This window comes from Sporosarcina sp. P2 (assembly GCF_002743255.1).
In the GTDB taxonomy this organism is placed as follows: domain Bacteria; phylum Bacillota; class Bacilli; order Bacillales_A; family Planococcaceae; genus Sporosarcina.
This window is the reverse complement of record NZ_PDYY01000004.1, coordinates 173,015-230,685: the sequence shown is the minus strand read 5'-3', so window position 1 is coordinate 230,685 and position 57,671 is coordinate 173,015. Positions and strand designations below refer to the sequence as shown.

General features: G+C 42.3%; 57 protein-coding genes and 2 riboswitches (2 of these 59 running past the window's edge). Of the genes, 16 read left to right on the top strand and 41 right to left on the bottom strand.

The features are described from left to right. From lipA to CSV67_RS06525, 12 genes are all read right to left on the bottom strand, one after another. Nucleotides 1-734, bottom strand: the 5' portion of a protein-coding gene (lipA, locus tag CSV67_RS06575; protein ID WP_099630801.1) for a lipoyl synthase. The gene continues 232 nt to the left of window position 1, outside the view; only the first 734 of its 966 coding nucleotides appear in the window; it begins with the start codon at nucleotides 732-734; its stop codon lies off the left edge, out of view. Nucleotides 735-1,013: 279 nt separating this feature from the next. Next, nucleotides 1,014-1,148, bottom strand: coding sequence for a methionine/alanine import family NSS transporter small subunit (locus CSV67_RS16535; protein WP_232319208.1), 135 nt, complete (start codon nucleotides 1,146-1,148; stop codon nucleotides 1,014-1,016). Then, nucleotides 1,149-2,669, bottom strand: a complete 1,521-nt coding sequence (locus CSV67_RS06570) for a sodium-dependent transporter (RefSeq protein WP_099630800.1) — start codon at nucleotides 2,667-2,669, stop codon at nucleotides 1,149-1,151. Between the two features lie 160 nt (nucleotides 2,670-2,829). Continuing rightward, nucleotides 2,830-4,398, bottom strand: coding sequence for a Na+/H+ antiporter NhaC family protein (locus CSV67_RS06565; protein ID WP_099630799.1), 1,569 nt, complete (start codon nucleotides 4,396-4,398; stop codon nucleotides 2,830-2,832). Nucleotides 4,399-4,590: 192 nt separating this feature from the next. Then, a riboswitch (Lysine riboswitch) is annotated at nucleotides 4,591-4,766 on the bottom strand. Nucleotides 4,767-4,821: 55 nt separating this feature from the next. Beyond that, entirely contained in the window at nucleotides 4,822-5,589 is a 768-nt protein-coding gene (yunB, locus tag CSV67_RS06560) for a sporulation protein YunB (protein ID WP_099630798.1), read from the bottom strand. Nucleotides 5,590-5,636: 47 nt separating this feature from the next. Further along, the gene (locus tag CSV67_RS06555; protein WP_233192573.1) at nucleotides 5,637-7,016 is read right to left on the bottom strand and encodes a bifunctional metallophosphatase/5'-nucleotidase; all 1,380 of its coding nucleotides are present in this window, start codon (nucleotides 7,014-7,016) and stop codon (nucleotides 5,637-5,639) included. Between the two features lie 5 nt (nucleotides 7,017-7,021). Then, nucleotides 7,022-7,846 carry a sulfite exporter TauE/SafE family protein gene (locus tag CSV67_RS06550; protein WP_099630796.1) on the bottom strand — a complete coding sequence of 275 codons (825 nt, stop codon included), beginning with the start codon at nucleotides 7,844-7,846 and terminating at the stop codon, nucleotides 7,022-7,024. Then, entirely contained in the window at nucleotides 7,846-8,706 is an 861-nt protein-coding gene (locus tag CSV67_RS06545; protein WP_099630795.1) for a DUF72 domain-containing protein, read from the bottom strand. The genes CSV67_RS06550 and CSV67_RS06545 overlap by 1 nt, the downstream gene beginning before the upstream one ends. 173 nt (nucleotides 8,707-8,879) lie before the next feature. Next, entirely contained in the window at nucleotides 8,880-9,233 is a 354-nt protein-coding gene (locus tag CSV67_RS06540) for a rhodanese-like domain-containing protein (protein ID WP_099630794.1), read from the bottom strand. 164 nt (nucleotides 9,234-9,397) lie between these two features. After that, nucleotides 9,398-9,634, bottom strand: coding sequence for a glutaredoxin family protein (locus CSV67_RS06535; RefSeq protein ID WP_099630793.1), 237 nt, complete (start codon nucleotides 9,632-9,634; stop codon nucleotides 9,398-9,400). Between the two features lie 401 nt (nucleotides 9,635-10,035). Continuing rightward, nucleotides 10,036-11,013: an NAD(P)H-dependent flavin oxidoreductase gene (locus CSV67_RS06530; RefSeq protein ID WP_099630792.1), complete on the bottom strand. Its 978-nt coding sequence runs from the start codon at nucleotides 11,011-11,013 to the stop codon at nucleotides 10,036-10,038. A 178-nt stretch (nucleotides 11,014-11,191) separates the two neighbouring features. Then, on the bottom strand, nucleotides 11,192-11,656 hold the full coding sequence (locus CSV67_RS06525) for a MarR family winged helix-turn-helix transcriptional regulator (protein WP_099630791.1): 465 nt from the start codon (nucleotides 11,654-11,656) through the stop codon (nucleotides 11,192-11,194). 183 nt (nucleotides 11,657-11,839) lie between these two features. On the opposite strand from CSV67_RS06525, the gene CSV67_RS06520 reads away from it, so the two are divergent. Beyond that, nucleotides 11,840-12,256 carry a PaaI family thioesterase gene (locus CSV67_RS06520; RefSeq protein WP_199171363.1) on the top strand — a complete coding sequence of 139 codons (417 nt, stop codon included), beginning with the start codon at nucleotides 11,840-11,842 and terminating at the stop codon, nucleotides 12,254-12,256. 102 nt (nucleotides 12,257-12,358) lie between these two features. Here the strand turns inward: CSV67_RS06520 and sufB are convergent, their stop codons facing one another. The 16 genes from sufB to CSV67_RS06440 form a co-directional block, all read right to left on the bottom strand. Next, nucleotides 12,359-13,756 (bottom strand): Fe-S cluster assembly protein SufB, encoded by a 1,398-nt coding sequence (sufB, locus tag CSV67_RS06515; RefSeq protein ID WP_099630790.1) that lies wholly within the window; start codon nucleotides 13,754-13,756, stop codon nucleotides 12,359-12,361. Nucleotides 13,757-13,798: 42 nt separating this feature from the next. Next, nucleotides 13,799-14,236 (bottom strand): Fe-S cluster assembly sulfur transfer protein SufU, encoded by a 438-nt coding sequence (gene sufU, locus CSV67_RS06510; RefSeq protein WP_099630789.1) that lies wholly within the window; start codon nucleotides 14,234-14,236, stop codon nucleotides 13,799-13,801. Then, nucleotides 14,226-15,455, bottom strand: coding sequence for a cysteine desulfurase (locus tag CSV67_RS06505; RefSeq protein WP_099630788.1), 1,230 nt, complete (start codon nucleotides 15,453-15,455; stop codon nucleotides 14,226-14,228). The genes sufU and CSV67_RS06505 overlap by 11 nt, the downstream gene beginning before the upstream one ends. Then, nucleotides 15,455-16,762 (bottom strand): Fe-S cluster assembly protein SufD, encoded by a 1,308-nt coding sequence (gene sufD / locus CSV67_RS06500; protein ID WP_099630787.1) that lies wholly within the window; start codon nucleotides 16,760-16,762, stop codon nucleotides 15,455-15,457. The genes CSV67_RS06505 and sufD overlap by 1 nt, the downstream gene beginning before the upstream one ends. A gap of 18 nt (nucleotides 16,763-16,780) precedes the next feature. Continuing rightward, nucleotides 16,781-17,560: a Fe-S cluster assembly ATPase SufC gene (gene sufC, locus CSV67_RS06495; protein ID WP_099630786.1), complete on the bottom strand. Its 780-nt coding sequence runs from the start codon at nucleotides 17,558-17,560 to the stop codon at nucleotides 16,781-16,783. A gap of 267 nt (nucleotides 17,561-17,827) precedes the next feature. Next, nucleotides 17,828-19,009 carry a dicarboxylate/amino acid:cation symporter gene (locus CSV67_RS06490; RefSeq protein ID WP_099630785.1) on the bottom strand — a complete coding sequence of 394 codons (1,182 nt, stop codon included), beginning with the start codon at nucleotides 19,007-19,009 and terminating at the stop codon, nucleotides 17,828-17,830. A 367-nt stretch (nucleotides 19,010-19,376) separates the two neighbouring features. Further along, the gene (locus CSV67_RS06485; protein ID WP_099630784.1) at nucleotides 19,377-20,234 is read right to left on the bottom strand and encodes a MetQ/NlpA family ABC transporter substrate-binding protein; all 858 of its coding nucleotides are present in this window, start codon (nucleotides 20,232-20,234) and stop codon (nucleotides 19,377-19,379) included. A 65-nt stretch (nucleotides 20,235-20,299) separates the two neighbouring features. After that, the gene (locus CSV67_RS06480; protein WP_099630783.1) at nucleotides 20,300-20,968 is read right to left on the bottom strand and encodes a methionine ABC transporter permease; all 669 of its coding nucleotides are present in this window, start codon (nucleotides 20,966-20,968) and stop codon (nucleotides 20,300-20,302) included. Continuing rightward, a complete protein-coding gene (locus tag CSV67_RS06475) occupies nucleotides 20,961-21,986 on the bottom strand; it encodes a methionine ABC transporter ATP-binding protein (RefSeq protein ID WP_099630782.1) in 1,026 nt (341 codons plus the stop codon). The genes CSV67_RS06480 and CSV67_RS06475 overlap by 8 nt, the downstream gene beginning before the upstream one ends. 343 nt (nucleotides 21,987-22,329) lie before the next feature. Further along, nucleotides 22,330-22,435: riboswitch (SAM riboswitch) on the bottom strand. A gap of 49 nt (nucleotides 22,436-22,484) precedes the next feature. Beyond that, entirely contained in the window at nucleotides 22,485-22,784 is a 300-nt protein-coding gene (locus CSV67_RS06470) for a thioredoxin family protein (RefSeq protein ID WP_099630781.1), read from the bottom strand. Continuing rightward, complete coding sequence (locus tag CSV67_RS06465; protein WP_099630780.1) at nucleotides 22,765-23,130, bottom strand: toprim domain-containing protein; 366 nt, start codon at nucleotides 23,128-23,130, stop codon at nucleotides 22,765-22,767. The genes CSV67_RS06470 and CSV67_RS06465 overlap by 20 nt, the downstream gene beginning before the upstream one ends. Before the next feature lie 62 nt (nucleotides 23,131-23,192). Continuing rightward, the gene (gene gcvH / locus CSV67_RS06460) at nucleotides 23,193-23,573 is read right to left on the bottom strand and encodes a glycine cleavage system protein GcvH (protein ID WP_085131467.1); all 381 of its coding nucleotides are present in this window, start codon (nucleotides 23,571-23,573) and stop codon (nucleotides 23,193-23,195) included. Between the two features lie 76 nt (nucleotides 23,574-23,649). Further along, nucleotides 23,650-24,009, bottom strand: coding sequence for an arsenate reductase family protein (locus tag CSV67_RS06455; RefSeq protein ID WP_099630779.1), 360 nt, complete (start codon nucleotides 24,007-24,009; stop codon nucleotides 23,650-23,652). A gap of 608 nt (nucleotides 24,010-24,617) precedes the next feature. Further along, nucleotides 24,618-26,417, bottom strand: a complete 1,800-nt coding sequence (locus CSV67_RS06450; protein WP_369803151.1) for an acyl-CoA dehydrogenase family protein — start codon at nucleotides 26,415-26,417, stop codon at nucleotides 24,618-24,620. Nucleotides 26,418-26,447: 30 nt separating this feature from the next. Continuing rightward, on the bottom strand, nucleotides 26,448-27,623 hold the full coding sequence (locus CSV67_RS06445; protein WP_099630778.1) for an acetyl-CoA C-acetyltransferase: 1,176 nt from the start codon (nucleotides 27,621-27,623) through the stop codon (nucleotides 26,448-26,450). Between the two features lie 26 nt (nucleotides 27,624-27,649). After that, nucleotides 27,650-30,034 carry a 3-hydroxyacyl-CoA dehydrogenase/enoyl-CoA hydratase family protein gene (locus CSV67_RS06440; RefSeq protein WP_099630777.1) on the bottom strand — a complete coding sequence of 795 codons (2,385 nt, stop codon included), beginning with the start codon at nucleotides 30,032-30,034 and terminating at the stop codon, nucleotides 27,650-27,652. Between the two features lie 208 nt (nucleotides 30,035-30,242). On the opposite strand from CSV67_RS06440, the gene CSV67_RS06435 reads away from it, so the two are divergent. Both CSV67_RS06435 and CSV67_RS06430 read left to right on the top strand, forming a co-directional pair. Then, nucleotides 30,243-30,563 (top strand): thioredoxin family protein, encoded by a 321-nt coding sequence (locus CSV67_RS06435; protein WP_099630776.1) that lies wholly within the window; start codon nucleotides 30,243-30,245, stop codon nucleotides 30,561-30,563. Between the two features lie 242 nt (nucleotides 30,564-30,805). Continuing rightward, a complete protein-coding gene (locus CSV67_RS06430; protein ID WP_099630775.1) occupies nucleotides 30,806-31,321 on the top strand; it encodes a C39 family peptidase in 516 nt (171 codons plus the stop codon). Here the strand turns inward: CSV67_RS06430 and CSV67_RS06425 are convergent. Further along, nucleotides 31,310-32,197, bottom strand: a complete 888-nt coding sequence (locus CSV67_RS06425; protein WP_099630774.1) for a 5'-3' exonuclease — start codon at nucleotides 32,195-32,197, stop codon at nucleotides 31,310-31,312. The two genes, CSV67_RS06430 and CSV67_RS06425, sit on opposite strands and share 12 nt — an antisense overlap. 115 nt (nucleotides 32,198-32,312) lie before the next feature. Between CSV67_RS06425 and CSV67_RS06420 the strand changes: the two genes are divergently transcribed. Together CSV67_RS06420 and CSV67_RS06415 are read left to right on the top strand one after the other, a co-directional pair. Next, nucleotides 32,313-32,819 (top strand): hypothetical protein, encoded by a 507-nt coding sequence (locus CSV67_RS06420; protein ID WP_233192569.1) that lies wholly within the window; start codon nucleotides 32,313-32,315, stop codon nucleotides 32,817-32,819. Nucleotides 32,820-32,846: 27 nt separating this feature from the next. After that, nucleotides 32,847-33,476, top strand: a complete 630-nt coding sequence (locus CSV67_RS06415; RefSeq protein WP_099630773.1) for a hypothetical protein — start codon at nucleotides 32,847-32,849, stop codon at nucleotides 33,474-33,476. Between the two features lie 156 nt (nucleotides 33,477-33,632). On the opposite strand, the gene CSV67_RS06410 is transcribed toward CSV67_RS06415, so the two are convergent. From CSV67_RS06410 to CSV67_RS06395, 4 genes are all read right to left on the bottom strand, one after another. Beyond that, a complete protein-coding gene (locus CSV67_RS06410) occupies nucleotides 33,633-34,319 on the bottom strand; it encodes a DNA alkylation repair protein (RefSeq protein ID WP_099630772.1) in 687 nt (228 codons plus the stop codon). Between the two features lie 24 nt (nucleotides 34,320-34,343). Then, nucleotides 34,344-34,757: a CotY/CotZ family spore coat protein gene (locus CSV67_RS06405; protein WP_099630771.1), complete on the bottom strand. Its 414-nt coding sequence runs from the start codon at nucleotides 34,755-34,757 to the stop codon at nucleotides 34,344-34,346. A 108-nt stretch (nucleotides 34,758-34,865) separates the two neighbouring features. Next, the gene (locus CSV67_RS06400; RefSeq protein WP_099630770.1) at nucleotides 34,866-35,885 is read right to left on the bottom strand and encodes a YheC/YheD family endospore coat-associated protein; all 1,020 of its coding nucleotides are present in this window, start codon (nucleotides 35,883-35,885) and stop codon (nucleotides 34,866-34,868) included. 6 nt (nucleotides 35,886-35,891) lie between these two features. Further along, nucleotides 35,892-37,115 carry an ATP-grasp domain-containing protein gene (locus CSV67_RS06395; protein ID WP_099630769.1) on the bottom strand — a complete coding sequence of 408 codons (1,224 nt, stop codon included), beginning with the start codon at nucleotides 37,113-37,115 and terminating at the stop codon, nucleotides 35,892-35,894. 309 nt (nucleotides 37,116-37,424) lie between these two features. On the opposite strand from CSV67_RS06395, the gene CSV67_RS06390 reads away from it, so the two are divergent. The 3 genes from CSV67_RS06390 (at nucleotide 37,425) to CSV67_RS06380 (ending at nucleotide 41,112) form a co-directional block, all read left to right on the top strand. Beyond that, nucleotides 37,425-38,825: an FAD-binding oxidoreductase gene (locus tag CSV67_RS06390; protein WP_099630768.1), complete on the top strand. Its 1,401-nt coding sequence runs from the start codon at nucleotides 37,425-37,427 to the stop codon at nucleotides 38,823-38,825. Next, complete coding sequence (locus CSV67_RS06385; RefSeq protein WP_099630767.1) at nucleotides 38,822-39,796, top strand: bile acid:sodium symporter family protein; 975 nt, start codon at nucleotides 38,822-38,824, stop codon at nucleotides 39,794-39,796. Before CSV67_RS06390 ends, CSV67_RS06385 begins: the two co-directional genes overlap by 4 nt. A 179-nt stretch (nucleotides 39,797-39,975) precedes the next feature. After that, on the top strand, nucleotides 39,976-41,112 hold the full coding sequence (locus tag CSV67_RS06380; RefSeq protein ID WP_099630766.1) for a CapA family protein: 1,137 nt from the start codon (nucleotides 39,976-39,978) through the stop codon (nucleotides 41,110-41,112). A 63-nt stretch (nucleotides 41,113-41,175) separates the two neighbouring features. On the opposite strand, the gene CSV67_RS06375 is transcribed toward CSV67_RS06380, so the two are convergent. Further along, nucleotides 41,176-41,748, bottom strand: a complete 573-nt coding sequence (locus CSV67_RS06375; RefSeq protein ID WP_099630765.1) for an SCO family protein — start codon at nucleotides 41,746-41,748, stop codon at nucleotides 41,176-41,178. Between the two features lie 358 nt (nucleotides 41,749-42,106). Between CSV67_RS06375 and CSV67_RS06370 the strand changes: the two genes are divergently transcribed. Beyond that, a complete protein-coding gene (locus CSV67_RS06370) occupies nucleotides 42,107-42,919 on the top strand; it encodes a gluconate 2-dehydrogenase subunit 3 family protein (RefSeq protein WP_099630764.1) in 813 nt (270 codons plus the stop codon). Nucleotides 42,920-42,946: 27 nt separating this feature from the next. Further along, nucleotides 42,947-44,701 (top strand): GMC family oxidoreductase, encoded by a 1,755-nt coding sequence (locus CSV67_RS06365; protein WP_099630763.1) that lies wholly within the window; start codon nucleotides 42,947-42,949, stop codon nucleotides 44,699-44,701. An 89-nt stretch (nucleotides 44,702-44,790) separates the two neighbouring features. Here CSV67_RS06365 and CSV67_RS06360 read toward each other — a convergent pair whose 3' ends face one another. Continuing rightward, nucleotides 44,791-45,270 carry an OsmC family protein gene (locus CSV67_RS06360; RefSeq protein ID WP_158232895.1) on the bottom strand — a complete coding sequence of 160 codons (480 nt, stop codon included), beginning with the start codon at nucleotides 45,268-45,270 and terminating at the stop codon, nucleotides 44,791-44,793. Between the two features lie 158 nt (nucleotides 45,271-45,428). On the opposite strand from CSV67_RS06360, the gene CSV67_RS06355 reads away from it, so the two are divergent. Beyond that, entirely contained in the window at nucleotides 45,429-45,836 is a 408-nt protein-coding gene (locus CSV67_RS06355) for a hypothetical protein (protein WP_099630761.1), read from the top strand. A gap of 407 nt (nucleotides 45,837-46,243) precedes the next feature. On the opposite strand, the gene CSV67_RS06350 is transcribed toward CSV67_RS06355, so the two are convergent. The 4 genes from CSV67_RS06350 to CSV67_RS06335 all read right to left on the bottom strand — a co-directional run bounded on the left by CSV67_RS06350 (nucleotide 46,244) and on the right by CSV67_RS06335 (nucleotide 49,908). Then, entirely contained in the window at nucleotides 46,244-46,636 is a 393-nt protein-coding gene (locus tag CSV67_RS06350) for a hypothetical protein (RefSeq protein ID WP_099630760.1), read from the bottom strand. A 393-nt stretch (nucleotides 46,637-47,029) separates the two neighbouring features. After that, nucleotides 47,030-48,106 carry a S26 family signal peptidase gene (locus CSV67_RS06345; protein ID WP_099630759.1) on the bottom strand — a complete coding sequence of 359 codons (1,077 nt, stop codon included), beginning with the start codon at nucleotides 48,104-48,106 and terminating at the stop codon, nucleotides 47,030-47,032. Next, nucleotides 48,099-48,578 carry a sigma-70 family RNA polymerase sigma factor gene (locus tag CSV67_RS06340; protein ID WP_233192568.1) on the bottom strand — a complete coding sequence of 160 codons (480 nt, stop codon included), beginning with the start codon at nucleotides 48,576-48,578 and terminating at the stop codon, nucleotides 48,099-48,101. Before CSV67_RS06340 ends, CSV67_RS06345 begins: the two co-directional genes overlap by 8 nt. A 40-nt stretch (nucleotides 48,579-48,618) precedes the next feature. After that, nucleotides 48,619-49,908, bottom strand: coding sequence for a polysaccharide deacetylase family protein (locus CSV67_RS06335; protein ID WP_099630757.1), 1,290 nt, complete (start codon nucleotides 49,906-49,908; stop codon nucleotides 48,619-48,621). Nucleotides 49,909-50,117: 209 nt separating this feature from the next. Here CSV67_RS06335 and CSV67_RS06330 point away from each other — a divergent pair, with 209 nt between their 5' ends. Together CSV67_RS06330 and CSV67_RS06325 are read left to right on the top strand one after the other, a co-directional pair. After that, nucleotides 50,118-50,558 carry a cell wall hydrolase gene (locus CSV67_RS06330; RefSeq protein WP_099630756.1) on the top strand — a complete coding sequence of 147 codons (441 nt, stop codon included), beginning with the start codon at nucleotides 50,118-50,120 and terminating at the stop codon, nucleotides 50,556-50,558. Nucleotides 50,559-50,727: 169 nt separating this feature from the next. Beyond that, nucleotides 50,728-53,313, top strand: a complete 2,586-nt coding sequence (locus CSV67_RS06325; protein ID WP_099630755.1) for a CBS domain-containing protein — start codon at nucleotides 50,728-50,730, stop codon at nucleotides 53,311-53,313. A gap of 77 nt (nucleotides 53,314-53,390) precedes the next feature. Here CSV67_RS06325 and CSV67_RS16800 read toward each other — a convergent pair whose 3' ends face one another. After that, nucleotides 53,391-54,725: a hypothetical protein gene (locus tag CSV67_RS16800; RefSeq protein ID WP_199173142.1), complete on the bottom strand. Its 1,335-nt coding sequence runs from the start codon at nucleotides 54,723-54,725 to the stop codon at nucleotides 53,391-53,393. A 134-nt stretch (nucleotides 54,726-54,859) separates the two neighbouring features. Then, nucleotides 54,860-55,780, bottom strand: coding sequence for an HNH endonuclease (locus CSV67_RS06310; protein WP_099630754.1), 921 nt, complete (start codon nucleotides 55,778-55,780; stop codon nucleotides 54,860-54,862). A gap of 397 nt (nucleotides 55,781-56,177) precedes the next feature. Here CSV67_RS06310 and CSV67_RS06305 point away from each other — a divergent pair, with 397 nt between their 5' ends. The 3 genes in view from CSV67_RS06305 to CSV67_RS06295 are tightly spaced (at most 15 nt apart) and all read left to right on the top strand, a layout consistent with a single transcriptional unit that may run on beyond the window. Then, nucleotides 56,178-56,615: a LytTR family DNA-binding domain-containing protein gene (locus tag CSV67_RS06305; RefSeq protein ID WP_199173141.1), complete on the top strand. Its 438-nt coding sequence runs from the start codon at nucleotides 56,178-56,180 to the stop codon at nucleotides 56,613-56,615. A 15-nt stretch (nucleotides 56,616-56,630) separates the two neighbouring features. Next, the gene (locus CSV67_RS06300; RefSeq protein ID WP_099630753.1) at nucleotides 56,631-57,053 is read left to right on the top strand and encodes a DUF3021 family protein; all 423 of its coding nucleotides are present in this window, start codon (nucleotides 56,631-56,633) and stop codon (nucleotides 57,051-57,053) included. Continuing rightward, nucleotides 57,037-57,671 carry the 5' portion of an ABC transporter ATP-binding protein gene (locus CSV67_RS06295; RefSeq protein ID WP_099630752.1) on the top strand. The gene runs 277 nt beyond the window's last position, so only the first 635 of its 912 coding nucleotides appear in the window; the start codon lies at nucleotides 57,037-57,039; the stop codon falls past the right edge of the window. Before CSV67_RS06300 ends, CSV67_RS06295 begins: the two co-directional genes overlap by 17 nt.

The following is a 57,671-nucleotide window of genomic DNA, read 5'->3' as shown; positions in this document are numbered from 1 at the left end:
ATTGTCATGATATCTACGTTGTGTTCACGCAGATCATCCATTGTCTCAATAATTTCTTCCATTGTTTCTCCGAGTCCTACCATTAGTGAAGACTTTGTCGGGATCTCGGGATACATGTTTTTGGCACGTTGAAGTAATTCAAGTGAACGATCATATGTTGCACGCGCACGAATTCTCGGTGTTAAACGGCGTACTGTTTCAATATTATGATTGAGGATATCTGGTTTTGCATCCATCAAACGTTGCAGGTTCTCTATATCTCCACCCATATCCGATGGCAATACTTCAATAGACGTAAATGGATTCTTCCTGCGTATCGCACGAATGGTTTCCGCGAAAATCGCAGAGCCTCCATCTTTTAAATCATCGCGTGCTACGGCAGTGACGACGGCATGTTTCAAATTCATCAATTCAACTGATTCCGCTACGCGTTCCGGTTCAGCGGTGTCAAGTTCATTAGGTAAACCTGTTTTAACTGCACAGAAACGACATGCCCGTGTACACACAGCCCCTAAGATCATAAAGGTAGCTGTACGTCGCTCTCCCCAACACTCATGAATGTTCGGACAACGCGCTTCTTCACATACGGTATTCAAGTTTTTTTCGCGCATTAATTTCTTTAAACCTGTATAGTTCTCATTGGTGTTCAGCTTAATTTTCAGCCAATCCGGCTTTCTAACATGCTCAGATTTTCTTCCTGTTTCAGGTTTGCATGACAACGCTACCGACTCCATTCTGTTGATAGATTCTTCTCATGTCAATGTAACATAAATTCAGATAACCTTCAATTATAGTTGACACACATTGCAAGCAATAAGGTAAGCGAGTAGAAATTTGGAATAGGGTGGCTGATTTTGGATTTTCGTTGTAGTAGTGGATGATTTCTAATACGCATGGCTTTGACCCCTTCCATTGCTTAAGTATCCTCCTGCAGCGTCGATCAATGGTGCACTCACCAACTTACAAAAAAAACACCTGCAACCAAATTTCCGGTTACAGGTGTCCATCGTTTACTATTCGATTTTGAATTTCTTTCGAAACTTACTGAGGATCGTAGCGTAAAAGATGCTAATAAATAGACCGCCCCAGATGATTGTCACACCGAGTAGCATCATGAGAATTGCAGAGCCGCTCATTCCTGTATCCATTTATAGCCCCCCTTTTTCTTCTTCATAATCTGTTGTAATTCGTGTGTTGTCTTTCCATTTTAATGATGTGAAAACGATCGACAGAACAAACGCGCCAATTGCCACTGGCCAACCAATCGTCCATAAGAACGATGTAGGATATCCTTCATAGTTTTCTGCGATGTTATCTTTGATGAGGAAGAATAACATAGTTCCTAATACTAATGGTGTTATGAATGTTAATGATACTTTCCACCACCAACCAAGACGAATATCTGATACTGCGTTAGCATGTTGTTCGAACAATCCAAGCTTTCTGAACACCCAAGCCAGTAAGACTACTTCAATTAGACCGATGACTGCGATACCAAATTGGTTGATAAAGTAATCCGCTACGTCTAAGAAGTATAAACCACCGTTCGTTGCATACAGCAGGGAGATGACGGCTGATAATCCGACACCGATCGTCACCGAACGACTTCTTGAAATGTTGAATTTATCTGCCATACCTGCGATGTACGTTTCACAAATCGAGATGAGTGATGTGATACCAGCAAGTGTCAGCGACAGGAAGAAGAATGCACCGAACAGGCCATTTAATCCAGGCATTTGATTAATGATTTCAGGGAATACGACGAACGCAAGCCCTACACCTGCCGTGGCTACGTCTGCTACGTCTACACCTTGATTCGTTGCCATGAATCCTAGTACCGCGAATACTCCGATACCTGCCAGTAACTCGACAGAAGAGTTTGCAAAACCTGTAATAAAGGCGTTATTTGTAATATCGGATTTCTTTGGTAAATAACTAGAATACGTGATCATAATGGCAAATGCGATCGATAAACTGAAGAAGATATGTCCATACGCTGCAACCCATACACGAGGGTTCAGTAACTTATCGACATCCGGTTTAAAGAACGCATCCAGCCCAACCATAGCCCCGTCAAGTGTGATGGCGCGGATGACGACAAATAAGAAGAGTAAGAAAAGAACAGGAATAAATATCCGATTCGCTAATTCAATCCCTTTCTTAACACCACCGATTAGGATGATGTAACAAATCACCCAGACAAGTAGTAAGGGTAATACTACACCTCCAACGAGTCCTCCGACTTCTCCTGGTTTATCCGCTAGGCTCAGAACATCTCCGAAGAAGAATGCTTCTGGATCTTTCCCCCACGATAAACTAAATGAGTAGACGGTATATTTCATAGCCCATGCAATGATTACGGCATAATAGGTAGAAATAACGAAGGATACAAAGATCCCCCACCAGCCTAGAAACTCGGCTTTTTTTCCATTCAATCGGAAGAATGAAAGAGGGGCTGATCCACGATATTTATGTCCAATCGTGAATTCCATGATCAGGATCGGAATACCTGCTGTTAATAGTGCAAATAAGTACGGGATAAAAAATGCGCCGCCGCCATTTTCATAGGCAACATAAGGAAAGCGCCAAATGTTTCCGAGTCCTACAGCCGAACCCACTGCAGCCAGTATAAAACCAGCTCTCGTTCCCCACTGTGAACGATTTTCCATACAACTTCACCTCTTTTTTGTTATTTTACAAAACTTTTACCATTTGATTTATTCTGACAACTATAGTTCTGTATATTTAGTATAAACAGCCTAATTAAAGATGTCAAAACAAATTTAGACTAAGAATGAAGTAATTATCACTCTTAGTCTAAACGGTAAACTATGCTATTTGTTCTGGGTGTTTCTTACCTTTGGCGCTTAAATACGCGAATAAAACTATTAGAGTAATAATAACAGCCGCTAAACCGATCCACACAGAACCCGTCAGCCCGAGCACAACATACCCAATTGCTGCTACAGCAGCTGCGACAAGCGCGTAAGGTAATTGGGTGGACACGTGATCCATATGGTTACAACCTGCTCCAGTAGAGGAAAGAATAGTCGTATCAGAAATCGGTGAACAGTGATCTCCAAATACTGCGCCTGCAAGTACTGCCGCCAATGCCGGTAATAATAATTCAGGTGCTGCATTAACCATAATAGTACCCGCAATTGGCATTAAGATACCGAAAGAACCCCATGAGGTACCTGTCGAGAATGCCATTAATCCCGCTAATATGAAGATCAATACCGGAAGGAACGTGACAGGAATATTTAATTGCTCAACCATGGTAGAAAGGAATAGACCTGTATCTAAGGAAGCGATTAGCTCAGTCAATCCCCAAGCGAAAATTAAGATGAGAATGGCAGGCATCATCGCTTTCACTCCGCTAATCAATGCACGCCACATCCATGATACACTTGCTGTTTCGTTCTTTTTCATTTGCAGAATATATAACAACATAGCTAGCAAAGTAGCCGTAACACCACCAATTACCAAAGAGAACGGTACATCAGTGTTTTCAAATATTGCCCAGATATCGAAAACGCCCGCTTCTTTATAGCCAGTAACAATCATCATGCCGAGCGTTACCACAATCAACGTCACGATCGGGGCAACCAAATCGCGAACTTTGCCGTGCGTATGCTCAGGGAATTCTTCCTTTAGCTGACCTGGAATTTCTTTATCTTGATCATAAAGTTCGCCTTCATTCATGGCACGGTCTTCATGTTTCTTCATTTCAAAGAAGTCGTTATTCGTCCAAGCAAAGAAGAAGACCATGGACAATGTCGCAATGACATAGAAGTTCATCGGCGCCATCAAAATAAATGCCGTTAATGGCGAATAGCTCACCGCTGCTGTCGTACCTAAAATAAGTGCAAGTTGTCCAATCAAGAATGCGCCCCAACTCGAGATGGGTGACACGACACAAATAGGTGCTGACGTTGAGTCAATGAAGTATGCTAATTTTGCACGAGAGATTTTGTGCTGATCTGTAATGGGTCTTGCAATCTGTCCAACTGCCAAGGCATTGAAGTAGTCGTCTACAAAAATTGCAATCCCTAGCCCCATCGTCAACAGCTTCGCGCCACGTTTTGTACGGATGCGTTTGACTGCCCAGCGTGCAAATGCGGCGCTCCCTCCGGATAAACTGACGAATGCCGTAACGATACCTAGTAATAATAGAAATAACATAATAAAAATATTGTATGTATTGAGCCCGCCATCCCAAAATGAAACTGTCATAGCCCTCCATACACCTTTTAATGTCTCAAACGGTGCGAAGTTCGCTAATAGTAAAGCTGCCGTAACAATTCCCGCACCTAGTGATAATAATACTCTCCTTGTCACTAACACCATAACGATGGCGATAATAGGAGGCAAAATAGAGACCCATGTTCCGATCATTGTAATTCCTCCTCTTTCTAGTTGCTAGATAATATCGAAATGCAGAAGATCTTTCGAAGAGTGGATAGCAGATACGATCCTGTAATTCCTTAATTTACCGATAAAAAAAGCCAACCCCACAGGCAATAGCATACGTGTAGGAGTCGGCCAGTCAATTGATCAAGCAATACATTCATAAATCGCAGTACAATTGGCAACTGTAGCTCTCCATACATTTATCGCTGTATGACAGTGTCATTCCTCTTTGAAATGACCCCAACTTGAGAAGTTGACCCTTCTCAAACTTCGGCAATGTCTCCTTTCGCTCGCGGTCATAGATGTCACTCTCTCGCCAGGTACTTATAAACAATGCAGCCTCTACGTAAGTCTCGATATTCTTCTGTTCTTAGTGTAGCAATAATCGACTTTGTTCACAATAGCCTTTTACTCCGTCTTCTCTAGCGGAACTTCGATTTGTGCGGGCGTTTGCTCTCCTTTTGAATAAATTTGTGGTACCTTTCCTCTGATCAAGCCAATTGCAATCGGTATTTTCTGCTCCACTACACTTCTGCTAGTTGCTAGCGGAACGATAATCTGCACATTGACTTGCAACATCAGATACACTTCCACATAGGCATTATTAATACCAAATTCACGAATATCGGTTTCTACTGTTGCATGTACATCTCCAATGACGTGGAAGCGGATCGGAATTTTCGGCCCCAAGTTACCGAGCAACGGGATATTCGCTGCTTGCCCAATCGGAACGAAAAATACAATACCTTGTTCTTTTTCCATACGATCAGGATTGTACTCGAGATCTCCGAGTGGCGGTAGCATATCGAGATCTCCGCCTTCTGCGCGCTCCAGATGATTTTCAACAAGCTGATGAATTTCTGACATGACCTGGCTGATGATTTCAGCGTTAAACTTCGTTGTCACCGTATCTGTTGTATCATCGGGAACATTTTCTATAATTTCATTGACATCGTAGACGCTGGTGGATCGATTGTTTATCGCTTGACTGATCACGTAACTGGCTATTTTCTGCGTTTGCACTTCGGCATATTGTGTATAGATTGGCGTTAGCTGTTTATTGACCGTATAGAAAAATATCGCCACTCCCACCATGATGGTTGGGATGACAAAGCGCAGTACGGTTTTCCCGTAATTAAACTTCTTTGGTCGTTTTTGATTCGTATAAAACCGCATGAAAACGCCTCCTACTTCACATTATGCGAAATAGGAGGCGGACATAACTAACGCTCATTGAAATATTTCCTTCCATACCAACCAAGGATATCGCGAAGCATTTCCGGCATGATATATTCTTTCTTCGCTTCTTTTAATACTGGATAGAAAAAGCCAAACGTGAACATATCAAGTGTTGCCAACGTGTACATTTTACCAGGTTCTACCAAACGGTTGCCTGCAAATAATTGTCCGTCCGTGTTACGGTATAAGTGTTCATGTATCATACTACCCATCAGCGTCCCACGAAATCCTAAACCTTTTATCGGAAGTTCCGTCCACTTCGGATCAAGTGATTGCTCATAGACTGTCAGCAAATCCATGCCATCTAAATGAATAAGGCAAGGATTGATAGGGTGTGGCAATAATGAGTGCAAATCCCCTTTTGTCACCCAGCCTTTATCTAAACTACCAAGGAAAATACCCGCGTTGAAAAGCGCACAGTCGGCATCAAGATACGTAAGTAACGCGCGACCAAACAGCGAGGATAATGGACTGTCTCCTGTAAGACGCTGTGATAATGGAGATGGATTATAAAACACGGGTACTTCTAGTGTCTCTTCCCCTTTAGCAAATAAGCTATTCACCTGTTCCATATCCTCTTCTGACATTTCCATCATCTGTGTTGGAAAAACCTCCGCTTTCATATGAACGACTTGACCTGTCATACGGTCTATATTGATCTGGACGTGACCGACATACTGACCGAATTTTTCTGCTGCCGCAAGTAGCGTGTCGTCAATCCATTCACCATTTTGTAATAAATGGTGCGTGTGTGCTCCTAAAATCACATCGATCTCGGGGCATTGCGCAGCTAAAATACGATCTTCATTGATTCCTAAATGCGAGAGACACACGATGACATCGCATTTAGGACGCAAGCCGCGGGCCATTTCCTGCAACGCCGCGTGCGGTTCGCTTACGCTCCAGCCTAGTTGTTCATAAAAATCATAGTATGGCGCTGTGGCACCGATGACACCGACACGCACACCTTCAGAGGTCTCGAGTATTGTGGACGTCTTCGCCCAGTACGGTAGCTTACCATCCCGTTCAGTCAAGTTGCAAAGTACTACATCAAAGTGCGCATCTTCATATAATCTATTTAAGGCTTCCTTTGACATGGTGATTCCTTCATTATTGCCTATCGTTACTGCGTCGTATCCTGCTTTGTTTAATAATTCAATATTTCCTTTCCCTTCTGTTCCTTCGGTAAACGGATGAGACCGATCAATATGGTCTCCAATATCAAATAGAAAACAATGCTCCCCATTCTTTTCAGCTTGTTGCTTCCGCTTAGTAAGAAAGTGATGAATTTGCGGCCAATTCTCGAAATGACTATGGACGTCATTTGTGTGGTAAATATGGATCGTTGCTACCGTCTCCTTCATATGTGTCAACCCCAAATCCCCTCATAGATGGAACGAAGTCCAAAGACGAGTAAAATGATGCGTATGACTAAAACCAATGTATCTGATTTCATTTTGCTGTTTAAATAGGCGCCGAGCATGCCACCAAAATAAGCGCCCGGCACGACAGGTATCGTATACAGCCATGGCACATGACCGAGTGAAATATGAGATACCGAGTTAACGATTGCTGATAAAAACACCATAAGCATAGATGTCGCAACAGCGACGTGTGGCGGGAACAAGAATAGTAAAATCATTGCCGGCACAATCATCGTACCGCCACCTATTCCGAATAAGCCCGACGTAAATCCAATGAACAATGCCAACAAGATGGCAAACCAAATGGGGTAGCCATAGATATGTGTTTTACCTTGAGGATCAGTAAACTTAATCTTTTTTCCATTGTCTACAAACCATCTAATCGGTTTCAAATATTTTCTCGTTACTAACAGTGTAGATAAAATGATGAGCAATATGCCAAAATATAAATTAAATGAGGACAAACTTACGGTTTTATTGACTAGCGCTCCGAGAATGATACCCGGTATACTCGCGGCGAAAAATAACCATGCACTGCGATAATCAATCGTCTTTACTTTCATATAAGACAGTGTCGATCCAAGTCCATTCGCAATCATCATGATGACCGATAAGCCCACTACACTTTGCGGTGTAATATCAGGAATCATTCCTAAATTTAATCCGACAAACAATGTGACAGGAACCAAGATGGTTCCTCCACCGAGGCCCGCAATCGAACCGATAATACCCGATGCTAAACCTATTAAGGCAAGTACTACAAATTCCATCAGTGATCCCCCTCAAATAAATCCAGTTGCTTGGTGAGAGGCTGACCGTATTCTATGTTAAGTAATCGTGCAAATTGTTTGGCGTTCTTCGCTGCATGCTGGCCGGAGTTATTATTAAAGATGACAAATACGTCTTCAGTCTGCTTCTGAAGATGTTTCACTATGTCACGCATACTCTCTAACTCTTTTTCATTATAATCATAAAGATAGCGGACTTTACGCCATGCTTTACTATCTCCCGTAGTATTTACCCACCCTTTATCATTGCGACCGTGAAGACGTAACAAAACTTTCGGATCCGTTGCAACTGGGACTAGCGGCACACTTCCGTCCCCTACTTGCGGCTCATCACAAACGACATGGATGATGTTCAAGTCTTTCAGAAAGTCGAGTGTTTTCTCTCGATAAGCTGGAGAATACCACGTTTGATTGCGAAACTCTACAGCAATCGGCAACGGCTGTAATTGTTCATGCACATAGCGAATGCGATCCACATTTTCCTTCTTACAATCGAACCAAGGTGGAAACTGTACCAGTACCATCGCAAGCTTCCCCGCTTCAACAAATGACGTCAGGGACAGCTTAAACAGCGAGAACATCTCCTCTTCAGATTCATATGGTAACTTTCCGCGCTGATGACCTGTAATACCCTGATACGCCTTCACGACAAATTGAAAATTAGCGGGCGTTTCCTCTGTCCATTTATCCATAACTTTCTTCGATTGTATAGCATAAAACGTCGAATCCAGCTCAACGATTGGAAAGTGTTTACTATAATCTAGTAGTTTTTTATTCGCGACTGTATTCTCATTGTATAGACTTGGATGGTCTCCCCACCCTGTCAGACCAACATGTATCATGGAAAGCCCCCCTCTTATGATCTTTAGCTTAGTGTATCATATCTCATGTATTTTCGGAAAAATCATACTTCCTGATTTGGTAGTATGATTTTCTATAATTCGCCTAGTCAACCGATTTTATTTTCACGCAAAAAAGCGTCCCGAGATAGGATCTCCGAGACACTTCTTTAGTATTAATCTTGCCACGCGCTCATTCCCCCGCGTACATTCGTTACATTCACGAATCCTGCTTTTTTCAGTTGGCTTGCTGCATTGGCACTACGCATGCCGCTTTGACAGATGACGATGACTTCTTGATCTTTCTTCAATGTTCCCATCTGTTTTGAAAGCAAATTCAAAGGAATATTTTTAAATTTCTTTATATGGCGTCCTGAATATTCAGCTGGTGTCCGCACATCGATACATTGGACGTTTTGATCGTTCACTCTATCTTTTAATTGTGCAGTCGAGATTGAACGCACACCTTTTACAGGCTTCATACGCCAAACTACGAAGCCGACGATTAGTGTTATGATGATCCATTCCATACTTAATGCCTCCTATTAGTGAGTCCATTCGATGATGACGAGAATGACTCCCATCAACGCAAATGCTATATGGCCAAGACAAAAGCGCGGAAATACTTTCTTTTCCATTTCTTCGGCCGATTGAATTATACAGTTTCGATTGAATAAAAACCGTTTACATGTATTCATGCGTCTAGTGCAGCGTGAATACTTGCTGGATCAAAGCCGATAATCCATTTTCCATTCAACTGTGTTTGTGGAACGCCCATCTGTCCGGTTAGTTCCATCAGACGCTCCCCTTCTGCAGGATTTGTAGAGACATTGATCGTCTCATAAGGCACATGGATTTCATCCAGATAATTCGTCATCATCGTACAATAAGGACAAGTAGATGATACATATACGGTTGCTTTTTCAGACATGTAAAAAACTCCTTTTCATTTGTATGTGTATCTATTATATACCCCATAAGGTATATAATCAATAAATTGATTTGTCTATATGATAGGATTTGTCTTTAGTGCAAAGCATGCTAGTATATAGAGGTAATAAGATAAATTAAATAAACGGTTGTCTTCTATTGAAACTAAACAGGATACAATTTACATGAACTATGTTTCTTTAACTGAAATACAAACCAAAACCCCTCTCCTTACTCGAACAACTCCAAACAGATGTAGAATTCACCTATCAAAAGACCGCAATGAATGATTTAAAAATCTACCGTATTGAAACAAACTCCACTCACCAACACTAAGCAGGCAAATAAAAAACAAGCGTGTCTGGATGGACATACTTGTTTTTATCATGATTCTTTTCTTTATTAGGTGCTCGCCGTGCTCACTTTATCTCCTACCAACTTATCCTTTGCCTCTTGGTACTGCTGTGCTAATTGTGCGACGTATTCTTTCGTAGGTTGAATTTTATCGATGATGCCAATTCCTTGACCACAGCCCCAAATATCTTTCCAAGCTTTTTGACCTGCATCTCCGCCGAAATTCATTTTACTTGGATCACTTTCTGGTAAGTTATCAGGATCTAAACCTGAAGCCCGGATGGACGTAGCTAAATAATTCCCGTGCACCCCTGTGAAATAATTACTGTACACGATATCATCGGAAGTGGCGTCTATGATGGCTTGTTTATACTCTTCAACGGCTCTCGCTTCTTCAGTAGCGATGAATGGCGATCCGATGTAGGCAAAGTCCGCCCCCATGGCTTCGGCTGCCAATACGCTTCTGCCGGTTGCGATAGATCCGCCAAGTGCCAGTGGTCCATCAAACCATTCCCGAATTTCTTGAACGAGCGCGAACGGGCTTTTCGGACCCGCGTGCCCTCCCGCTCCTGCAGCTACTGCAATTAAACCATCTGCACCTTTTTCAATTGCTTTCTTCGCGAACATATTATTGATCACATCATGCAATACAATACCGCCGTAACTGTGTGCAGCCTCATAGACATCTTCTTTGGCGCCTAGCGATGTAATAATGATCGGAACTTTATACTTTACACACAGCTCCATATCTTCTTGCAATCTTTCATTGGATCGGTGGACAATTTGGTTGATCGCAAATGGCGCGGCTGGTTTATTGGGATTTTTCGCATTATAGTCGGCTAATTCTTCTGTAATCTCGATCAACCACTCTTCGAATTGTGCAACGGGCCTTGCATTTAGAGAAGGCATAGAACCGATTACTCCTGCTTTACATTGCTCAATCACAGTCTTAGGATTACTAATAATGAACATCGGGGCTGCGATCACTGGAAGACTCATACTCTTTTTCCATTCTACTAAACTCATTAGAAACACTCTCCTTTTAGCGTAAGCGCTTTCAAAACGTATAAATGTACTCCTGTAACGAACATACACTAAGACGTTTCAAAAACTTTACATTTTCAATACATGTATATACATGTATTTTACTTGATTTTTTCAAGTTGTCAATTAATTTATGAATGGAGATTCATTTTTATGTTACTTAACTTTTGAATTCATCAATCGCTTTCTGTAATGCCTTCAACTTCTTCAGTAAGTCCATGTATTCTGCTTTGCCAATAGATCCTTCAATTTGTTCCTGTACTTGTGCCCAGATCGGTGTAGCCTCATTTAATTTGTCGTACCCTAATTCTGTGATCGTGACCACTTTGGTTCGCGAGTCCTGTTTTGCTCTCTTGATCTGTACATATCCGGAATCGTTTAGAATGTTCAAATTACGCGTGACAGTCGTTTGATCGAGCAACATCATCTCACCTAATTTACTAATCGAAATATCCGGCGATGTATAAATATTGCCGAGCATATAATATTGGGTGATTTTTAATCCAGTAGGTTTCAAGAGATGATTGTACAGTTGTGTAAGTGATCCGGATACCGTACGGAGATTCGCACTGGCACACACGTCAATAATATAATTCGCTTGCTCTTGATCCAATTTTTTTCTCATGATGTCCACTCTTTCCTAAAAATGATGATCGTACTGTTTTAGCCGCTTCGACAATTCATTCTATTGTACATGTACCGGGATAAATTTTAAAGCTGGATTTCCCGCCACACTTAGTAGTATGCTTCTATTACATGTATATACATGTAATAGAAGCATATCAGTGAAATGGAGGTAGAGAAAAGGATGAAAGAACTTAATTTATTGGATAGTATTGATCTGGAACAGACATTGATAGGTGCTTTAGGAATTACCTTTACACAACTCGATCCTGACAAAGTCGTCTGTGAAATGCCAGTTGGACCGAAAACTGTTCAACCTATGGGGTTGTTACATGGAGGCGCTTCAGTAGCACTCGCTGAAACTGCGGCTAGCATTGCAGCCGCTTTAAACCTAAATCCCGAGACGCATTATCCAGTAGGACTAGAAATCAATGCGAATCATATACGGGGTAAAAAAGATGGTGTGGTCACTGCTACTGCCGTTCCATTCCATAAAGGGCGCACATCGATGGTCTGGGATATCCAAATCACGGATGAGATAGGTAAATTAATAAGTGTTTCGAGATGCACGATTGCGGTTGTGGAGAAAAAGGTTCGCTAAATAAACAAAACGTGCCGACCATCCGAATTGAATCGGCATGAAATCGGCACGTTGCTTTATTCAACTGTTAGGAATATCGCATAAACGCTGATATTTCAACGCTTACCCAATACTACCTTCCATCTCGAACTTGATCAAACGGTTCATCTCTACCGCATATTCCATCGGTAGTTCTTTTGTAAATGGCTCGATGAAGCCCATAACAATCATTTCTGTTGCTTCCAATTCAGGAATACCACGGCTCATCAAATAGAAGAGCTGCTCTTCGGAAACTTTTGAAACTTTTGCTTCGTGTTCCAATGAAATATTGTTATTCAAGATTTCATTGTATGGAATCGTATCTGAAGTAGATAGTTTATCCATGATCAACGTATCACACTCAATGTTGGCACGAGCTCCGTCCGCATTGCGTCCGAAGTGGACAACTCCGCGATACGTTACTTTTCCGCCGTGTTGAGAGATAGATTTCGAAACAATAGTAGAAGACGTGTTAGGTGCCAAGTGCATCATTTTCGCGCCGGCATCCTGGTGCTGTCCTTTACCTGCTAATGCGATAGATAGTGTCAAACCGCGTGAGCCTTCACCCTTTAGGATGACTGCTGGGTATTTCATCGTCAATTTAGAACCAATGTTGCCATCAATCCATTCCATTGTCGCATTCTCTTCACATACTGCACGCTTCGTTACCAAGTTGTAGACGTTGTTCGCCCAGTTTTGGATTGTTGTATAACGGCAATATGCATCTTTTTTGATGATGATTTCAACAACCGCACTGTGTAGTGAGTTTGTTGTGTAAACAGGTGCTGTACAACCTTCTACGTAGTGAACGCTTGCGCCTTCGTCTACGATGATCATCGTCCGCTCGAACTGACCCATATTTTCCGAGTTAATACGGAAATAAGCTTGTAGCGGTGTTTCTACTTTTACGCCAGGTGGTACATAGATAAATGATCCACCAGACCATACAGCAGAGTTTAACGCTGAGAATTTATTATCTGAGTTGGGTATAACCGTACCCCAATATTGTTTGAACAACTCTTCGTTTTCACGAAGTGCAGAATCCGTGTCTTTAAAGACAATTCCTAGATCTGTTAGTTCTTCTTTCATATTGTGGTAAACAACTTCAGATTCATACTGTGCAGAGACACCTGCCAAGTATTTTTGTTCTGCTTCAGGAATACCTAGTTTATCAAACGTACGCTTGATTTCTTCAGGTACTTCATCCCAAGAAGTTTCTGCACCTTCAGATGGTTTTACGTAGTACGTGATTTCATCAAACTTCAATGAATTCAAGTCTCCGCCCCATTGTGGCATTGGCTTATTGTAAAAAATCTCAAGAGATTTCAAACGGTAATCCAACATCCACTGTGGTTCTTCTTTCATTGCCGAAATTTCTTCCACTATCTCACGTGTCAATCCACGCTCTGAACGGAACACAGAAACGTCTTTGTCATGGAAACCGTATTTGTAATCGCCGATTTCCGGCATTTGTTTTGCCATTATTATTCCTCCGTTCCATAATTGCTCGTACTATGGCCAAGGTCATTGCGACTCGCCAGAGACTCCCTCTTCCATCGCCTTCCAGCTCAATGTTGCACATTTAATGCGGGCAGGGAACTGCGCGACACCCGATAATGCTTCTAGGTCGTCAAGATCAATCGACTCGTCCAACTCTTTGCCTAACATCATATCTGAAAAAGTATGTGCTAACTTAACTGCTTCTTCAGTCGTTTTACCTTTGATCATCTGTGTCATCATAGATGCGGATGCCATTGAAATGGAACATCCTTCCCCTTCAAACTTGACGTCTTTGACGATGTCATCTTCCACGTTCATTGTTAAACGGATGACGTCGCCACAAGTCGGATTATTCATGTCAATTGTGACATTACCGTTCTCTAGAACGCCTTTGTTTTTCGGATGTTTATAATGCTCCATGATTACAGAACGATAAAGTTGATCTAGTTTATTAGTAGACATCGTTAAAATACTCCTTTGTTGTGCGAAGTCCTTCCACGAGGCGATCTACGTCATCAGTGGTGTTATAAAGATAGAAGCTGGCACGCGCTGTTGAAGAAACATCCAACCATTTCATCAATGGTTGTGCACAGTGATGACCTGCACGAACAGCTATACCATTCATATCGAGTACAGTTGCGACATCATGAGGATGGACGTCATCCAAGTTGAATGTGACCAATCCTGCACGCTGATCGGGATCTCTTGGTCCATAAATGGTCAAGCCGTCGATTTCAGACATTTTATCCATAGCATAACCAGCTAGTTCGTGTTCATGCTGTTCGATAGCGTCCAAACCGATTTCTTCCAAGAAGTCGATAGCTGCACCGAGTCCAATAGCTCCTGCAATAATAGGCGTACCACCTTCAAACTTCCAAGGTAATTCTTTCCACGTAGATTCGTATAGTCCGACAAAATCAATCATCTCGCCGCCGAATTCGATGGGTTCCATATTATTGAGTAAATCCTTTTTACCGTAGAGGACACCGATGCCGGTAGGTCCACACATTTTGTGTCCGGAAAATGCAAGGAAGTCGCAATCTAGTTTCTGTACATCAATTTTAACATGTGGAGCTGCTTGCGCAGCATCCACACACATCACCGCACCGTGTTGATGGGCAATTTTCGTGATTTCTTCAATCGGATTCATCGTGCCGAGAACGTTGGAAACATACATGATGGAAACAATTTTCGTTTTATCTGTAATGGTTTCCCGTACTTTATCAAGTGATAACGTACCGTCTTCTTCTAAATCAATATATTTTAACACTGCGCCAGTTTCTTTGGCGAGCTGCTGCCACGGAATGATATTGGAGTGGTGCTCCATATGTGTAATGACGATTTCGTCACCTTCCGAGACATTGGCACGGCCATAGCTTTGCGCAACTGTGTTAATCGCTGTTGTTGTACCGCGCATAAAGATGACTTCTTGCGTGGATTTAGCATTAATGAATTTACGGACTTTCTCACGAGCGCCTTCATAACCATCTGTCGCGCGATTTCCAAGTGTATGCACTCCACGGTGAACATTGGAGTTATCGAAGCGATAATAGCGATCCAGGGCCTCAATTACTTGCACAGGCTTTTGTGAAGTCGCAGCGCTATCCAAGTAAACAAGTGGATGTCCATTGATTTCTTGGTCTAATATAGGGAAATGATTGCGGATGTCTTTGCTGAGCATTAGCGCACTTTCCTTTCAATAACCTCCGTCAATTGTTTTCTAACTCCTGCGATCGGCAATTTGCTAACAACTGGAGCTAAGAAACCATGAATGATGAGGCGTTCTGCTTCTTCTTGTGTAATACCACGGCTCATTAGATAGAACATTTGCAGTGGGTCCACACGTCCTACTGAAGCGGCGTGACCTGCTGTTACATCATTTTCATCGATAAGCAAAATCGGGTTCGCGTCTCCACGTCCTCTTTCACCTAACATAAGAATACGGGACTCCTGCACCGCGTTCGAGCGAGTTGCGCCTTTAGCGATACGTCCAATTCCGTTAAAGATAGCGGATGAGTTTTCTTTCATTACACCGTGCTTCAAGATGAAAGCGTCTGTGTCAAGTCCCCAGTGTACGATTTCAGATGTAAAGTTTTGTTTCTGGCTACCGCGTCCAACTACAACGGATTTCATATCACTAGATGAGCCGTCACCGACTAGATGCGTGATGTTTTCAGAAATCGTATTGCCGTCGTTCATTAATCCAAGTGCCCACTCAATGCGTGCACGTGGTCCCGTGACACCGCGACGGTTGACATACGTTGTCATACCTTCCGCTAATACGTCGACTGATCCGTAGACAATTTTCGCATTGGCCATAGCAAATACTTCCGCTACAATGTTCGCTTGTGTTGCCGCATGCTCCATAGTAGAAAGATAGCTTTCTACATAGGTTACTTGACTGTTTTCTTCTGCAACGATGACTACGTGGTTGAACAGTGAGGCTTCTTCATTATCGTGAATGAAGAGTACTTGTAGTGGATCTACGATTACTACGTTTTTAGGTACGTAGACAAATACTCCACCGTTGATCAATGCCGCGTGAAGAGCCGTTAACTTATGCTCATCCACTTTGACACCGTCAGTCATCAAGTATTTCTGTAACAACTCACTGTGTTCGCGTGAAGCCGTAAAGATATCCGTCATAATAACGCCTTGTGATTTCAAATCTTCAGACAGTGAAAGATATGCAGGTGTGTTATTGTGTTGCACGTAAATATTTTGTTGTTGTTCGTCATCGATCAATGCTTTCGCTTCAGTCGGTAATTCTTCCAACCCTGCGAAGATCGAGCTCTCAACTGTATGTGAAGGGAATTCCGTGAAATTCCAATTGGTAATTTTAGTTTTATCTGGTTTTGGCATTTCGAGCACTTCAGCTTTCGCTAGAGCGTTCGAACGAAAATCTGCCATCCAAGCAGCTTCCTCCACTTTTGCGGAATAAGAGCGGACGTCTTGTTCGGTCAATGCCAATGTTGTTTCAACCGTCATTTTGAGTCGTCCCCTTTCTTATGCTTCTTGTCCAACAGTTTCGTCTTCGATACCTAGTTCTTCTTTGATCCAGTCGTATCCTTCAACTTCAAGTTTCTTGGCTAGTTCTGAACCACCCGTTTTAACGATTTTACCTTGCATGATGATATGCACTTTATCTGGCTCGATGTAATCCAACAAACGTTGGTAGTGAGTGATAATTAAGCAACCGAAACCTTCGCCGCGCATTTGGTTGATTCCGTTAGAAACAATTTTCAATGCGTCGATATCCAGACCTGAGTCAATCTCGTCAAGTACTGCGAACTTTGGCTTCAACATCATAAGTTGGAGAATTTCATTACGCTTTTTCTCTCCACCTGAGAAACCTTCATTCAAATAACGAGTGGCCATATCTTCTTCCATTTCAAGAACTTCCATCTTGCTATCCATTTCACGAATAAATTTCATCAAAGAAATCTCATCGCCTTCTTCACGACGTGCGTTCACTCCAGAACGGAGGAAATCTGCGTTCGTTACGCCAGTGATTTCACTTGGATATTGCATAGCTAGGAATAGACCGGCTCTCGCACGCTCATCTACTTCCATTGCTAATACGTCTTCACCATCAAGCATAATGGATCCGGAAGTAACTTCATATTTCGGGTGACCCATGATTGCTGATGCAAGCGTGGATTTCCCCGTACCATTTGGACCCATGATTGCATGGATCTCATTTGTATTTATTGTTAAGGTAACACCTTTTAAGATTTCTTTGTCCTCAATTCGGACATGAAGATCTTTAATTTCCAAAATTGCCATTCCAATACCTCCAGTATGATCGCGTTGAATGGTTATGATCCATTCTCTATTTAGTATCATTCTAATCTTAACCCATATTCGATTGGGTTGCAAATCTTTAAGAAACATTACACATATTGGCTAATTTCATTACAACTACGCGGATGGTTATATTTTTCACGATATGTATTTTTCATTTGACAACTAGTGAATGAGAATAAACCAGTTCTTAGTACATAAGAATTAGAAAGAAAAAAAGCCGGTCAAGTAACCGACTTTTCTACTACTCTATACTTTTTTAGTGAAACGGTCGACGATCATCGCAAGCGCGCCGTCACCTGTAACGTTCGTTGCTGTTCCGAAACTATCTTGCGCTAAATAGAGTGCAATCATCAATGCTACCATGCCATCACTGAATCCAAGCATAGTCGTTAGAAGTCCAGTTGCCGCGACAACTGCGCCACCCGGTACACCAGGAGCGGCGATCATCGTAACACCTAACATAAAGATAAATTGTAAATACGAACCAAAACTTACATCAAAACCGTTCATCAGCATAACACCAATCGAACATGAAACAATCGTAATCGTACTACCTGACAAGTGGATAGTTGCGAATAATGGAACCGCGAAGTCCGTTACACGCTCCGAAGCACCCGTCTTTTTTGCCTGACGCAGCGTAACCGGAATCGTTGCAGCAGATGACTGCGTTCCGATCGCTGTCAAATACGCTGGCAGCATCGTTTTCATTAACACGAACGGATTCCGTTTGTTTAACGTACCCGCCACTGTGTACTGGAATGTCAGCATGGTCAAATGAAGAATAATAATCATGATGAAAACAAATACAAAGACTGAAAGTACATTTGCCACTTCACCTGTATACGTCATATTCAGGAAAATTCCGAAAATATGGAAAGGTAATAATGGAATGATGACGACAGATATGACTTTATCGATAATTAAATTAAACTCATCGAAGAACGACATCATCGTCTTCCCATTAATCGCCGCCATTCCAATGCCAAGCACGAATGCCAATAGCAAAGCAGTCATGATCCCCATCACCGGATCCATTTCCATTTCGAAGAACGCTACTCCCGCTTCACGTGCGCCTTCTGCAACGTCCGTCTTCGTCGCTGGACGAATAAAGTTCGGCAAAATATTTATTGCTACAACATACGCAAGCAATCCCGCAATAACCGTAGATCCATACGCAAATGCAGCAGACATGCCAAGTAATTTTCCGGAACCTGCGCCAAGTTTTGCAATACTTGGTGCGATAAACGCAATGATAATCAGCGGAACGATAAAGTTCAAGAATCCACCGAATAACATATTAAAAGTAGCTGCTAAACGAACGAACCAATGCGCAAATCCTTCATGGATCAACGGCAATACTAAACCCAGTCCGATCGCCAGCCCAATGGCGATGAGAATTCGCCAAATGAGCCCTAATTTAAACTTCACAATACGTCCTCCTCAAATACACATATGTATTACTCAAACAAAATCAACTTTATCACAAGTCGATTGAATAAAGAAGATTTTATTTAGATTTATGTGATGTTTTTCTTGCGGGTTGTTAGGAAGTGGATTTGGTGGTGTAGTTTGGAAATTGGATAGGGTGGATTGTGTGAACACGAAAGCACATTGAGCGGGGCTCGCGCGGGATAGAGCGGATAGACCAGCGCATTAAGCGGGTCACGCGCCAGATAGAGCGGATAGACCACACATTGAGCCAATCTCCGCCAACATGCAGCAACCACTCCAACACACCCACCAAGCATACAATTAAAAAAGCCGGCAGCTGCGATAGCTACCGGCGTTCATTGTATTATTTTACAGGAACAACTGATCCAGACCACTCATTCAAAATGAAATCTTGAATTTGCTCTGAAGTCAATACTTCTACCAATGCTTTGATAGCATCGCTGTCTTCGTTGCCGCTCTTCACAGCAATTACGTTAACATATGGAGACTCTTTATCTTCCAATGCGATCGCATCTTCCATTGGATTTAACCCCGCATCGATAGCGAAGTTGGAGTTGATTAATAATGCATCGCCTTCATCGTTATTATACAACTGAGGCATTAACGCTGCTTCGTAGTTCGCATCAAACTCCAAGTTCTTTGGATTTTCTACGATATCGCCTACTTCAGCTTTTACTTTTTCCACGTCATCCGCTAGCTTGATCAATCCTTTTTCTTCAAGCATAGAAAGTACTCGACCGTGATCCGCAACAGAGTTACTGATTAAGATCGTCGCTCCGTCGGGAAGTTCTTCCAACGACTTATATTTCTTAGAATATACACCGATCGGCTCGATGTGAATAGCGCCTGCATTGACGAAGTCATAACCGAAATCGGCAATTTGGCTCTCAAGATAAGGGATGTGTTGGAAATAGTTCGCATCCAGTGTACCTTCGTCCAAATCTTTGTTTGGCAGTACATAATCTGTGTAAGTCTCGATTGTTAAATCATAGCCTTTTTCAGCTAATAATGGCTTAGCTTCTTCCAAAATGATTGCGTGTGGTGTGTTAGATGCACCGACTACCAAAGACGTTTTCTCGCCTTTCCCTGCTTCATCTACATCTGGCGCTGCATTATCTTTGCTACCTTCGTCTTTCGATCCGCAAGCAGCCAATGCAAGCACTAGTACTGCTGCGAATAGACCGAATAAAAATTTCTTCATATCCACATTTCTCCCTTTCTATTATAGAATATTTCTATGGTTAACAGGTTTCCCTGAAAATCCTATTATCGCTTGTCCAAACGTTTTGTAATGAAATCACCAATAAATTGAATGATAAATACGATAATCAATACTAGAATCGTTGCCATTAACGTGACATCTTCCCGACTCCGCTGGAACCCTTCCAAATACGCGAGCGTACCTAGTCCGCCTGCACCGATCACACCTGCCATCGCGGTATATCCGACGAGCGCAATCGAAGTTACCGTAATTCCGGAGACTAGTGCTGGCATGGATTCTGGTAACAAAACTTTGAAAATGATTGTGGACGTTTTAGCCCCCATGGAACGCGCTGCTTCGATAACCCCTTTATCGATTTCCTGCAATGCAATCAATACCATACGGCCATAAAATGGAGCGGCACCGATAATTAATGCGGGTAATGCGGCATTCGGTCCACGCATACTGTCGAATAATAATTTTGTAAATGGAATTAATAAAATAATCAAAATGATAAACGGAATCGACCGGAATATATTCACGAAGGCGCCTGTAAAGACATTGGTGATTTTATTCGCCCATAACTGCCCTGGACTTGTTAAAAACAACAACAAACCAAGTGCGATACCTAAGACAAATGTAAAGAACGTGGAGTAAGCCGACATATAAAGCGTCTCACCTGTTGCTTCCCACATTTTATCCCAATTCACGTTTGGGAACCATTGCTCAATCATGGATCAGCACCTCCGTCTTCACTTCATTGGCATCCAGGAAAGCAATTGCTTCCTCTATAACCGCCACGTCCCCTACTAGTTGCAAGACGAGTGTGCCGTATGCGCCGTCACGTGTTGTCGAAATATTTCCTTGCACGATGTTGACATCAATTGGGAATTTGCGGATTAATTCAGCAAGCACCGGCTGCTCAGTACGTTCGCCAATGAAAGCTAGCTTGATCAACTTGCCATGAGGCGACTCTTGCTGTAAATGTGCCATCGCTGCGTCCGTATCGCCGGTATCGGTTACTTGTGAAATGAAACGCTTTGTAATATCCGCTTGTGGGGATTGGAAGACATCTAGTACATTGCCCATTTCCACGACTTTCCCCGCTTCCATGACCGCCACGCGATGACAGATCTTCCGGATGACGTGCATTTCATGCGTAATCAACACAATCGTTAGTCCAAGACGCTCATTAATATCTGTTAGTAAATCAAGAATCGCATTCGTCGTCTCTGGATCTAGTGCGGACGTCGCTTCATCACAGAGTAAGACTTCAGGATCATTTGCAAGTGCGCGCGCAATGCCGACACGTTGCTTCTGACCACCTGATAATTGCGATGGATACGCCTGTTCTCGACCTGTCAATCCAACGAGATCGATCAATTCCTTCACTTTTTGCTTACGTGCCGATTTCTTTACGCCAGCAATTTCGAGAGGAAACATGATATTCTCTTCTACTGTTCTAGACCACAGTAAGTTAAAGTGCTGGAAGATCATGCTGATTTTCTGACGCGCATTCCGAAGGCCAGCACCTTGTAATGAAGTCATTTCTTGTCCGTGAATCATGATACTGCCGGACGTAGGCGTTTCAAGACCGTTCAATAGTCGAATTAATGTACTCTTTCCTGCCCCACTGTACCCGATGACGCCGAAAATTTCTCCCTCTTTGATGGATAATGTCACGTCATCTACCGCGACAATTTCTGAACGGTTCAATTGGAACTTTTTATGAACGTTTGTTAGTTGAATCATTTTCCGCACCACCTTATTAAGTCTTTTAAATCTGTTTTTTTAGAATACTACAAGCACTAGGCTCTCGGGTCGTTTCAGACGTACCAAAAAGGCAAAGAGCGCCTTTGTGGTACGTCTTCCAACGCCTGTCGAGCCTACATGGCGCTTTCCACTTTAGTTTCATCTAGCTTCAGATGCCAGCTCCTCGGGTCGTTTCGATCTTAAGATCAAGGCAAAAAGCGCCTTGCTTTTAAGCTCTCCAACGCCTGTCGGAGCTAAACGGCATCTGAAGCTTTAGTTTAAAAAAGCCTTCCTGCAGATAAGCAGAAAGGCCGAACGTATGTAGTTATGTACGTTACCATTTCTCTCATCTATCAAAGCATTACACTTTGAGTGATTTGGCACCATTTCACATATGTGACGGTTGCCGGGCTTCATAGGGCACTTCCCTCCGCCTCTCTTTATAAGAGTTACGTATTCAATTGATTAACTACTTATACCATACTTTTATTTCAATTGTCAACTGAGCTTCTCTAGTAGATACGGGACGGATTGAAAGGCGTAAATCTTTTCTACAGGCTGTCCTTTTCGCTGAATGAGTAAACAAGGAACACTTTCCACCTCATATTCAGTTGCGATTTCCTGGACATAATTCAAGTCTGCCTTTCCAATCGGTAGTTGCGGGCGCATTGTCTCGATCACCGTAAGCATTTTTGAAGCGACTGCACACGTTCCACACATTGGTGTATATAAATAAAAAGCGGCTACTTGCTCTGTAGCCTGTGTGCGTTGCCAGTCTTCAATTGTCCAATGATTCATGTTGTCCACCTGCCAAATACTTGGAATGTACTTTAAAATTAGCAGCAGCTAAAATGCTTGCCAATAGCTTAACGGGAGTCGTTTCCACTTGACGGTAGAGACGATCCGTGTATAAATGTCTCGCTTCTGGATACAGTTGTTTGAACAGCTTACGAATGGACTCACCGGAGGCGTCCGCATCCATAAAGACGAACAGATCTTGCTGCTCGTACGGTTCAAGCAGTTCTTCAATATGATACGCACTGATCGTGCCATTCGTACAAAGAATCTCTACAGGCTCTGCAAGGATCGGTACTAGCCGCTTACGATCCGAACCGCCTTCTACAATGAGAACTTTCGGGTCCATCCTGTTTCCTCCTAGCGTGTAAAAAAGCGCTGAGACGTTCCAGCGCTTTTTCTTTTGGAATATTATTCAGCTGTCATTTCTTCGTACTGCTCAGCTGTCATTAACTCATCCAGTTCAGCTTTGTTATCGATTTCAACTACTACCATCCATGCGTCTTCATATGGAGATTCGTTAACCAATTCAGGGCTATCTTCAAGGTTTTCGTTCACTTCTACAACTTTACCAGTTAATGGAGCGTACAATTCAGAAACCGTCTTCACTGATTCAACGCTTCCGAAAGGCTCGTCTGATTTCAATTGATCGCCAACCTGTGGCAATTCAACAAATACGATATCCCCTAGTTCAGACTGTGCGAAATGTGTGATGCCGATACGGTATTTACCGTCTTCTTCTTTTACCCACTCATGCTCTTCTGAATAACGCAAATCTTTTGGTGTGCTCATGTCGTTACCTCCAAAAATATAATAGTTTAACTTCCTTTAGTTTGCCATAGTTCCCCTGTAAAGACAAGAACCTAGATCACTTCTTCCATGTTTCCGTGAACGTGGTTTCATTAAATCCAACAGTCACTTTTTGGGCGTCGGAAACGATTGGGCGTTTGATGAGCATTCCGTCTGAAGCGAGGAGCGCGATCTTTTCATCATCCGTCATAGTTGGCAGTTTATCTTTCAAATTGAGCTCACGATATTTCATGCCGCTCGTGTTGAAGAACTTTTTCATTTCAAGTCCGGAATTCGCGATCATGTTGCGCAATTCGTCTTCGCTTGGAGGTTGTTCAGCGATGTTCTTTTCATCGAATGAAATCCCCTCGTCCGTAAGCCATTTCTTCGCTTTGCGGCACGTGGTACATTTTGGATAGCCGTAGTATGTTATAGTCATAATAATCAATCCTTCCTTTTTTTCAGTATAGCAAATAAAGGGGGTTGGGTACTAGCTAAGTGCAGGGAGAAGCTTGCATGAGGATAGGGGTAGGGATTTGCGCTCTAGGCGGATGCGTTCGGGAGGGTGGGCGGTGAACCACACCCCTTCGCTTCGCTCGCTGGGTGTTTCACCTGTCCCACTGATCCTCCCCGAGTCGCCGCCTGCCGCTCCAATCCCTTGCAATGTGTGCGGGTGATACTCTTTATTGCGCATCGAAGTTAGGGTTGTAAACAATTTTGAACTTTAATTTCAACATTTGAATTTAAATAAGTAAAGACATAATAATACTTCACATACAAACGACAGTAAGTGATCTAAGTCTGTCCACTTTCAACGTAAGGATTGTAACGGAAGCTGGGGGCGACTCCCGGAGGATCAGCCCGATCAGGTGAGACAACTAAGAGAGCGAAGCGAACAGTTGGCTCACCGCGGGCCCTCGGGAAAGCGTCCCCCAGCTGCAGTGGAAATCCCATGACATCACTCTTCACTCACTGAACTTGAACTTAAACAAATACCAACCAAACCAAAAAACGCCCCACATAGGAGGCGTTCTGTCTAAACTATACTCAAACGATATACTTCTCTGCTTCGATCAACTTCTCTGCCACTTCACGCTTCTTCGCAATGATATTGTACGGATTATTACGAGTTAACTTGCGCAAAGCCGAAATCATCATACGCTGGTTGTCGCCGTCGACCGCTGCCAGCAACGTCTCTTTCGCTGCTGCTTCGATACGTCCGAACGCTTCCTGACAGAAAATCTGTGTATATAGAAGCTTTTGCTTCTCTTTCTCTTCACCATTCTTGTTGATGGCCTTCTCCGTACGAAGCACTGCAGACTCCATACCGAATAAATCATTCGCAATATCTGCGATGTTCACAAGAATCTCTTGCTCCTGATCGAGCTTCGCACCGTAACGTTGTGCTGCAATTCCCGCAACCAAGATACCGATCTTCTTCGCATTCTTCACAAGCATTTTCTCTTGAGCCAACGCTTCGTCTCCCACTTCTTCCGGCATCAGCATTAACAACTCTTCTTGCAATGCTTGTGCTTGTTGAAGCAATGGCAATTCGCCTTTCATTGCTTTCTTCAAGAACGTGCCTGGAACGATCATACGGTTGATTTCATTCGTTCCTTCGAAGATACGGTTAATACGGGAGTCACGGTAGATGCGCTCTACTTCATACTCTGCCATGAAACCGTACCCGCCGTGAATTTGTACTGCCTCATCAGATATATAATCCAAAACTTCTGAACCTACTACTTTGTTAATAGAACATTCAATTGCGTATTCAGCAATCGAAGCCGCCACTTTTGCGCCGTCCTTTTGCTCTTCAGGGGTCATCGCCGCGTTCCGCTCTTCGAAGTACCCAACCGTACGATAGATCAAACTTTCTGTTGCGTACAACTTAGAAGCCATCGTACCGAACTTTTCCTTCGTTAAGTTGAATGAAGAAATCGGTGTGTCGAATTGTTTACGCTGGTTAGCATATTTGATAGCCAATTCAAGTGCACGTTTGGATCCGCCAATTGTACCTACTCCAAGCTTGTAACGGCCAATGTTCAAAATGTTGAACGCGATGACGTGACCGCGACCAATTTCCCCTAATAAGTTTTCAACAGGTACTTCCGCGTCCTCTAAGATCAATGTACGTGTAGAAGAGGATTTGATCCCCATTTTCTTCTCTTCTGGTCCTACGGAAACGCCTGGGTACTCTCTTTCCACAATAAATGCTGTGAATTTGTCGCCATCTACTTTTGCGTATACTACGAAGACATCGGCAAATGCAGAGTTCGTGATCCACTGTTTTTCACCGTTTAGTACATAGTGTGTACCCGCAGCGTTTAATTTAGCAGTGGTCTTCGCGCCTAGTGCGTCTGACCCTGAGCTCGGCTCTGTCAATGCATAAGCCGAAATTTTCGCTCCACTTGCAGAGTTCGGCAAGTATTTCATTTTTTGTTCATGGTTACCGAATAACACGATCGGCAAAGTACCGATTCCTACGTGTGCACCGTGGGTAATCGAAAAGCCGCCTGCTACGGATAGCCTCTCCGCGATCAATGCGGATGAAATCTTGTCCAACGCAAGACCTTCATACTCTTCTGGAATATCCGCAGCTAGAAGTCCTAGATCTCCAGCTTTCTTCAGCAATGTTACGGAGTTTTCAAACTCATGGTTCTCTAGCTTTTCAATTAACGGCATGACGTCGTTTTTTACGTACTCTTCCGTTGTTTTGGCGATCATCTTTTGCTCATCTGTAAAATCCTCCGGTGTGAAAACGCGACTAGCGTCCATGTCCTCAGTTAAAAATGCTCCACCTTTTACGAATTCAGTCATAGTAGTTCCCTCCATAGCTTTAGTCATGTAATTTCCCCCTATTTGTTTGTCTGTTTTTTATAGAACTTCGAATACTCCAGCTGCTCCCATTCCGCCACCGATACACATCGTGACGACACCGTACTTTTTGCCTTGGCGTTTCAATTCATTAATTAATTTCAAAGTCAAAATCGTTCCTGTTGCACCTAATGGGTGACCTGATGAAATCGCTCCACCATTGACGTTCACTTTATCCATATCCAATCCAAGTTCGCGAATCACAGCGATTGACTGGGATGCGAACGCTTCATTGAGCTCGAAAAGGTCGATGTCTTCAATAGATAGACCGGCTAGTTTCAACGCTTTCGGCACGGCTACTATCGGTCCGATCCCCATCACTTCTGGTGGAACGCCGCCTACTGCGAATGAAAGAAATTTTGCTAACGGCTGTAGTCCACGCCCTTCAGCCACTTCTCTATCCATTAATAAAACCATTCCTGCCCCGTCAGAAGTTTGTGACGCGTTACCTGCTGTTACGGAACCTTGCGCTGCGAATGCCGGACGTAATTTCCCAAGTATTTCAGTCGTTGTCCCTGGACGTACACCTTCATCCATTTCGAATAAAATGGTTTTTTCCTGATACTTGCCGTCTGCATCGACAAAACGCTTCGTTACTTCAACGGGTACAATTTCATCGACAAATTTATCTTCTCTGATTGCGGCTTCCGTACGTTTATGTGATTCAACTGCGAACGCATCCTGATCTTCACGGGAGATACCGTATTTCTGCGCCACTTGCTCCGCTGTATGTCCCATCCCCATGTAGTATTCCGGTGCGTCTTCCGCCAGTTTATAGTTCGGACGAATCGTATTGCCCATCATTGGGACCATGCTCATCGATTCAACGCCACCTGCTAACACTGCTTCGGAGTGACCCAGCATGATGCGTTCTGCCGCATACGCGATTGACTGCAAACCGGATGAACAAAAACGGTTGACTGTTACAGCTGGTGTCGTGTCGGGTAAACCTGCCAACGCACCGATATTACGCGCGACATTCATTCCTTGCTCCGCTTCTGGCATCGCACAACCGATGATTAAATCGTCAATTGGTCCATCATAATTCCCTGCACGCTTCAATGTTTCCTTTATAGTCAACGCCCCCAGATCATCCGGACGGACAGTTGCCAACGAACCTTTTCCTGCTTTTCCAATCGGTGTTCGAGCACCGGCTACAATTACTGCTTCGCGCATTCTGTTTCCTCCTTTAGCTATCCTCATCAGTTACGTAACGGTTTCCCCTTGACCAGCATATGCTGCATACGCTGCTGTGATTTCGGTTCTGCCACTAAACTTAAAAATGCTTCGCGTTCTAAATCAAGTAAGTACTGCTCATCGACACGTGTACCATATGGAATTTTCCCGCCTGACAGTACGTATGCAAGTTTCTTCGCAATCTTTAAATCATGTTCGCTAATGAATCCAGAAATGAACATCCCTTCAGCTGCCAGTAATAGTGTCGCATAGCCAGAATCACCTGTTACAGGAACTTTCGCTCTCTTCGGCGCTACATAGCCTGCTTCGAATAATGACAAAGCCGCTTGCTTCGCATCGTAGATCAGATGATCCGGATTGACACTTATGCCGTCTGCAAAGTCGAGGAAGTTGTTCTCTCTTGCCTCTTCAGCAGAGGTCGACGTTTTCGCCATCGCAATGGATTCAAATACTTTATTCGCAATATATTGATAATCAATAGGGACACCGTTCGGTAAACCTTTTAAGTGCTTCTGATACAAGTTGACGTTTCCGCCACCTCCTGGAATCAGGCCTACCCCTACTTCAACTAGTCCTATATACGTTTCCATAGATGCCTGAATATGTGCAGCCGGGAGACAAACTTCTGCCCCGCCACCTAGCGTCATTTGGAATGGCGCCGCAACAACCGGCTTCCCGCTATATTTGATCTTCAACATCGCATTCTGGAATGAACGGATGACAAAGTCGAGTTCAAAGATATTATCATCTTGTGCTTCCATTAAAATCATGCCAAGGTTTGCACCGACACAGAAGTTTTTCCCTTGATTGCCGATTACAAGCCCTTTGAAATTCCGCTCCACTTCGTCTACTGCGAAGTTGATCATCTGAATAATGTCCAAGCCAATCGCATTCGATGGTGAATGGAATTCAAGTAATGCGATGCCGTCTCCAAGGTCGATCAAGCTTGCGCCAGAATTTTTCTTGATGACTCCGTGCTTTTTCTTATACTGCTTCAAGTTAATAGCTTTCTCATTCACTTGCACCATCTGATAGTCCGTGCCGTCGAAGTAGTACGTATCGCCATCTTCTTCTCTATAAAAAGTTTCATAGCCTTTATCGAGCAATGACTGAACGAGTTCAGGAATTTCTTTGCCTTCTTCTTTCAGCATGTCAACAGACTTCTTCACGCCGATCGCGTCCCAAATTTCAAACGGCCCTTGTGTCCAGCCGAAGCCCCATTTCATTGCGTTGTCGATCGAAACGATATCATCTGCAATTTCACCGTGAAGTTGTGCAGCATATAGCATCGTCGGTGTTAACGTATTCCACAAAATCTCGCCTGCACGATCTTTTGCATACAGTAACGTCTTCACTTTATTAGCTAGTCCTTTTTGCTGTTTCGCCATTTCTATTGAAGGCGCTTTCATTTTCTGTGTAGGAATATATTCAAATGTCTTCATATCCAATTCCATAATGTCTCGGCCTTTTTTCACATAGAAGCCTTGTTTGGCTTTTGCGCCGATCCAGCCATTATCGATCATTTTCGTTACGACATCAGGTAGTTCAAATATTTTTTGCTCTTCACCCGTTGTTTGATCGTAGACGTTTTTCGCAACGTGCATATACGTATCCAATCCCACAACATCTAATGTACGGAATGTGGCAGATGTCTGACGGCCGATCAATGTACCTGTAATCGAATCGATTTCTCCGATTGTATAACCGCGTTCAAGCATTTCATGCACTGTCACTTGTAAACCATACGTACCAATTCGGTTAGCGATAAAGTTTGGAGTATCCTTCGCAATTACGACTCCCTTACCTAAACGATCCTCACCGAACACCGTCATGAACTCTACAACTTCAGGCGATGTCGCTTGGGTAGGAATAATCTCAAGTAATTTTAAGTATCTTGGAGGATTGAAGAAGTGTGTTCCTAGGAAGTGTTTCTGGAAATCTTCCGAACGTCCTTCCGTCATCGCTTCAATACTGATCCCCGATGTATTGGATGAAATAATGGTGCCTGGCTTTCGCACATTTTCAATCTTTTCATATAAACTTTTTTTAATATCCAAGTTTTCTACAACGACTTCAATAATCCAATCTACGTCTTTTAATTGATCTAAATGGTCCTCGAAGTTTCCTGGTGTAAGTAATGACAAGCTATTCTTCGTTGTTAAAGGAGCTGGTTTTTGTTTTTGTAACTTCTCCAAAGCTGTAGCCGCAAACTTATTGCGGAATTGCGGATTATCATACGTTAAGCCTTTTGCTTCGTCATCAGCACCTAATTTCGGTGGTACGATATCTAGTAATAGTACGGGAATGCCTATATTCGCCAAGTGTGCTGCGATACCAGAACCCATAACTCCAGATCCTAAAACTGCCGCTTTTCTAATTTGATAAGTCACGTGCAATCCTCCTCTTATGTTTCTTGAATGAACACTCATTCATTTATCATGTAAAAAAAATACGCGTTGCCTATAATTGCTAGTATAAATCATTTGAAACTATTTCGCAATATTTATTTTGTATTTAATCAGACTTTTTAAAATAAGCAATTTAATACCAAACCATCTCTATTCATTGTACACTATTTACTGAATGGAGGCGATTTTGATGAAAGAAATTAAAACAGCTACGGAGTTTGAAGAAATCATTGCGAGTGACCAACCAGTACTTGTGAAGTTTGAAGCAGACTGGTGCCCAGACTGTAAGCGTATGGATATGTTCATTGATCCAATCGTTGAAAAATACGATACATACACATGGTATGAAGCGGATCGCGACGTTATTCCTGAAATTGCTGAAAAGTATGAAGTAATGGGAATCCCAAGTTTGTTAGTCTTCCAAAATGGCGAGAAGCATGCACATCTACATAGTGCGTTTGCGAAGTCACCTGAACAAGTTACGGAGTTTTTAGACGAAGTGAAGATTTGAAGTTGATAGGTGAAAATGCTGAGAGCCAATAGGTTCTCAGCATTTGCTTTATAGAGCGGTTGTATAACATGTATGGGCGGTTGCTTCGCTGCATTGAGCGGGTACGCAACTTGTATGAGCGCTTAGCCTGCTGCATTGAGCGCATAACTGGATTGATAGAGCGCTTAAGCAACAACTATGAGCGCCCACACATCAATCCCCCTTCACACACAACAACTTTCCCTAGAAAGGAGACGCTCTTCATGTCCAACTACATAGAAGTAAAAGGCAAATCCCAATATGACAACGACATTGAACCAAGCTACCGTCCGTCGGCTTGCGGACCTGTTACAGCGTATGTTTTGTTACGCCACTTCTTTCCGTCTGAACCGATTCCTTCTATTAATGAGTTGTATCGAACATTAGGTAGTACGAAGATTGGTTTGCCTACTTGGCGCTTTGTTCGTAGGCTGAACCGAATGCTTGGCTCGCAATGGCATGTGAAAGTTTGTCATGTGCAGCAGGCGATTGAGCAGATTGATGCAGACCGTCCCGTTGCGGTAAAATTTGATAAGTGGTTCAAGTTCAAATGGCGCGGTCGTTTTTCATTTGATTATCATTGGGTCGTGATGGTCGGATATGAATATGTAGAAAATCAACTGCATGTACTCGTTCATGACCACGGCGGCAGAAATCGCGCGAGCCGTGTACGTTCCATCCCCTATGAACCGAATAAAAAGATTTTGACGTTTGTTAAGATCGAACCGTTAAAACGGTGAAACAGGCAATCCTTGTTTAGCGATCATGGAATATCCTAGTTCTTCCATCACGTTAGCTGTTTCTGCAGTGAACTCGGGAATGATCAATTCTTCTAAAGGATCTTCGAGTTTGATTTCACAATGAATCGTTGCGAGCTCCTTCGAAATCATGAGCATTTCTTCTTCTGCATTCAGCTTCTTCTGTACACCGGCTGTTAATTTTTCTCTCGCCGCGAGCACACCATCAACCGAACCATACTCCTGTATGAGCTTCAACGCCGTCTTCGGCCCAATCCCCTTCACCCCAGGGTAGCCGTCACTAGAATCCCCAGTGAATGCTTTCATATCAATAAATTGCTTTGGAGTAATTCCATACTCTTCTATAAAACGAGCTTCCGTGTATTCATCATACTGCGTGAAGCCTTTTTTCGTTAGCGCAATTGACACATCGGGCTGTAGTAACTGAAGTAGATCTTTATCTCCCGACACCACTGTCAATTTCGCTTCGTCTTTCCACGTTTCAATTAACGAACCAATCAAATCATCCGCTTCCATATTCTTAATTCCGTAACTCTTCCATCCTAGTGTTTCCGATACTTCCCGTGCCATATCGAACTGGGGAATTAATTCCGGTGCAGGTGCAGGGCGATGCGCTTTATAGTCTGCGAATAATTCATTACGGAATGTTTTGGATCCCATATCCCAACACACCGCCAAATGTGTCGGTTGGAAAATCGAAATGGCACTCATCGTATGTCTAGCAAATCCTTGTACACCATTCGTCGGTACATCCGATGCATTTCGGAAAAACTGTCCGCTATGTGCCGTCGCAAAAAATGAACGGAATAACAATGCCATTCCATCCACTACTAAAATATGCGGTTTATTTTCATTCATTCTATTCCACTTCCTTTGTCTTTAGTTTAGCACAGCTGTCGAACGAAGAGATAATAAGGTCAAATAACCAACAGACTGCATATGATAAAACGAATAGAAAAGGAGGCGTAAAAAGTTGAATCCACAAGATGAATTTATGGGGTATCCGCAATATACAAATCCATATTGGCAAGGTGCTGACCCGCAAGGCTTCTCCACAGCACAATCGTATTCTTCATGGCAACCTTGGTTCCCAGGTATGCAATGGTTTCCAAGTATGCCCGGCTTCCCTGGATCACCGAGCTTTCCACAGCAACCGAATTTCCCTGGACAGCAACCAGGTCGGCCAGGGAATCCGGGATCGCCAAATCAAGGCGGTCAGGCGGTTGCTCCTACTTCCCCGCCACCGAGTCAAATACCGAGCTATCCAGAATTTCAGATGTTCGCGGTAGACCCAGGTGCCATCGCAGGTTGTTTGTATCGCTTCACGTATGTATGGACTTCTCGACGTAATGGATTCTGGTTTTATCCGACATTTGTCGGTCGACAATCCGTTGCAGGGTTTCAGTGGAATTCACGCAGATTCCGCTGGGAGTATATAGGCATTGATTTGCAACGTATTGAGCAGTTTCGTTGTGTGTGAAAGTAGTCTAAATGAAGGAGTGATCGTTTGAATCAGCAGGATGAAGGCATGTGGTATCCGAAGCTGCCTGACGGATATCCAAGTCAGCAGAATGAAGCACACCGCCAACAGTATCACCCGCAATATGGTCAACAACAGCAGGGGTGGCCAGGTGGTTATCCAGGATATCCACCACCAAATCAACAAAATCCGCAATGGCCACCTGGTTATCCAGGACACTCGGGGTATCCACCGCAACATCAACCCGGTTATCCAAGTTATCCTCATCAACCCACTTATCCAGGGCACTCAGGGTATCCTGGTCAGCAAGGATATCCAGGACATCATCAACAGCATGACAACCACGGTCATCACCAAGACCCTCATCACCATGGACAGCCAGGAGGTCATCCACAGCAAAGTGCACCGACTTCCGCTCCTCCAAATCAAATACCGAGCTATCCGGACGCTCATCTACGCGCAGTGGATCCGGGCGGCATAGCAGGCTGCTTGTACCGTTATACGTATGTATGGACTTCGCGAAACAAAGGATTCTGGTACTACCCGACATTCGTTGGCAGAACTTCAATTGCTGGGTATCGATGGGATCCACGACGGTACCGCTGGGAATATTATGGGTTAGATTTGCAAAAAATCGATTCATTCAGATGTATGTGAATTGAAATATTGCTTTCAAAATAATTTTAAGAGAAGCCTGACTATTTGTCAGGTTTCTCTTATTTTTTATCGCCCCCACTACTTTACGATCTGAATAACGGCTTTTTGAAAAGCCGTATTCACAACCAAAAACCTAGTCACAAGACTAGGTTTTTGTCAGCGCCTTTTCATACTGCGAAGTACTTGCTTCGTCTCTTGATCCACACGCGTCAACTCGGTAATTTTCTGTAACGCTTTATTATACGTAAATACATCCAATGAATTTCCCCCAGCCAAATAATCCAGTGTGGGGTCAGGCAACTTTACAAAACAACTAGACAACGCCCAAGCCACCGCCATTTTGACGTAATATCCTTCATGTTGCACATGATTTAGCAAACCAAGTACTCTGTCGATATAGTCGGACTCAATATAATAAACGAGCAACATGACAATTCCGAAGCGAAGTTCATATTCGTTCTCCGAAACTACATACGGTTGGAGGAATGACCAAACACGTTCCTTATGTTGTTTGGTCATTTTCAATCCTGAACAAAAACTGTCGCAAACGGACCAGTTATCTATTTTCGGAACAAATTTCTCTACGTACGTCAAAAGCTCTTCAATGTCCGCTTTTACGTAACCAATTACTAAACCTTGTAACATCACTTCTTCAAAATACTCATCATTCGCTGTCTGTAGATACGTCCGCCAATCATCTTTTGCAATGCCTTTTGCAAGTTTACGTAGTGCCGGCATTCGCACGCCAAGAATATTTTCGTTCGTCGGTATGAGTGCGGATGAAAACTTCTGATAGTCCGTATCTATTTGTTCAAAAATTTGTTTTCTAATTGTATTGTGCATATAAGTTCACCTGTTGGTTTGTATTTATTTTTTCGGTTCAATAGTAGGTAATTTTTTATCGACTAGCTTAGGGGGAAGTGGTGTGATGGTACAAAAACAATTGATATTGACTATAATACAGCTTTTCGTCTTCCTGAGGGAGTAAAATTCTTCGCAAATGTCTACTGGGTTGCCTTCCATATCGACTGGCTCCAGTAAAGTTAAGGTTGCACAGCATGTATCTATATCGAATTTTTCCAATCTGAAATAAGGGGTCTTTATACATTTATAATGAGCGCTGAATGGTGTTTGTAATTCGCAGTCATGAAGTGTAAAGGGGATCGTATCATAGACAGGAAACGAACAGACATATTGAAATCCTTGACTGAATGTAGCAATCAACTCTTGTTCTTCCAGTAATCTCTTCATCGCAACACAAATTGCACTAGGGGTAGTCATCGTTTTTCTTCCATCCCTTCATAGTATACGGTTCTACTATATATATGACAGAGCCCTAAGAAAGGTTAGGCACGGACAGACATTAATGGATAGTGCTTGGAATACACATCAGGTCGATTTATGTTGATTGGCAACATATACAGCATAAGGAACCAGATTCTTTGCTATATTAAATGCCAGTTCCTCATTTCCTGGTCTCCAATTCACTTCGAATATCCAAAGCTTATTATTTTCATCGACACCTATATCAATTCCAAGCTCATCAAATTCTATATCGAAAGTACTTTCGAATTCATTGGTAAAGCGATCAGCAAATTTCTCTAAAGTCTGTCTCATATTTTTTCGTTCATCGCCAAATTCTCTTTCTAAAAACGATCTAAGCATCCCCATACTGCCACCACGAGAAAGATTGCTAGTCACTCTGTCCATTGTACCGATCCGAGGATAAATAATCGAAATCATCCATTTCCCTTCCCCGTCTTTTTGAACATGTAGTCTGAAATCATATGGATTCCCGTCTTTAGTTCGGCAGGATATATACGGCTGGACCAAATAATCTTGCCCACTGATTAAATCTTGAAGTTCGGAAATAAGTTGTTTTCGATTTGTGGTTGTCTTCTCTGTATCAACTATCTTATGGTAATGCTCTCCATCTTGCTCGATGAACCAAATCCCCCTTCCTTGACTGCCGGATACTGGTTTCATAATCACTTTTTTATATTTCTTCATAGCATCCAACACATCTTCAGGTTTATCGATCCGTATCGACGGGATCAAATAATCCGCAAATTCGGGCATTTTACTGATCCTTCTATAGACACTCATTTTATTGCCGACTGAGTGTGAAGTGAAAGGAACAATCTTACTTAATTTAGTATAGACTTCAATGTCCTCATCGGTCTTCATCCCGCATGCATTGTAAATGACATCGGGAAACTTCATGTCTCGTTCTATCCACTCGCCTTTTTCATATACATAACCTGAGATTACCTTCGTTTTAAAATTAACGCCTTGTGGCGAAAAGTAGTAAAAATTCACTCCTTCCATTTTAGAGACAGCTGCCCAGGCAAAAGCTTTATCTACTCTGCTCGGGTGTTTCCTTGAATGCAACATCCCCACTGTAATCATCTGCTCTCACTCCTCGTTAGATTCTATATAAAACTTAATATTCTTCGCAGCATGCATAGCGTTTCGTTTCGCTTTTGATGCGGTGTCGCCGGAAGCTATGACATAGCCATACCGACTCCCCATTGAAATGGGCGGTGTCATGAATGTACCTTTACGTGGTTTCACGTAGACTTCCCGCACGCCTTCACGCTTCATTGCATAATTTTTCCCTGTCACTTTCAACAGTGTGCCATACGTGTTCACGGTAATATAATGCGTATAGATATGATGTTCGTGTCTTCTTTTCAAATTGATTTCTTCACCCATAAAGAGCTTCAACGTCTCTTCCATCAAATTAATACCAAAGGCCTCTTCGATCATGCGATTCATGGCGCCACCCGATATTCGTGGATTCAACTCAATCAACTTCCAGGTATCTCTGACATATCGTAACTCGAGATGACAGGCGACATTTTTTGCCCCGAGGTCGTTGCAAATCGATTCCACTGCGTTAACAAGCTTGGCATATAGTTTACTCTCTAGTGAAAGTTGAATATCATAACCGGTAATGATGAACTTCAAATCTTTTTGAATATCCTGTTTAATGACCGCAACTAGATGGAGCTCTCCTTCCACTACCACAAGTTCAACCAAATACTGCGGGCCGTCCAGATACTCTTCAATGACAATCTGCTGAGATGGATAGTTTTTCAACATACTTTTCATAACACGTGTCATTTCTTTTCGATCTTCTACGAGGTACACATCTCTTGACGCCTTTGACAGTGGCGATTTGATAATAAGGGGAAATGTCTCTTGCTCGCTGATGAACTTCTTCAAATCTAACGACGGCTCAAAAATCATAAATTTCGGTGTCGCTGCGTTTTTAGCCAATGCAGTTCTAGTTAACACTTTATCCTCCATTTTCAAATAGGCATCAGCAGAAATTCCTGCAAGGCAAAATTCATTTGCGAGATGCGCGGTCATCGATACAAATGGATCCACGAAACTAAAAATTCCTTTCAGCTTCAAACCCAACTTCTGTATTGCATAAATATGTTCACGGATCGTTGCTTCCGTTATGCGATCAATATGAATCATTTGTGTTACTTCCGGAAACTCCTCTCTTTGCTCGATAAATCTCGCATTCTCGGTTAACAACACCGTGGCATAGCCTAACCTTTCTGCCGCCTTTATAGCTTCCCTGCTCGAACCACTCTTCGTGGTTTCCACAAACAAAATCGTATTCATTTCACACACTCCTCAGCCAAAGCCTGTCATTTGTATAGGTTAATAAAAATACAAATAAAACAGTCAGTTATTTTTGTGTTCTTTTATTCATATGAAAGGGTGCTGCTAGTCAGATAGGCCTTCGAACATGCATGGATATAGTTTTTATGCTTATGAAACATTGAATAAAAGGAGGAAGATTAGTGAACTATCGTTGAATTATTCAGATTAATAAGTATAATAATATAATGTCCGATAAAATAGTTACAAAATTCTAATCAGTGGAATTACTTTCAAGAACATGAATTCATCATTAAGGAGAGAACAACTATGACAGCAACTACTGAAACAATCGTCCATGCTTTACAAGAGGTATTAACCGAACAACAAGTGACCATCAATGAAACCGTGCGTGAACTTCACGGAAAGGACGAATCCTACCATACGATGAAATTACCTGATATTGTCGTGTTCCCTTCTTGCACTGACGATGTAGTTAAAATTATGCGCGTATCGAAAGAGTGTAACGTAGCGGTCATACCATTCGGACTCGGCTCGAGCCTAGAAGGTAGTGTCATTCCGGATAATGGTGGCATCACAATAGACTTTTCAAACATGAACGCGATTCTAGACGTACGTGCAGAAGATTTCCTCGTTACCGTACAACCTGGCGTCACACGTACTCAATTAAATAAAGAACTGAAGAAACATGGATTGTTTTTCTCTGTCGATCCAGGGGCAGATGCGACACTTGGAGGCATGGCGGCAACGAATGCTAGCGGCACGACTTCCGTCAAATACGGCGTCATGCGTGATCAGGTACGTGACCTCGAAGTGGTCCTGGCAGATGGCACGGTCATCCATACTGGTAATAAAGCGGCTAAATCTGCATCTGGACTTCATTTAAACGGATTATTTGTTGGCTCAGAAGGAACACTCGGTTGCTTCACTGAGCTGACCTTACGCGTTTATGGTATTCCTGAATTCACAACAGCCGCCCGTGCATCATTCCCTACCGTTCATGACGCAGTGGAAGCAGTCGTTTCGATCTTGCAAGCAGGCGTTCCGATTGCACGGGTAGAATTGGTGGATGAGCCTTCTATTAAACAAGCGAATATCTTCAGTGAAACTCATTATCAAGAAAAGCCCACATTGTTCCTGGAATTCCATGGCAATGAAGCGGGGTTACAACAAGATGTCGAATTTACAAAAGAAATTGTTGCAGATCATCAGTGCACAACTATCGAATTTGAAACCGACAATGCAGAACGCAATCGACTATGGGAAGCTCGTCACAATCTGGCCTATGCCTATATTCATGGAAATCCCGGCAAAAAACTCATGGTCACAGACGTCTGCCTACCGATTTCCGAACTGGCGGACGCGGTCAATCATGCACGTGAAGTAGTCGAGTCACTTGAAATGCCAGGGGGAATCGTTGGCCACGTAGGCGATGGCAACTTCCACGTATTGCTGATGATGGATATGAATGATCCAGCGGAACTAGCGAAAGCCGACGAACTAAACGAAAAAATCGTTCACTATGCACTGGAACGTGGCGGTACTTGTACCGGAGAGCACGGTGTCGGAATCGGCAAACAGAAATACCAGCAACAAGAACACGGCGCTGCACTTCTTGTCATGCAGAAAATCAAACGAGCTCTCGATCCGGATAACCTACTCAATCCAAATAAAATTTTCCACCTGGATTCCGAGGTGATGAAACCATGAAAGCACTAGAAACAATCAGTTCTGTCGCAGGAAAGTACTTTGCATTTTGGGTCATCCTGGTCGCTGTGATCGCGTTCCTGTTTCCGAATCCTTTCCTCGGATTGGGTGCATACATCACGATTTTACTCGGTGTTGTCATGTTCGGAATGGGACTGACGTTACGTGCAGTGGACTTCAAAATTATTTTGACCAATCCACTACCTGTAATCATTGGCGTAGCCGCACAATTTATTGTGATGCCACTCACTGCTTTCGCTCTTGCTTATTTATTGAAGCTACCACCTGAACTAGCAGCTGGTCTCGTATTGCTAGGATCTGTTCCAGGAGGTACTGCTTCAAACGTTATGGTCTATCTAGCAAAAGGAAATCTCGCATTATCTGTTGCGATGACATCCCTTTCTACTCTATTGGCACCACTTGTCACGCCGCTATTATTACTATTATTAGCTGGACAATGGCTACCCGTGGATGCGTTGTCGATGTTTAAGTCTATCGTCCAAGTCATCATCATTCCAATTGTGCTAGGATTACTCATCCAACGATTTTTCCCGCTAGCGGTTGCGAAAAGTGTATCGGTCGTACCGATTATTTCAGTCGTTGCGATTCTCATCATTGTCGCTGCGGTTACTTCCGCTAACACAGGCAACGTCGCAAGCTCAGGTCTACTCGTATTTATCGCCGTGTTCTTGCATAACGGGATCGGATTACTTCTCGGTTATTTGATTGCACTTGGACTCGGATTGAACGAAAACGACAGACGGGCCATTTCACTCGAAGTCGGCATGCAAAACTCCGGACTAGGTGTAGCGCTCGCCACTGCCCACTTCGGACCACTTGCTGCACTTCCAAGCGTATGGGGTGCTATCTGGCATAATATTTCCGGTCCAATTCTTGCGACGATTTGGTCGAAGAAGCCGACGAAAGTTATCGAGGAACCGGAAGCTTTGATTCAAGCAAAATTACATGTATAGATCAACCACGCCATAACTCGATTTCCATGTCGATGTATGGCGTTTTTTATCTATAAAAATAGAAGAAAATAATATATTATTAAAATTTATATATTTAATTGTTTACTATTACACTAGTGTGCTATCGTTAATTTTATAGATTTACAAGAAATAGTCATTATAGATATGGAGAGATTTTTGTGAAAAGAAAATGGCTTGTTGCATCACTAGGTTTTATTTGGATTATAGGTGGTCTAATTTTATGGAACGATTGGAATAATAGAGAGTTTGCATTATCGACTAAAACGGATGTGCAAACACCACAGAATGCGGCCAAAGATACGTCTGAAAAATTGACTGAAATAGAATCAGATCAAAAACTAGGAGAAACGATTATTCATACGGCGACAATCGGTATGGTTGGCGATGTATTATTACATAATCCAATTTATACATATCCTAACTTCGATTTTGCATTCGAAGCGGTAAAAGAGAAGATGGCTAGTATTGACTTTCTCTTGGCCAATCAGGAATCTATGCCTGGCGGTGTCGAACTTGGTTTATCTACCTATCCAAAATTCAACAGTCCAAAACATATACTCCCCGCTTTACAAGATGTTGGTGTTGATATGGTTTCATTCGCCAACAATCACACATTCGACAAAGGGGAAAACGGTGTGCGCAAGGCGATTGAACATGCGCAACAATATGGCATGCAGTATGTAGGGGCTTATGAATCGTTTAAAGACCGCAAAACAGAACGGATTGTCGAAGTTAACGGTATCAAAATCGGTGTACTCGCTTATACGTACGGTACAAATGTAAAGCTAGACTTGCAAGACAAAGAGTACTTAGTCAACTATATTGATCGTGAACGAATGGAAAATGAAATTCAGCAAATGAAGCCAAAGGTAGACGTGACGATCGTATCCTTACATTGGGGTCCCGAGTATCAACTCGAAACGTCCGAAGATCAAGCGGAACTTGCGCAATTCGTTTCGGATGCGGGTGCTGATGTACTATTCGGACATCACCCACATGTTTTACAACGCTATGGGGAAGTGGGAAATACGAAAGTATTTTTCTCGCTCGGCAATTTCTATTCCGCCCAACCGTTCGATTATACAAACTTCGGTGGAATCGCAAGACTGTCTGTAACGAAAGAACAAACGGGTGATCAAAAGACTGTAACTATCGAAGATCCACGCTTCTTCCCGACTGGCGTCATTAAAGATCAAGAGAAGCGCTTTAAAGTCGTTCCTCTAAATGAAGCCAATTCAACCATTCATTACAATGAAGAATGGGTTGAAAACCATGTCGGTGTACCGAAATGGTAAATAGATAAAAAATAACGCCTTTCTAATCAAGTGATTAGAAAGGCGTTATTTTTTACGTTTCTCCTATTTACCTAACACAGTCTTTACATCTTCTATCAACAATTCATTTTCCGTTGCTGTTAGGCCATCGTATCTTTTCACAATTTCCCCTTCAGGATTAATTAAATAAAAATAATAGCTATGCGCACGTTGGTCTAAAGCTCCACTTTCCAATATAGAAAGGAAGGTATTTCTTGATAATTCCTGAATCGTTTCAAAATCATAGCCTGTCAAAAAACTCATCGTACGGAGATCTGCTCCAAAATCTGCAGCATAGTTCCTTAATACTTCGGGTGTATCATTTTCTGGATCTATACCAAATGAGATAATACGAGGTTCCAAACCCTCTTCCTTTAATCTCTCTTGAACACCGACCATATTAGCGGTCGTTCTTGGGCATACGGTGATGCAGTTGGTATAGGAGAAATAAGCAATCCACCAGTCACCTTTTAAATCCTTCAAGCCAAGCGGTTGGTCGTCTTGTGTAGTAAATTCAAAGTCTGGCATGGTTTCGGACATATTCGTTTCGATCTTCTTATTGCAACCACTTAATATAAGAATGGTTGTAAATAGAAGTATAGCCATTTTTACTTTCATTAAGATCCTCCTTCGTTTCGTATGACGCAATACATAATGTGATTTTCCAACAATTAACTCTCGTGTGTTATTGCTCGATTTTAGTAAATAATTGTAGGCCTGAAATGATTGTATCATCATTTATTCCAACCTGACGTATTTGATCAGTTTTATTCCATCAACTACATAACGGCACTGTACTACAGTCTACTCCTTCTTCACTTACTAAATCAAAAAACTCAATAAAAGTAGGATAAATGAATAGTAAGTTGTCTAAATTTGATAAATAAGGGTATGATAAAACAGTAGAGTTTATGGAAAAATTCCAATGTTCAGTTTACCAATCAATAATTTCTTTTATGTATAAGGAGGAGTTAGGATGGCCGATCAACAACCACCCAAAGACGTAAATAGCAAACCGCAACACGAGCAAGATAGTAGCCGGAGAAATTTCCTGAAAAATACTGGACTCGTAGCTGGTGGACTCGTCGGTGGATCTCTTTTTGGAGGTCTAATCTCAGGCGGTTTGGATAAGAAAAATGATCAACATGACAAGACAGCTGGAAACGAGGGCAATAAAGGCATTGAAGTAACGCAAGCACGTCAATTCTTCACACGTCATCAAGATTTCAAAGTATTAAATGCAGCAACAGAACAAATTTTACCTGAAGACGAACTCGGTCCTGGCGCCATTAAATTAGGTGTACCTTATTATATTGACAAACAACTAGCAGGACGCTGGGGTGTCAATGCATACGATTACCGACATGCTCCATACGCTATTGATTTGAAGGAAGTCGATCAAACTGCAGGACCAGGCGGAGAACAGTCGATTTTGGATCGCGGCATGATCTTCTTGCTAGGATTACGTAAAATGGACGAGGAAAGTCAAAAGCGTTTCGGAGTCACGTTTGATCAAGCAACTGAAGAGCAACAAATAGAAATCATGACGGACGTCGAAGCAAATAAAGTGAAGATGAGAGGTGTAAAAGCTTCTGAGTTTTTCATTCTGTTAAAACAAGCGACATTAGAAGGCGCTTACTGTGATCCATTGTATGGCGGCAATTTCAATATGGAAGGCTGGAAAATGAAAGAGTTTCCCGGCGCAGTGGCTTCCTACTCCAACTATATTGAATCGGATGAATTTGTAAAGTTGGATCCCGTCAGCCTGAGAGATTACCAAGGTCACTAAAAATAGAAACCGTGAGGAGGATATGCAATGGTTAAAAAACTTGAAAAAGTAGATGCAGTCATCGTAGGTTCAGGTTGGGTCGGAGGAATCGCGGCGGCTGAACTTACGAAAGCTGGATATAATGTGGTCATATTGGAACGAGGTAAAAATAAAAAGCATGAAGACTATATTGGCACGAAAGACGAACTGCGCTATTCTAAACGGTATGATCTCATGCAAGAATTGAATAAGGACACGATTACTTCTCGTAACTCCATGAGCAAAGAAGCAATACCGGTTCGGAATAATATGAACGCACGTCTTGGAAACCATACGGGAGGCGCAGGTGTACATTGGAACGGGATAGCTTTCCGCTGGTTGCCATATGATTTCGAAATTTACAGTAAGACTGTAGAGCGCTATGGTAAAGATAAAATCCCTAAAGAATCGACCATGCAGGATTGGGGGATTACATATGATGAGCTCGAGCCATATTATGATCGGTATGAAAAAACAGCTGCCATCTCAGGCGAAGAAAACCCAATTGGTCCTCCACGTTCCGATAAGTACCCCAATCCGCCAATGAAAGAAACGCCGAATATTCGTCTGTTCATGAAAGCAACGAAAGCTCTTGGTTATCATCCCTATCGTATTCCGTCTGCGAATGCTTCAAAAACGTACACCAATCCGGACGGTGAAACAATCAACGGGTGCGTATACTGTGCATTTTGTGAAGAGTATGGTTGTGACTTTGGAGCGAAAGCGGATCCGATCGGTACGGTACTCAAGACGGCACATAAAACAGGTAAGATGGAAATTCGTAATGACGCGTTCGTGAATCGAGTAAGCCACGACGGAAAAAAAGCGAACGGATTAATCTATACCGATACCACGACTGGAGAAGAATTCGAACAACTAGCAGATATCGTAGTACTTGCAGGTTTCGTCTTTACGAATACGAAGTTGTTGTTACACTCTAAAATCGGACAGCCCTACGATCCGAAAACAGGACAAGGTATCATCGGCAAGAACTTCACAGGCCACTTCAACAACTTGTCAACGTATATTGGCGCTCGCGGATTCTTCGAAGACAAGAAGTTCAATAATTTCATGGGTGCTGGCGGGTTGGGTGCGACGATCGATGATTTCAGTGGGGACAATGAAGATCACACGAACCTAGACTTCTTGCATGGCTATGAAGTGCACTACAGTCAACTTGGTTCACGTCCTATTGCCAATAACGCAGTTCCATATGATACACCTGGTTGGGGTAAAGAATTTAAAAAGAATTCTATAAAATATTATAATCGTAACCTATTCATCACACCACAAAGTGGCTTCTTGCCGAACAAGAATACGTATATGGATCTGGACCCAACATATAAAGATGCACTCGGCAATCCACTTCTTCGTGTCACCGTTGAATATGCAAAACAAGACATCGCACGTGCGAAAGCAGGCGTCGCACGCTGTGAAGAGATCATGAAAGAAATGGGTGCAGACAAAATGAACGTCGACGTGGTGAAAGACGATACGGTATTTGACCATAAATTCTATACGGATCACTTCTTCGGTGGTGCCATCATGGGAGCTTCTCCTGAAAACTCCGCAGTCAACACCTACTCACAAATGTGGGATATGGAAAACCTATTCGTCGTAGGCGGGTCCTCATTCCCACATAACAGTAACTACAATCCAACTGTTACGATTGGTGCATTCGCTTATCGTGCAGCGGAAGGCATGATTAAGTTCTTAAAAGAAGGCGGCAATGTTGCAGCCAAACCACTTGAAAAGGACGCTTGAGTTTCGAGTATATAAATACGCCATCACCTTATCTGAATTGACAAGGTGATGGCGTATTTTGTATATACATATCTCATAGCTTTATGAAATCACTTAATATGCAATATAACTTCTTCCTTCAAACTGGAAAGAATGGGTGAACGTTCAACCGCAATAGCCGCAATCTCTGCCAGTTGACCTTTATTCGTAGTAGACTCGGCAGATAAAACGATCATCGGCTTCATAATACCGCTATTGCCGCTTTGAATTCCAAGAAATGGTGCTTTATCGCATACGCCAGTGAAAACAATCTCTGCTCTGTCAACCGTCACTCCCTGATTATACGCTTCCAAATGGAATGTAACACCAAAACTAGTAGTTGCCGCGGCGATTAATAATTCAATCGGCATAACTTGTTTTTCTCCTGGCTTCGCAATACCTTTCAGATCAATCTCTTGTAGATCTTTCGTTTCGAGCGACATCATTTCCCCTACTACATAATGGCACGTTCCTTGCCATTCACTAATCGCAAGTGACGGATCTGCCTCTATTAATTTCTTCATTTCATTCATAATTTTGGTTGTACTCATATTGATTGCCTCCAAATTATACTTCTTGTATCCATTATACATCCACTACCTAAATTTGCTAATGAGGAGCATCCCCCTTTTTTCGAATACTTTATCGTGCAACTTTTTTCTATTTTCAACGTTATCTATACTACTCACCTACTGAAGGGGTGCTTTATATGAGGAAGAAGAAAATGGTTTGGGTTGTCTTTGCCACTTTGTTTCTACTAGTATGTAATACGTTTTTTCTTCATCGCGCAACTGAAGACCCTTTGCTTGCTAATAGAATTGAGGAATTAGCAAGGAGCGGTGTGACCGAAATCTCCTTAACGTCTCTAACTGATTTCGAGTGGAATAAAGCGATGGTTTACGGTCCCTATACTTCGAAAGAAATAATCGAAGGCTCACTGAATAGTAAATTAAAAGGAAGTACGCAAGGAATTGAATACAGAGATGATCTATTTTTACTCGTATTTGCAAAAGATCGATACGTAGTCAAAACGGTTGAGCTATCTAGAAGAAGTGTTGATTACTCGAAAAATGATCAACTGCTCACCACTGCGGATGATGTTTTAATGATTCACTAATGCCGCTGCGTCTAATTCCGTTTGAACCATGAATTTAAGCGGATTATTACGTGTCATAGGTAACGCCTCCTTTGCACACTATATAGAGTCAGAAAGAGAAAAGAATACAAGGTGTGGAAATATTTTTTCCACACGCACTATATCTTTTTTTGTAGTTTGTTTAAGTGCTTAGGTTATTGCTGGTAACAAAACACTCGATTGGAATGGAGCAAAACACTCGACTGAGTAGACTATTTCTATCTCCTCGTCGTACCTACATGAAAAGACAATCAAAACTCCTATCCTTTGAAACCATCTCAAGTGAAAGCAAGGCACTTGCCGCATTTCATTTTTTCATCAATAAAACAACAGACAAGCTTTATTAAAAGCCTGTCTGCCATTTGAAACTTTCTTTATGTTTTTAGAACTTATTTCTGGAACATACTTTCAATCAAATCTTCCATATCTTCCGCGGCATGCTGTTCCTTCGACTGAAGGACATCCAACTCCCCGCTCTCCATCGCTTCCACGCTAAACTTCTCCGTCTTCTCTTCTACACAATGGACGAATACGGTATAGGCTTCTTTCAGTTCATTGCCCTCCGTTTCAAAGGCATTCGGAACTTCCAATGCATTCATGTCAGCGAGGATCTGCTTGAACTCTTCTACTTTCACTAACCATTGTTCTTTCATCGCTGCTATATCCAGCTTTTGTTTTGAAATGAATTCTTCGGAAATGCCTTCGTACTCTTCCGACGCTATGATTAAGCGTTCGTGTAATCCAATGATTTTCTGTAAATAATCTTTTCTACTGAGTGCCATAGTATCATCTCCTAATATGAATTTATACGTTTAGTATTTCATCATACATCTCCTCATGCAAAGAGGAAAGTCTAGGCACTTCTTTGTTAATTTTTAAATTGAAATTCTTGCCTTTTTGATCAAACAGAACGAGTTCCGTATCCGTAACATCCAGTATGTATAAACACCAGACCGGCTCTATATAGCGAGCGGTTGGTTGACGGCTTATGCAAAACAGTTGCCAGTCTGGTGTCTTTTCTATTTCTTACTCCCATAATACTTCCCATTTTCTTAACTAGTGAAAACCAGGCTGGCTCTATAAGCGAGCGGTTGGTTGACGGCTTGTGCTGAACAGGTGCCAACCTGGTTTGCGTGAAAGATGTATGCATCACCTCCTTTACAGAGTGCTGTACATTATTTTTCCACTATCCATTGACCGGAGCTTGTATCCCTTCCCATAGTGAACACTTGCTCCACGACGCCTTCACGACCATATTGATAACGAATTTCTACTTTATCATCGGCAATCGGAATCGCTCGACGATACGCCGCCTCAAGGAATAGCTCTCCAATTCGACTCGTTTGTGCGAAAAACTCGGATTCAGGCAGTTTATCCAATCCTGTTAGCTGGTCATATAAATATAAATCAAAGTACTGCTCAGCTGAATAGTCGCTCTTGAGTTGGTCTGTCAGATAATCTATATAGATAGATTCGGTTTTTTCTTCGGTTGCCACGCCAATCAGTTCACCATAAATCTTGTGTACAGGCGTGATCGTCGCTCCTTGCACAGTGTCTTTTGCCGGGAAATGGTTCAATAATAGGTATTCCCTAGCGTTTAACAGCTGATCATACCCGCCAGCAATGGTGATATTTTGTTTCTTATACCGATCCATCAATTCGGAGGATAACTCGTGACCGTTGACGTGCAGCTTGCCATTTTGCAATACAACCCGGTCTCCAGGAACCGCTACGACTTCATAATAGACACCTGTATACGTAGGCAAGTGACTATTCGTATTCGTAAATGTGCGTACCACATCCCCGAGTTCATAGACCGAAGCATCATACAGATCTGCCTTACGTTCTATAACGGGATGATACGTATCCGGACTCCACTGTAATGAAAAGGATTCGTCATCGACATATAATAGACCGTCCACTTTCTTTACTACAGGTAATGAAGAAAATTCTTCGTAATCAATAGCTGATAGTTGATCTTTCTTTTGTAAAGCAGAAATGATAGCCATATCATCAAGTGGATCATACGGCGTTCCTGGACCTTGATCAGATGAGAATTGATTATCTGAAACTAGGTTAAACACTAACAACAAAGCCACAACTGGCAGTGCTGCCGTGACCAGCAGCGCTTGCCAAGAAAAACGTCTCCTTTGTGAAGGGTGAAGGGTTTCATGTACCCGCTGTTTGATTCGTCGTTCCTGTTCCTTTGTATCTCCCATCATTTGGTCCAGTTTTTGTTTGAAATCATTCATAGGTTTCTACCTCCTCTTTCACAAAAAATTCCTTGAGTTGTAACTTGGCTCTTCGTAACCGAGTCTTGACAGTATTTTCATTGAGCCCAAGAAATTCTGCGATCTCCGCAATCGATTGTTCGTCATAATAATATAAAAGTAATGGCTCGCGGTATTTCAAAGGCAGCTGAAATAAATGCCTTTCTAATGAAGCCAGCTGCTCTTTCTCTAGTAGTTGTTGTTCCGAGCTTTTGGATGATACAAAAATCGTCTCAAACACCACATCTTTTTTATGCTTCCAGGAGCGCAAATAATCTTTTGCACGATTCGCAGTCATTTTAGTTAAGTACGTTTTAATAGAAGCTTCATTACGGAACTGGTCACTCTTCTGGAAATACGTAACAAAGACTTCTTGTACGACGTCTTCCGCGGTTGACCAGTTTTTTACGTATAAATAAGCGATACGTACTAAATAACGCGAATGTTCATTCATGATTTGATCCATTTCATTCATCTGGGCTAGTCACTCTCTTCTATGGCCATCTCATGTCTCCGTCAACATACGTTGCAAAATCCTTAAATGACCTTTTTTCTGTCATGCCAAAGCGGTTCACTTCATAATTGGATCGATCCATATTGGCATATCCTTCGACTGTCGTATAGCCGATCAGCAATCCTACTTCTTTCGCCGCCGCAATAAACTCTTCATTATATTGTCCATATGGGTATGCGATAGAAACGGCTGAAGGCACATGTTGTAAATTCTTCTGTAAATCATCTATGATTTCTTCTTCTGTATGTTCGAATACTAAACCTGCTCCACTTTCCTTACCTAGCTCATGCAATGCACATGTATGGGCTTCGAACTGAAATACATCTTGCAGTTCAACAAGGTCTTCCACAGTCAAATACTTCAGAAGGCCTCCACCGTCAAATGGCGGACCGTCTTTATCTCGATCCATACGAGATGAAATAATATGTTGAAGCGAAGTAAAGCCATATTGTTTCAAGATAGGATAGGCGTATTCTTTGGATGACAATAAACCATCATCAAATGTTATAATCAACGCTTTCTCCGGCACAACGAGTCGGCCTTCCAAGTAATCATATAACTGTTGTGAGGTCAATGTCGTAAATTGCTCATCTGCCAAATACGCCATCTGCTTTTCAAAGTTTTCGGATGAAATCGTACTGATCTCTGTTTTCATCTGTTTACGGGGCAGCACTTGGTGATACAGCAATACTGGTAACCCTTCATCCATTTCTACTGAAGGCTTATGGATATAACCAGCCCGTTCACCTATTTTGATAACATACCAATCTTTTTCTTCCTGTATAATAGGATAGCGATAGCCTTTTCTTAGTTGAATGAGAACATCACTTTCAAGATTCGCTTCCGTATATACAGGAGTTTGTTGATCCGTTTTTACAGCACCTAGTCGTTCTGTATGTAAAGGAGTTTTCATCACATTCTTTTCTACTTTTGCCTGACCTTTACGAATGAAAGCTGGCATTTTGCCTACTCGAATTTCGTAATATTCCTCATCTTCTCCTATGAGCGCAACCGCTTGATTGGCTTGCAGTTCACCAATTCGCTTTAGGTTCCCTTGCTTCATAAAAATCGGTTGATTGTTTGTCAGCGTCAATACTTGATCAAATTCTTTTTCTGTAATGAACGGTTTACTTTGTATCGTCTCTGCAAAAGCTGTCGCTGATTGCTCATGGAACAATGGTACTTCATTCAAATTCCACTTGACCTCATTTCCCATTATAAATAGGAGTAAGCTCGCAAGTAACAGCAGACAACTATATATTTTCTTCATGTGAATCCCCCTATTATCATTTGCGCACCCTATAGACGGAGGATTCCTAAAAAGGTTTCAAAAATGTTTTAGTAAGTTTTTGATAAGATACTTTTTATCGCTCATTGTAAGATTATCGTTCATTCTTTTTACAAAGTTCTTCAGTCGATTTTTCTCCAAATGTAACATCATTTCCACTTGTTCTCATACACTATAATGAGGTGAAAACTATGGCGAGAGTCAAATACCGAGATTCAGATGTCGCATTAATGGCTAGAATGATGAGAGCGGAAGCCGAAGCGGAAGGAAATCAAGGAATGCTCTATGTCGGAAATGTCATTGTCAATCGTGCAGTAGCCGATTGCCTGGACTTCAATGATGTACGGTCCATAAACGATGTAATCTTCCAAATACAAGGCAATAATTATTCATTCGAAGCCGTACAAAAAGGAAACTTATTTTATCAACGCGCGAGAGAATCTGAAAAAAAATTAGCTGAACAGACGTTAACGTACTGGCGACAACATCCCGCTCAATATGCGCTATGGTACTTCAATCCATATGCTCCCTGTCCCCCTACTTGGTACGGGCAACCGTTTACCGGGCAGTTCAAAAATCATTGTTTCTATGAGCCGCAAGCTGGTACGTGCGAAAGTGTGTATATTGGATAAGGCTTGTACCCTATATTAGACTCAATTGAACATTTTGGCCGGTGATGATAAACTAGTCCTATAAACACAATCGAACGTAAAGAGTAACCACCTTCCACTGGGTCAGGGTAGAAGGTGGTTACTTTTCTATTTATATTACTAAATAACTTTCAAACAGGAGGTACTATCCGTGCAAATTATTACATCACACGTCAATACAGACTTCGACGCACTTGCTTCGATGATCGCAGCAAAAAAATTGTATCCCGATGCACAGCTCATTATTTCCGATAAGCTCGAAAGCCGCGTTCAACGTTTTCTAAATATGTACCGTGATGTCTTCGACTTTGTGCCGAGCGCTCGGGTGGACTGGGAACAAGTAACAGAAATGATTATCGTCGATGTCGCATCTTTATCTAGAATAGGAAAACTTCCTGACGATTTTGATGCATCGAAACGGAAAATCATCGTCTACGACCATCACCAAAAAGGTGAAAACGACGTGCAGTATGATGAAGGCATCGTGGAATTAACTGGCGCTGCAGTCACTCTACTTATTGAAGAAATACGTAAACAAAATATAGCCATTTCTAGTTTCGAAGCTTCATTATTCGGACTAGGCCTGTATACAGATACAGGGAAATTTACATATGCAAACACGACCGTGCGGGACATGAAGGCAGCTACCTATTTACTCGAGCAAGGAATGAGCCTTGAAATGGTCAGTAGTTTTGCAGAAGAAACGTTAACATCCGAACAGCAAGATTTATTGAATCAGCTACTTACACATACTGAAATTCATGAAGTCGATGGCCTGGAGATTGCCGTAAGCACGCATGAATTGGACCACTTCGTCAATGGCCTAGCCTTAATTACAACAAAGGTATTAGGCGTTAAAGGTACGGATGCGGTAATAACCGTCGTTAAAATGAAAAACACCGTGTGCGTCGTGGGCCGTGCGAATTCAGAACGAATCACGTTGCTACCTATTCTAAAAAAGCTTGGAGGCGGCGGACACCAACACGCAGGTTCCGCTACGGTGAAAAAAGGAAATAAAGAAGCAATTCTCGAAGACATCCTTAGCAGCATGGAATCGATACTACGCACGGCAGTTACCGCAAAAGAGTTGATGACTTCTCCCGTTAAAACATTAACTCCCGATACCACGATTGAAGAAGCCGGTCGTCGTATGTATCGCTATGGACACTCTGGCTATCCTATCGTTGAAAATGGAAAACTAGTCGGTCTCATTACTAGACGTGATCTCGATAAAGCGAATCACCATGGACTTGGTCATGCGCCTGTCAAAGCGTATATGACGACTAAACTCTACACGATCGGACCGGATGCTTCGCTCGAAGAAATTCAGGAACTCGTCATTACACACAACATTGGCCGGTTACCCGTTATCGAGAATGGAGAAATCGTCGGTATTGTGACTCGATCTAATATTATCCAAGTACTGTACAGTGATATGACGGCAGATAAAAAAGCAACAAGTACTCTCTCTTCTAATGAGCTGATTGAAAAAATGAAAAAGCAATTATCCGAAGAGGCTTTACAGCAGTTGAAAGAAATCGGAGAAACAGCCAGTCACATCGACATGCCTGTTTATTTAATCGGTGGGATTGTACGAGATATTTTATTGGACAAGCCAAATTACGACATCGATATTGTGGTGGAAGGTAATGGAATCGAATTGGCGAATCGTATGATGGAAACAAATGGTGGCGACGTCGTGGAACATGAAAACTTTGGCACGGCGACATGGAACACGCCATCCGGTTTATCCATCGATATGGTGTCGTCTCGACTCGAATTTTACGAACAGCCTGCTGCTTTACCCGAGATTGAGACATCCGTTCTTGGCGATGATTTGCAGCGACGTGATTTCACGATCAACGCCATGGCCATTCGTCTGAATGCCGAAGCGTTCGGTGAATTGATTGATCCGTTTGGAGGACAGAACGATCTACGCGAGAAGAAAATCAAAATCCTTCATAATATGAGTTTTGTCGAAGACCCTACCCGCATTTTCCGAGCGGTTCGCTTTGAACAACGTTTCGATTTTGCGATGGATGAACAGACAGAAAAGCTAGCTCTCGAGTCGATCGACAAAGTAATCCACTTGTCACCACAACGCATTAATGAAGAGATGATTCGTTTATTTACGGAAGGCAGTCCGAAAGAAGTCATTCGACGCCTGTTCAACTTGAACGTTTGGCAACAGTTCGGTGTAAACGAAAAACAGCTGGATGCTTCAGTCGTTACAGCTGAAAGTTTAGAACAACTTTACAACGAACAAGTACGAAAGATTTCCAATTTGAAGATCAGTGAAAAACCTAGTTGGTTCAATTACTTTTTACTACCATTCTATTGTAATGATAGTTTGTATGCCGCAGAGAAATTCACGTTGCGGAAAAACAGAAAAAAATTGCTGGAAGAAGTCATGGAATTACAACGACATGAACAATGGAAAGAATCCACACAAACTGGAGATTACCATCTGTTTTTGCATAACTTCTCCGATGAAGCCATCTTGTTTATTCTAATAGCTGATCAAGTGCCTTATAAGGAATCTGTCATTGCGTATTTATATAATCGCAACACACTTCAAAGTTATTTAAACGGTGGCGATTTAGTAAAAGCGGGACTCAAGCCAGGTCCAACATTCTCTAAGATTTTACTACAGTTGGAAGTGAGTCAGCTAAACGGAGAGGTTTCATCGAAAGAAGAAGCCGATCAGTGGTTGGAAGAGTATTTGTGTACGTTGTAACGAATAAACGCAAAACACCTGGCATGCTAGAGTGACTCTCTAACTTGCCAGGTGTTTTCCTATACTAAAGATTTTTCTTAATTCGAACCCGCTCTAAATCCAGACTTATCATAACCGTATTTATCATAACCACGTCTATCGTAGCCAAGTTTATTAAAGCCTTTTCGGTCATAGCGGTCCGCATCATAGCCCGACTTATCATACCCCTGATCATCCCGGTCCGTTCCATTTCGATGGAGTCCTTGAGGAGTGAAGCCATTGCAGTCGAATCCTTTTGTATCATATTTCGTACCATTGGCATGTTTGCCATCCCGATTGAAACCATATCGATCATAACCGAATCGGTTGTAGCCTTCTTTATTAAAACCGTTCTTATCATAACCTTGTAGATTAAAACCTTTTTTATCATACCCTTGTCGATTTCGACCATTCTTCCCGAAACCTTCTCGATCAACGCCTGCTTTATTGAAGCCATCACGATTATAGCCTTCACGATCCATGTCATGTTTATTGAAACCTTGCGCATCATAGCCTTCCGAATCATAGCCAAGCGAATTCAAGCCCGATGCATCGTATCCTGCCCGGTCAAAACCGTCACGATTGTAACCGTGCTGATCATAACCTTCTTCATCATACGTCTTTTCACTAATATGTGCGCCGTCGCGTGTAAAGCCTTCACGGTTGTATCCTCTTTTATTGAAACCTTGTGCATCAAAGCCTGCTTGATCAAAGCCGTGATCATCAAATGGACTGTTATTTAAATGAACGCCTTGAAAATCAAAGCCTTTGCCGTCATACATCGTACCGTTCATATGCTTGCGATCACGATTGAAACCTCTTTTGTCATAGCCGAATTTATTATAGCCTTGGCGATTAAAACCGTTCTTATCGTAGCCTAACTTATTAAATCCATCCGTTCCATACCCTTGGGCACTCACACCGTATTTATTGAAGCCGTATTTATCATACCCTTGCTTATTAAAACCCGCACGGTTGAAGCCATGGACGTCATAACCGTCTCTGTTATAGCCATTCTTGTGAAAGCCCTGTCGATTGAAACCATCCACTTTATAGCCTTCTTTGTCATACCCTTGGACGTTATAACCACTTTTATTATACCCGTCTGCGTCATAACCATAACGGTCATAACCCGTTCGATCAAAGCCTGCTTTATTATAACCCGTTGCCCTAAACCCTTCTTTGTCATACCCTTGATTATTATAGCCGTTTTTGTCAAAGCCCTGTGCATCAAAGCCATACTTATCAAAACCACTGGCATTAAACCCTTGTTCATTAAATCCATGACGATCAAAACCAAACTTATTAAAGCCGCGTCTGTCAAAACCTTCACTATTATAAATTGTCGTATCTCGTTCTATGTTTTTATCTCTTAACGGATCCCCATAATTCATGTCGTACCTCCGCACACTATGTTATCGAATTCACACTCTCTATGCATCATACTACAAAAAGAGGGTAAACTCACCAAGTTTTGCAAGGCGATCGGTGAAGTATGGTGATTTAACCGGAACTAGAGCGTTTAGATCTATTCCTTAAACATATGCTTCTTATGCCATTTTAAATACGGCTTGTTCTTCTCCGTTCGGTTCACTCTCATCTTGCTATGCAATCCATACGTCTCGTAATCCCCTTCAGGAATTCTAGATGAAATATGAATCTTGCCTGTTCCGTCAAACGCAATGAAGCCGTTATGATAGAGAGCATCATGATTGCGACAGAGAAGAATGCCGTTGTTCGGATCGATGCGCTCGTTATTCGTGCAATCTTTCCATGGTTTAGCGTAGCTAGCTTGCAATAATTCCGGTAGCTCGATATCACATAAAGCGCACTGATCATTCCATAGTTGCATAAGTTCATGGCGGAATCGCTGATGGCCCAGTCGCACTTTCGTTTTCGTTTCCGATTCGGTTTCAGCAAGTACCGGAATGAGAAAATCATGCTCCGTCTTCTGAACGGTACCCATGACGAACTCCAATTGTTCTTCATCGATTTCGTAAATATTTAAATCCGCGATCAACTCAACCAATTTACAAGTCAGTTGTTCGTTACACGGATAAAGATAGCCTTGATTTCCATTGCCGTTCTCTTGAAATGCAGAATACTTAATCGGCAATAGTGGTAAAAGTTCATGGAAACAATCCGCAACCGTCAACGGTTTATCGAGTTCGTGATACTCCACTTCCACTAAGTACCCTTTGGCGTCTTCACTGTCTGCCAAGGGAATCGCAGACGGCTTTCGCTCCTCGCGGTAACTTGACTTCGCTACACTTATGGCGACCATATCCCCTTTTACATAATGAAAGATACGATCCCCTTCACGCACTTCTTTCATCCGTTCCCAAAAATGATGAACATTGCCTATACTGTCTTGTTGCAATGACCAAAGCACACCTAACTCTTTCTCTTCATCGTATGTACGTCCTTGCATAACGATATAACTTTGCATCGTGCTTCACTCCTTTGCGAACTGATGTATTGCTTCTCTCTTGATTATAACGAAATTGACTATCTTTCAACAGCCGATTGATTAATTGCATAGTGTTACCTTTCTATTCGATTAAAACAGTGACTAGTGAATTATACAATTCCAAGACACTTGCGCTAAATAAACTCTTTACTAAGTTCATTTTTTTAATAAAGTCTCCCACTCCATACTAATATGAGGGACCCCTGCATTATTCATCTGCTTCAGCGTTACGAAATGTCCAATTCATTCACCAATCATTTGAACCGTAACGGCTCTTCATGCAACTAAACCCCTTCTATATGCAGGTCACTGTAAAAGCTATTGTTCGATTTTCATGACCGTGATACGATTCAGCCATGAAGACTAACTAGAGGTGATGACCATCCGGCTGAAAATTGAAGAATCCAATGAATTTCAGGAGATTGAAATCACCATTAGATGTCCTGAAATAGATGAGCGCTTATCCCGTCTCATACGTCAGATCAACCAAATGATGTATAGCTTTACAGTTACAAAAGATGACGCTGTATTTTCGATACAATCCAGTGATGTTCTATATATCGAAACAGTAGACAATGCCTCCTTTTTGTACACACAGGAAGACGTCTATGAAAGCGAACTGAAGCTTTATGAATTTGAGAATCAATTGAAAAATACGCGATTTCTACGAGTCAGCAAACATATGATGGTCAATACATCCAAAATAGAAAGTGTGCGTGCGTTATTGAATGGGCGATTTGAAGCAACCTTGGAAAACGGTGAAATGGTCATCGTGAATCGACACTACGCAAAATATTTCGAAAGCATTTCCTAGGATGAGGTGATCCAGTTGAAAAATCTTTTACTCTATATAAGCGGGGCTTGCTTCGCGTTTACATTCAGCACAATCGTCTACTCTTTATTTCGGTTACTTGGAATCTTCCCTCCACTGACAGAAAAAATGACTCTTTCCATGCTAGTCATTTCCATCGTCATTACGATTCTCATTTGGCTTTCGCATCTATTGCCACTAGAGAATCCAATGTGGGTGTATACATTGGAAGCTAGCTGCGTCATGACTGTGATGATCGTAGCGGGTGCATTTTTCAACTTATATCCTTTCGGGCTGTATAATGTCGTGATGGTTGTACTGGTGGGGCTTATTGCGTATGGATCTGTTATTTCACTTATTTATTTACACAATAAAGCAGACGAGATGAAAATAAATCATATGATTTTGCAGAGGAGGAAACGGGATGCAGACGATCATTGAAGTAGAAAATGTCAGTAAATCTTTCGGTCATGTGAAAGCAGTTGACGAGTTGAATTTCTACGTGACAAAAGGCAGTCTATTCTCATTTCTTGGAACGAACGGTGCCGGTAAATCTACCGTGATTTCTATTATTTTAACCGTGCTCCAACCAGACAGTGGTTCCGTAACGGTCAACGGATTTACGGTTGGTAAAGAGGATGAATTCATTCGAAAAGAGATCGGAGTCGTCTTCCAAGAAAGCTTGCTAGATCCACTATTGTCTGTACAAGAGAACTTGGCAATTCGTGCACAATTATATGGAATGGCCAAGCATGAAATACTGTCCGCCATTCAGCGATGCGCTGAAATTGTAGATATTCATTCCATCTTGAAGCAGCGATACGGCAAATTATCTGGCGGCCAGAAGCGAAGAGTCGATATCGCACGTGCCCTTCTCCATCAACCCAAAATATTGCTGCTTGATGAACCGACAACAGGACTCGATCCTCAAAGTCGTCAGCAAATCTGGAAAATGATTGGACACTTACAAAAAGAACATGGCATGACCGTTTTTCTGACGACTCATTATATAGAAGAAGCCGCGAATTCGGATTTTGTTATAGTCATAAAAGAAGGACG

Bases quoted from the DNA above. Each gene is read 5' to 3' on its own strand.
- CSV67_RS16535 (WP_232319208.1), bottom strand. From the start codon at position 1,148: ATGGATACAGGAATGAGCGGCTCTGCAATTCTCATGATGCTACTCGGT.
- CSV67_RS06570 (WP_099630800.1), bottom strand. From the start codon at position 2,669: ATGGAAAATCGTTCACAGTGGGGAACGAGAGCTGGTTTTATACTGGCT.
- CSV67_RS06565 (WP_099630799.1), bottom strand. From the start codon at position 4,398: ATGATCGGAACATGGGTCTCTATTTTGCCTCCTATTATCGCCATCGTT.
- yunB (WP_099630798.1), bottom strand. From the start codon at position 5,589: ATGCGGTTTTATACGAATCAAAAACGACCAAAGAAGTTTAATTACGGG.
- CSV67_RS06555 (WP_233192573.1), bottom strand. From the start codon at position 7,016: ATGAAGGAGACGGTAGCAACGATCCATATTTACCACACAAATGACGTC.
- CSV67_RS06550 (WP_099630796.1), bottom strand. From the start codon at position 7,846: ATGGAATTTGTAGTACTTGCCTTAATAGGTTTAGCATCGGGTATTATC.
- CSV67_RS06545 (WP_099630795.1), bottom strand. From the start codon at position 8,706: ATGATACATGTTGGTCTGACAGGGTGGGGAGACCATCCAAGTCTATAC.
- CSV67_RS06540 (WP_099630794.1), bottom strand. From the start codon at position 9,233: ATGGAATGGATCATCATAACACTAATCGTCGGCTTCGTAGTTTGGCGT.
- CSV67_RS06535 (WP_099630793.1), bottom strand. From the start codon at position 9,634: ATGTCTGAAAAAGCAACCGTATATGTATCATCTACTTGTCCTTATTGT.
- CSV67_RS06530 (WP_099630792.1), bottom strand. From the start codon at position 11,013: ATGAGTTTAGTAGAATGGAAAAAGAGTATGAGTCTTCCAGTGATCGCA.
- CSV67_RS06525 (WP_099630791.1), bottom strand. From the start codon at position 11,656: ATGAGAAAAAAATTGGATCAAGAGCAAGCGAATTATATTATTGACGTG.
- CSV67_RS06520 (WP_199171363.1), top strand. From the start codon at position 11,840: ATGAAAGAACTTAATTTATTGGATAGTATTGATCTGGAACAGACATTG.
- sufB (WP_099630790.1), bottom strand. From the start codon at position 13,756: ATGGCAAAACAAATGCCGGAAATCGGCGATTACAAATACGGTTTCCAT.
- sufU (WP_099630789.1), bottom strand. From the start codon at position 14,236: ATGTCTACTAATAAACTAGATCAACTTTATCGTTCTGTAATCATGGAG.
- CSV67_RS06505 (WP_099630788.1), bottom strand. From the start codon at position 15,455: ATGCTCAGCAAAGACATCCGCAATCATTTCCCTATATTAGACCAAGAA.
- sufD (WP_099630787.1), bottom strand. From the start codon at position 16,762: ATGACGGTTGAAACAACATTGGCATTGACCGAACAAGACGTCCGCTCT.
- sufC (WP_099630786.1), bottom strand. From the start codon at position 17,560: ATGGCAATTTTGGAAATTAAAGATCTTCATGTCCGAATTGAGGACAAA.
- CSV67_RS06485 (WP_099630784.1), bottom strand. From the start codon at position 20,234: ATGAAGAAATTTTTATTCGGTCTATTCGCAGCAGTACTAGTGCTTGCA.
- CSV67_RS06480 (WP_099630783.1), bottom strand. From the start codon at position 20,968: ATGATTGAGCAATGGTTCCCAAACGTGAATTGGGATAAAATGTGGGAA.
- CSV67_RS06475 (WP_099630782.1), bottom strand. From the start codon at position 21,986: ATGATTCAACTAACAAACGTTCATAAAAAGTTCCAATTGAACCGTTCA.
- CSV67_RS06470 (WP_099630781.1), bottom strand. From the start codon at position 22,784: ATGAATCATTGGACAATTGAAGACTGGCAACGCACACAGGCTACAGAG.
- CSV67_RS06465 (WP_099630780.1), bottom strand. From the start codon at position 23,130: ATGGACCCGAAAGTTCTCATTGTAGAAGGCGGTTCGGATCGTAAGCGG.
- gcvH (WP_085131467.1), bottom strand. From the start codon at position 23,573: ATGAGCACACCAAAAGATTTGCGTTATTCAGAAGAGCATGAGTGGGTA.
- CSV67_RS06455 (WP_099630779.1), bottom strand. From the start codon at position 24,009: ATGACTATAACATACTACGGCTATCCAAAATGTACCACGTGCCGCAAA.
- CSV67_RS06450 (WP_369803151.1), bottom strand. From the start codon at position 26,417: ATGACTAAAGCTATGGAGGGAACTACTATGACTGAATTCGTAAAAGGT.
- CSV67_RS06445 (WP_099630778.1), bottom strand. From the start codon at position 27,623: ATGCGCGAAGCAGTAATTGTAGCCGGTGCTCGAACACCGATTGGAAAA.
- CSV67_RS06435 (WP_099630776.1), top strand. From the start codon at position 30,243: ATGAAAGAAATTAAAACAGCTACGGAGTTTGAAGAAATCATTGCGAGT.
- CSV67_RS06430 (WP_099630775.1), top strand. From the start codon at position 30,806: ATGTCCAACTACATAGAAGTAAAAGGCAAATCCCAATATGACAACGAC.
- CSV67_RS06425 (WP_099630774.1), bottom strand. From the start codon at position 32,197: ATGAATGAAAATAAACCGCATATTTTAGTAGTGGATGGAATGGCATTG.
- CSV67_RS06410 (WP_099630772.1), bottom strand. From the start codon at position 34,319: ATGCACAATACAATTAGAAAACAAATTTTTGAACAAATAGATACGGAC.
- CSV67_RS06405 (WP_099630771.1), bottom strand. From the start codon at position 34,757: ATGACTACCCCTAGTGCAATTTGTGTTGCGATGAAGAGATTACTGGAA.
- CSV67_RS06400 (WP_099630770.1), bottom strand. From the start codon at position 35,885: ATGATTACAGTGGGGATGTTGCATTCAAGGAAACACCCGAGCAGAGTA.
- CSV67_RS06395 (WP_099630769.1), bottom strand. From the start codon at position 37,115: ATGAATACGATTTTGTTTGTGGAAACCACGAAGAGTGGTTCGAGCAGG.
- CSV67_RS06390 (WP_099630768.1), top strand. From the start codon at position 37,425: ATGACAGCAACTACTGAAACAATCGTCCATGCTTTACAAGAGGTATTA.
- CSV67_RS06385 (WP_099630767.1), top strand. From the start codon at position 38,822: ATGAAAGCACTAGAAACAATCAGTTCTGTCGCAGGAAAGTACTTTGCA.
- CSV67_RS06375 (WP_099630765.1), bottom strand. From the start codon at position 41,748: ATGAAAGTAAAAATGGCTATACTTCTATTTACAACCATTCTTATATTA.
- CSV67_RS06370 (WP_099630764.1), top strand. From the start codon at position 42,107: ATGGCCGATCAACAACCACCCAAAGACGTAAATAGCAAACCGCAACAC.
- CSV67_RS06365 (WP_099630763.1), top strand. From the start codon at position 42,947: ATGGTTAAAAAACTTGAAAAAGTAGATGCAGTCATCGTAGGTTCAGGT.
- CSV67_RS06360 (WP_158232895.1), bottom strand. From the start codon at position 45,270: ATGAGTACAACCAAAATTATGAATGAAATGAAGAAATTAATAGAGGCA.
- CSV67_RS06355 (WP_099630761.1), top strand. From the start codon at position 45,429: ATGAGGAAGAAGAAAATGGTTTGGGTTGTCTTTGCCACTTTGTTTCTA.
- CSV67_RS06350 (WP_099630760.1), bottom strand. From the start codon at position 46,636: ATGGCACTCAGTAGAAAAGATTATTTACAGAAAATCATTGGATTACAC.
- CSV67_RS06345 (WP_099630759.1), bottom strand. From the start codon at position 48,106: ATGAATGATTTCAAACAAAAACTGGACCAAATGATGGGAGATACAAAG.
- CSV67_RS06340 (WP_233192568.1), bottom strand. From the start codon at position 48,578: ATGAATGAACATTCGCGTTATTTAGTACGTATCGCTTATTTATACGTA.
- CSV67_RS06335 (WP_099630757.1), bottom strand. From the start codon at position 49,908: ATGAAGAAAATATATAGTTGTCTGCTGTTACTTGCGAGCTTACTCCTA.
- CSV67_RS06330 (WP_099630756.1), top strand. From the start codon at position 50,118: ATGGCGAGAGTCAAATACCGAGATTCAGATGTCGCATTAATGGCTAGA.
- CSV67_RS16800 (WP_199173142.1), bottom strand. From the start codon at position 54,725: ATGAATTATGGGGATCCGTTAAGAGATAAAAACATAGAACGAGATACG.
- CSV67_RS06310 (WP_099630754.1), bottom strand. From the start codon at position 55,780: ATGCAAAGTTATATCGTTATGCAAGGACGTACATACGATGAAGAGAAA.
- CSV67_RS06305 (WP_199173141.1), top strand. From the start codon at position 56,178: ATGACCATCCGGCTGAAAATTGAAGAATCCAATGAATTTCAGGAGATT.